We start from the raw sequence: 57,671 nt of genomic DNA on the forward strand, positions 1-57,671 counted from the left end.
GTTCGTCGGCCAGTACGATATCGCTTACCCTAACGGCACAGGATGCAGGTTCGGTGATCCGGGTAAATGGCAGCACGGTAGCCAGCGGTGTCGCCTCGGCCCCGATAACCCTGACCGGCGCATCTACCCCGATAGATGTACTGGTAACGGCAGAGAACGGCACCAGCACCAAAACGTACCGCATCACCGTATTAAAAGGCTTGTCCGGTAACGCCTATCTGAGCAAGATCAGCCTGTATCCATATAACATTACCCAGGTGACTGGCTCATCCGACCTTAACTATGCAACAACGATAGGTTCATCAGTTAATTCGGTTTGGCTCACCTTAACGGCACAGGATGCCGGTGCCGTGATCAGGATCAATGGCACCGTACAGGCCAGCGGCACTACTTACGGCCCGATAGCGATCAGCAATACAACAACGCAGGTCAGCGTACTGGTAACGGCAGAGAACGGTACAAGTATCAAAACTTACGGGATCACGATAAACAGGCCGGCACCGGTAGTCATCGCAGCCGTAAACAAAAACAAAGACCAGATAAACGTGATCCAGAAACCCGACCCGACCCCGGATGCCTCAGCAGACGAATTGGTCGTAAAACAAGCTGTATCACCTAATGGGGACGGCATAAACGACAGGTTTACGATCCAGGGAATCAATGCCTTCCCGGAGAATACGGTCCGGATCATGAACCGTAACGGTGACGTTGTTTACGAAGCAAAAGGCTACGATAACGAGAACAAAGCCTTCGACGGCCACAACAGCCGGGGCACCCTGCAGCAGGCGGGTACTTACTTCTACTCGGTAGAGTACAAGAAGGGCACCGAAACCAAACGCAAAACAGGATACATCGTGGTTAAATACTAATAAAAAAAGGTAATTTGGCTCAGCGAATATATAAGCGCATACAACAAGAGTTAAGGAAAATGATTACCAAACAAGTAATAACAACAGCCAGGGCTGTAGCAAACGGTATAAAATTATTAGGTATAACCCTGCTGCTCTTAACAAGCGGCAGGGCACTTGCCCAACAGAATACCTTTAGCTACAATCAGTATGCAGATAATCTTACTCCCTTAAACCCGGCCTATTCGCTGCTGGATAAGGCAGGAAACGTAAACATCCTGGGCAGAAGGCAGTTCATCGGTCTTGAGGGGGCGCCAAACAGTTTACTGATGAGCGCCAGCTTCCCTTTAGAATCTATCGGCGCGGCTGCGGGGCTTTTTTTGGTGAACGATAAGTTTGCGGTGGAGAATCAGACGGAGGTTAACGGCTTCTTTGCCAAATCTATACAGCTGGCCAGTTCGGCGTATTTGTCGGTATCCATCAACGCGGGGATCAGGAGCTACCTTGCCAATTACTCTACGCTGGATCCAAACGACCCGGTGTTTAGCCAGGACGTGCGCGAAACCAAGCCGAACATAGGCTTTGGTGTAATGTTCTACAAAGATAATTACTATGTAGGCGTTTCGGTGCCCGAGCTCAGCTTTCGTAACCTGGGCACAGCATCGGTGCAGCAGGCCAATTACCTGCGCAGCCATTATTACTTCTGTGGCGGTTTTTTAGCAAAACTGAACGACGACATACAATTAAAACCCGCCGCGCTGGTATCATACCTGCAGGGATCACCAGTAGTGGCAGATATATCGGGTACCATGTACCTCAAAGAACAATTGGGCCTTGGGGTGAACTACCGCACCAACAAGCAAGTGGCCGGGATAATATCTGTAAACGCCAACAGCTTTAAAGTTGGCTATAGTTACCAGTTTGGCACATCATCATCAAATTTGGGTGGCTACAATAATGCCACTCACGAGGTAAGCATCAGCTATCGCTGGGGTGCCGATTTGCAAAGGAAGCTACTGTAACCGCCTTTGAACCGGGCTGTTCTCAATATAAGTGCTCGGTTCTCCATCTAAGTACATCATCTTATCACAATTATGACTACACCCGACCTGAAAAAAATAGGTTTCGGGGTTATAGACCTTGAGCAACTACAGCCTCGGTAACGGCAACAATAAACCTGCGGCCGATAGGTACTATAATGCCTTATGGCGGTCCTCAAAATACATTATCTAACCTCGGTAATCAGGGATGGCTGCCTTGCACTTGGACAAGGTCTCTAAACCGAAATACACCGAACTGTATGATCTGATAAAAGAATCGTGTGGAATTGCCAGCCAACTTGGGCGGATATTTCTCCCCGCCTCATGCTCCTCATAACTTTCCATCAAGCGAGGAAGGTGGTAACGAAACCAGGCCAATAAATATTAGCGCGTATTACATTATTTTTGCGGGCTACCCGCATAACAGTATTTCTTTTCCCCTGATATCAAAGCCATGTTCATGAACGAACAGGGCCTTTTTTTTTATTGAGAGCTGTTTGGTTGCCCCAAACTAAATTTAGCCAAAGTCGTCGTCAATTATCGAAATATCGTTTGTTGAGTTTTGCCTGTATTGTATAAGTAATTGATTATTAATTTGTTGATGTGTTGGTATGCTATTGGTATAACTGGTGGCATATCAATAATAATAGCAAACGTGTCACACTCAATAATCAAAACAGTATCCTTCTGCGCCACTCCACCACCGCCCGGTCATTCTCATCTTAGTGTCATAAACACACTTGGTTTGAAATGTTTGTCCAGCATAGCCGTCTGCAATCGTATGTGGGTAAATAAACAGAATATCTATAATTTTCATTTTAGTGTCACAAACACACTAACTAACAAAAATATCGTAAACTAAGTTGACTAATATAGTCAACTTAGTTTACCTTTGTATCATCATCTATAAAGTCATGAAAACTGAAGGCCTATATAAAACAAATACTACAACTGCCGGTAACAACCCGGTTGTTAATACCGCGTTCTTAAAAAACTCTACCAGGTATGTGATAGAAGCATTGGGCGAAGGCCTTAAGCAAAGCCTGAACGGCCTGGATATCAATACCGAGTTTTTAACGCTTACCGCACGCAGCCTGGTACAAACATCAAGCAAAACGGTAAAGCACATGGTTACTAAATACAGCGCTGCGGGTCGCCAGTTGGCTCAAAAACGCTTCCATTATAATAATACCCTATCGCACTCTTAATATCACAACAATGAAAAACCTACAACCGCTTTTTAAAAGCATCATAATTTTACTGCTCTCATTTGGGACAGTTAACCAGCTGCATGCCCAAAGCACAGTGGTACGCGGCACCATTACCGATGCTAAAACACACCAGGCAATGCCTTATGTTACCGTAACCTTTGCCAATAGCACTATAGGCGGCGGTACCAATACCCAGGGCCGTTACAACATTAGCACCACAGGTAAATACACCCAGATACAGGTGACCTTTGTGGGCTTTAAAACCACTACCCGCACTATAGAGACGGGTAAAGAGCAGCAAATAAACATTGCCCTTATTGAAGATAACCAGGCGCTAAGCGAGGTTGTTGTAAAATCTGGCAAGAAGAAAAAATATACTAATAAGGATAACCCGGCTGTAGAACTGATCCGCAAGGTTATTGCCCATAAAGAGCAAAACCAGCTGGAGAACTACAACTTTGCCGAGTACAAACAGTACGAGCGCATGAGCTTTGCGCTGAGTAACCTGAGCGAAAAATTCAAAACCAAACGCATCTTTAAAAATTACCAATTTTTGTTCCGCGAGCAGGATTCTACTGCTATAGGCGGTAAAACATTGCTGCCGCTATACCAGGAAGAGAAATTATCTGATAACTATTACCGTAAATCGCCGTATGCTAAAAAGCAGGTGATATCTGCCAATAAGCAGGTAAAATACGATGAGAGTTTTGTTGATAACCAGGGACTTACCGCGTATTTTAACCGGATGTACCAGGATATCAATATCTATGATAACAATGTTTCGCTGCTAAGCAACCAGTTGCTTAGTCCGATAGCCGACCACTCACCCGATTTCTACAAATTCTTTATTACCGATACACTAAAAGACCAACAGCCAAACCTGATAGAGCTGAGCTTTACGCCACGTAATACCAACGGCTTACTTTTTGAAGGAAAGATCTATATCACTATGGATGGCAACTACGCCGTGCAAAACGCGCAGTTAAACGTAAACAAAAACATCAACCTTAACTTTGTAAGGCAAATGCAGGCTACGCTTGCTTTTGAAAAAAACAACGATGGTAAATATCACTTAAGCCAAAGCGACCTTAAAATTGAGTTCGGGATAAACAAAAATAAAGGTGGTGGTATATATGGCGAGCGTTTGGTATCGGTAAATAATTTCGTGGTAAATTCACCGCGTACCGATGATACTTACAAAGGCCCTGCGCAGGTTATAGCTGCTAACGCAGCTGAAAAAGACGATACTTACTGGCTGATGAGCCGCCCCGATACACTGGATGCCGCCGCGGCGAGTATCTATAAAAATATTGACAGCCTGCAAACCATCCCATCGTTTAAAAAAACAATGGATATTGCTACGCTGGTGCTTGCCGGTTACAAAAACTACGGCACATTTGAAGTTGGCCCCGCCAATACATTTTACAGCTTTAACCCGGTAGAAGGTTTGCGTTTACGCTTTGGCGGCCGCAGCACCCCGTTGTTGAGCAAACGTTACTATTTTGAAACTTACGGCGCTTATGGTACAAAGGATAAAGAGTGGAAATACTTTTTAAGCAGTACTTACTCGCTCAACAACAAATCCATCTACTCGTTCCCGCAGAATTATATCCGGGCAAGCTTCCAGCACGATACAAAAGTACCGGGCCAGGAGTTACAGTTTGTACAGGAAAGTAACTTCCTGCTATCCTTTAAACGCGGTGCGAATGACATGTGGTTATATAACGACATCTTTCGCTTGGATTACGTGCATGAGTTTAGTAACCACTTATCATATTCGTTAGGCTTCAAAAAATGGAACCAGAATGCCGCAGGTTCCTTGCAATTTCAAAACCTGTTACCAAACGGTGGGTTGAACAATGTGGGTACCATCCATACATCGGAATTATCGGGCTCGTTACGTTGGGCACCACACGAAAAATTTTACCAGGGTAAACTTTACCGTACCCCGATACCTGATAAATACCCGGTGTTTACCTTGAGCTACGCACAGGGCGTTAAAGGCCTGGCAGGTGGCGATTACAATTACCAAAACGTAACCGGTAACATCAGCAAGCGTTTTTATTTATTGCAGTTAGGTTTTACCGACGTAAGTACCGAAGGTGGCTACTTATTTGGCCAGGTGCCGTTCCCGTTGTTGGATATACACCATGCCAACCAAACCTACGCGTTCCAGTTATATTCTTATAACCTGATGAACTTCCAGGAGTTTGTGAGCGACCATTACGCCAGCATCGCTATCGACCATAATTTCAATGGATTTTTGTTTAACCGTGTGCCTTTATTAAAGAAACTGAAACTGCGCGAGATCATCGATTTTAAAGCCCTTTGGGGTGGCGTACGCAGCGAAAACGACCCAATGAATAATGCTAACCTGTTACGTTTCCCATCGGGAGCTAATGGTGGTACCTATGCATTAGGCTCAACACCATATATTGAGGGAAGTATTGCGGTAGGTAACATTTTTAAAGTACTGCGTATCGACTTTGTAAAACGCTTTACTTATTTAGATCATCCGGGCGCGCCCGAGTACGGTGTGCGCGCATTTGTTAAGTTCGATTTTTAACGTAAATTCGTAAACCAGGTAAGCCTTTAATCGTTATACTATCATGGCAGATTGCAATACAATTGAGGATTCGAAAAGGATCACCTGTAAACTGGTGTACCTGCTTAAACGTTCTATAGACGACTGGAGCATGAAAAAGCTCTGCCGTATGAACAACCCGGACTTTAATAATGCTCACATCCCATTTTTTATGAGCATTGGCACAACGGGTATTACCAATAACGCGCTGGCCGCAAAGATGAGCGTAAGCAAGCAGGCCGCCAGTAAAATTGTAAAAGAACTGGAAGCCACCAACATGGTACGCAGCGAGAAGAGTGCCGACGATGCACGTGCATCTATGCTTTACTTAACACCTGATGGCGAAAAGTTTTACCAGCACCTTAAAAATCAGGTGGAGAACCTGGAGAACGAATATAAAAAGGTAGTAGGTGTAAAAAACTACGAAGCCGCTATAGATGTGATGCTGAAGCTGGTGAAATTCCACGAAGAGTACAATTGCACGGGAGAACCGGTTGTATAATTGAGTTTGAATACAAGGAGTGAATATATATTTTTCGCGAAGGCCATAAGGATCATCCTTGTGGCCTTTGATTTTGATAGACAAAAATTAGTGTATTAATTTTATACTTGTAACAGCTATGGATTACGCGCCTATTTTAAACAATATTGCCAAATACGTTACCCTTACCGAGGAGGAAGAAATTTACTTTACCTCTTTTTTGCACTATAAAAAAGTAAAGCGTAAACAGTATTTGCTGGAAGCGGGGGATGTAAACACCAAAATATCTTTTGTTACCAACGGCTGTCTTCGCAGTTACGCGGTTGATAAAAACGGCGGCGAGCATGTTTTACAATTCGCCCCACCCGGTTGGTGGATAGTGGATATGCGCAGCATGCTCACCCACGAGCCCGCCCGATTGAACATAGACGCAATTGAAGAAACCGAGCTGTTTTATATCCTGAAAGCCGATTTGGATGCGCTGCAACTCAAATACCCGAAATTCGAGCGCTTTGGCCGTATGCTGGCCGAGAATGCGATGGCAACCTACCAGCACCGGCAGATAGATAATATGATATTGAACGCCATAGAGCGCTACTCCAACTTCTGTACGCTTTATCCTTCGCTTATCTTATCGCTTCCCCAAAAACAGGTAGCGTCCTACATCGGCGTTACCCCGGAATTTTTAAGCAAGATGTTGAATACGGTGGTGATAAAATAGAGAGAAGATGAGTGGTGAGTGCTGAGTTGTTGGGTAATATCGTGAAACTACTCACAACTCACCACCCACACTCACTAACCCTTAATCTATATTAACAATTTCCCTTAACCTACCTTATTCGCCCTCGTTACTGCTTTAGCTACCTTTATATTACTAAAGAGGAGTAAAACATAATGAAAAAGTTGATTGAAAGAGTAATTCCCCGCCCTGCGAGGCCAGGTATGGTTGGCGATGGTTTTAGGGTTTATAATATGATACCGGGCGCGGGTATCTCGCAGCAGCGCATTAGTCCGTTTTTAATGCTGGATTTTAACGCCGAATTTGATTTCGGTCCGTCGGAGCATTTGCGTGGTGTAGATGTACATCCGCATAAAGGGTTTGAAACGGTTACCATTGCCTACAAAGGCAGCGTTGCCCATCATGATAGCGCCGGTAACAGCGGGATCATCAACCCCGGCGACGTACAATGGATGACAGCCGGCGCGGGCATCCTGCACAAGGAATACCACGAACAGGAATTTTCGCGCAAAGGCGGACCGTTTGAGATGGTGCAGCTTTGGGTTAATTTGCCCAAAAAAGATAAATCGGCACAGCCGGGGTATCAGGGTATCACTTCGGCGCAAATGGGCAAGGTGGAATTGCCAGATGGTGCCGGTTTGGTAAACGTAATTGCAGGCACCTACAACAATATAACAGGCCCTGCCAGCACCTTTACGCCGGTAAATTTGTTCGATATTAAGTTAAAGCAAGGCGGCGCGGCAGATTTTACCGTTCCCGCAGGGCATAACACGGCGTTGTTGGTAATCAATGGGAATGTAACTGTAAATGGTGAACAAGCCAATGAGCATAGCTTAATATTGTTCAAGAACGATGGTGAGGAGATCAGTATAAAAGCCACTACCGAAAGTGTTATATTAGTGCTGAGCGGCGAACCCATTAACGAGCCTATTGCCAGTTACGGCCCGTTTGTAATGAACACCCAGCAGGAAATTGCGGATGCCATACAGGAGTTTCAGTCGGGTAAGTATGGTGTGTTGAACTAAATAATTTTAGTGATGGTTGAGGACAAGGGGGTCAGCGGGCGTGAGGCGTTGTTCCTTTTGTGTTTTTATATTAGCGTGAAGTACCCAGTAGCATGAAAAAGAAGATCCAGCATATTTTTTTAGGCCGTGAAAAAAAGATCACGAAGGAAGAAACCGTTAGGCAGCCACTGCCCCACATGGACTTTAGGTTTGCCAACCCTTTTATTGTACTGCACCACATGCCACCCAAGGAGATTGCGCCGGGGCAAACGTTGCGCATCCATCCGCACCCGCACCGCGGCTTTGCGCCGGTTACGTTTATGCTGCAGGGTGAGGGCTACCATAAAGACAGCGCCGGGCACAACGAAACCGTAAAAGCAGGGGATGCCCAGTGGATGTTTGCCGGTAAGGGCATTTTGCACAGCGAAGGGCCAAGCGAATGCCTTTTAAAAGAAGGCGGCATGCAGGAACTATTGCAACTTTGGGTGAACGTACCGAAGGCGCACAAATTTGATGAGCCAACTTATCAGTCGGCTACAAAAGAACAGCAGCCCCTAGTTTTGGAGCAGGGTGGCGTATCCCTTCGGCTGGCGAGCGGCGAGTTTGATGGTAAAACCGGCCCGCTAAAAAGTATTACGCCAGTAATATCCGTAGTTGGCGAAATTGAAAAAGGAAAAACTGTACAATTTAACGCGACACCCGGCTATTGGACCTTACTTTATATTGCAAAAGGCAGCGTTTGCATCAACCAGGAAACCGTAGCGCAATACAACCTCATTGTTTTTGAGAAAGAGAACGAAGAAATTATCCTGACGGCGGAGCAAGATACCCAAATACTATTTCTGTCCGCCGAACCGATAGATGAGCCTGTTGCTGCGAAGGATAATTTTGTAATGAATACTTCAGAAGAAATAAACCAGGCCATGGCCGATTATTCAACCGGGGTATTTGGCTCGTTAGCTTTTTGATATTTCATCTCTTCTGGGTCTATTTCTTGCAATAGCTCCTTGTAAGTATAGCATTTTTTTGAAGGTAGGCTGCTATCGTTAAGAATGGTTATCCTAATGGCTTTAAGGCCAGAGATCCCCTGCAGATCTTCCACGTCCAGTATTTCTAAATCTTCCTTCAGCATCCCTTTCGATTGTAAAAAACGGAGGTAGGTTAAATACTCTAATTCCTCATCATGATTAGAATATACTATGGTTAACTTACCGATGCCGGTGATGCGGTCGGTGGTGCCTTTTATGCAGGCTTTATCAATACGTTTTTTTACGATCTCGAAACGGGCGTTGTACGTACCATCCACATCAAAACGTTTTTCATCCATTCTGAACCTAATAGATAAGGGCGAACTGAAAGCCAATATCAACGAAGTGACTTCCAGCGGATAAGGAAGTATTTCCCGGTTAAAATGATGCTCCAGCTCCATTTCGCATAAAACCTGGATCTGCCACAGGCGCAGGTTGTACACGTGTTCCATCTCGAACGGCTTATTTGGCGAAATTTTTTCACCTATGTACAGGTTATGCTCCACGCCGTCGGTTTTAAAGCGCTCATAATAATGGGGGTAAGCAGATTGGGTTTCTACTTGCCACTTATCCAGCATGCTCGCCATGCGTTCGTTAATAATGGCAACGGTAGTTTCGTATTTGCGGCGTTGCAAATGGAAGTCACCCATCTTATCGGCATCTTCAAAATACTTGGTAATGGCCGGGCAGTTCTCAATTTCTAAAACCAGTGCCTGTTTAAAAATAGGATGCACCTGTTGCTCCAGGTACTGTTGTAGCTGTTGCTCAGTGTCGGCTTTTATTGCCGAGTCAAGTTCAATCTCGTAGGATCTTAATCGCTGCGAAACCGCGTCGAGTGATTCTATACCCGACGAAACGCACAATTTCTCAGTTAAGGCTATAGCCGCGCAAAGCTGGTTCTTCAGATCGGTTTGGAGGCTGTTGTTGCGTGTATCAGATGAGCCTTTTATATCAACCTGGCCATAAAGCGGATACACGTTGGTGAAGGTAACTTCCTTTAAATTGTACTGTTTGTGATGGCTTTTAAATTGCAGGTACTTATCTACTTCTTTTTTAAATTTCCAGTAAACGCTTGGGTGGATGCTGGTGTATTCGTCTTGTATTATGGCTTGTACCTGGTTCTGCAGGTCGGTAAACTTACGGTCGATGGTGTCGGTTATAAATGGCATTACCACATCCAACTGATTAGCATTAATGCTGTTCAATTCACCTTTATGGCCAGACACCAGCTCAATTACGCCCAGCATTTTTCCATTTTTAATAACCGGCGCCAAAATAACGCTGTTAATGCCTTGTTCTTTAAAGCGCCTGGCCATAACGCTGGTCGGGTTTTCGGCCAGGTATTTATTAATGTCAGAGATCGCGAAATAAATTTTTTCGTTTACAACAGTGGTAAGCGAGTGCGTGCAAAGGGTATCAGAGCAAAGCTCCGCCTCAATTTCTTCGGGTAATAAAAAACTTTTTAGCTGCTCGTTAAACGGCGCGAGCGAAAAGGTATTCTCATCCGGGTCGAATGAAAGGAAGCCCACGTGCAAATCGGGTATGCGGTATATCGAACGGAAAATGGCTTCAATATCTTCGCTTAGGTTGATGTTTTCCTCTTCGCGGCCAAGCAGGGTGCCTTTAAGGGACGATACGGCACTTTCCACCGTCGCGTCAAATAACGACATCAGGCCAAATCCACGCAGATCCCAGCTACCAACCGGGAATTTTTCTTTCCAGATGTCGATGTTGTTAAAATTATCCATCAGCAGGTCTATATCCTCCTGGGTTAATTTTACAGCTTTATCCGTAGGGGTGAGTTCTAAAAAATCGGCATTATAAAGTATGCGATAGTGTTTTAGTACGCCATCGGCAGTAGGTATATCGTAATAAAGCGGCTTGGAGAAATTAAGGTGCGTGCCGTATTCAGCATCTAAAATTATACAACAGGCCATCACATAAAACTGGTGTTCGTTGTAATCCCTGAAAGCCACATTAAAAGTTTCGCCGGCCGATTTCAGAATCCCTTCAAAACGTTTGGTTTGGTTAAAAAGGATATCCTGGTAAGGGATACTTACCGCCTTAATTTCGTTATGGGTTAAGATCTCGGGGAAGAGGCTTTCCAGCAAATGGCCGATAATCTCCGTATTGTTTATAATCTGGTTCTTATTGCTGATTCCGTTCTTTAATTCGGGGAAGGGTTCAACTTCTTTTAAAACCGAGCGCGCATAATCTGCCTTCGGCCCCGTTTGGGTGGCCGCTATCTCCTCAAAATGCGCTATCAGTTTATGGAACGAGATATGGAGATTGAAAGGACTTTCGGTTAATGCGTTTAAATTCATATATGTTATAGTACAGTACGGTAGACGAAGCTACGATCAATTTGTTACAGTAACAGCACATCTATGCGGTGTGCATGTACCATCTGCATCTCTACAGACCAGGCAAAAACAGTGAATTGCCCATCCTGCGATGCTACCAGTGCAATGGCATCATTTTGGTCGTACACAAATTGTGCCGCAGCCAGATGGCGTGTACCTCCATTCTGCGCGGGGTGCACTTTTGTCGCTTTTGCCTCTGCAAGTGGCTCGGTCAGGACAATTTGTCCAATCCGGGCACTGTTTTCTGCACGGGTAAGCTTGGCGCCAAAGGCAAGCAGATCATAATTATTGGTGATGATAGTGGCACCATCTACCGCTGTAAAGCCGCCAATAAGGTCTATTGCCTGCAAAAGGGCTTCCTGCCATTCCAGTTTATTACGTTCGGTTTCGGTAAGGGCAAGCAGTTCGGGTATAGCGCTGTACGCCGGCTTAACCGGGTATTTTATAGGGTGTACAACAGATTCGCGGTATTTTTCGGAACCAACGGGCACAATAGCCACCAAACCACCCTTACCATGCACACGCATGGAGGCAGCCAGTTGAACAAGCACGTTGAACGAATCGCCCATGAAGGTTGGCAGCGGCATATTAGCCAGCGATTTCAGCAGCACGGGGCAATCGGCAACCCCCATGGTCACCTCATCCAAAACCTTTATCTGGTCGCCCTGTAAAACGGCTATATTTACAAACTTGCCAAAACCGTCTACGCGACGGTGTTTTATGACCAGCAGGCCCGGTTCTACAACCTCCAGCACAAAACAAATGGATGGGATACTATGTGTGGTGCCCCATATAAAAATATCATCGCCCTCGGGCCATACGCCAAGGTGGATCCCGGGCTGTTCTACAGCCGGCGCAAGTTTAATGAGGTTTTGCGGCGTAAGCCTTAATTTTTGCCCGAATATGAGTGGTTTTGCAGATTGCTCCGGGCTAAGCAGCGCCAGCGAGATTTTTGGCGAATGCCCTTCTTCGCGCCGCAGGCTGGCCCAAAAACCAATATCTATTACGGCTTCAATAATGACGCTATCCGGCGCGGTGGCTAAATGGACATTTTTAAGGCCCTGGGCTTCCAGCAGATGCTTTTTAAAGTGCGCCTCTATAACGGGGGCAACAATGCGGGCTGGAAGGTAGGTAGGTTCTGATAGCATTGGGGCTGATAGAATTGTAAATACGAAAATAATAATTTTATGCCCTTTTATAAGGATAATATATTCTTTATGACTTAATTAGGAAGAAAAAAGGAAGGTGTCGCCGGATATTTTAACTGATCCTCTACACCACTGCGTAACATACCGTGTGAGTAAATTCGCCTCCCGGGCTATGATAATTAAAACGCTGGTTTCAATGCCAGTGCAGTACCGCTCCCCAACACCGCTCCGCCCAACACATCGGTAGGGTAATGTACCCCCAAATACATGCGTGAATAGCCGGTAGCGCCCGCCCATAAAAATGAGGGTGCTATTACGTACCATTTTGGATAGGCTCTTGATAAAGCCATCGCCGTAGAAAAACTGGTAGAGGTATGCCCGGACGGGAACGAACTTTCGCCGGGGATATAAACGGGTACTATTTTTAAGTTACGAATAAACGGCCGCGGCCGCCCCACTAATTTTTTGATGAGATAGGTAGCCACAAACGTAATAGCGGTACTGCTGGCAACGTACCCGGCGTTCTCGCGCATGTTGCGGTCCTTGGTAATAATGCCGCCTATAAGCAACCCCGCCGGCACACCAATATTCCCATACATTAGGTTACGCGACAGGAAACTCATAACTGGCGTTGCCTCGGGTGTACGGTTCAGGGCAAGACTAACAATGGTGCGGTCATCAAACCGCTGTATAAAGTTATCTGCCTTGGGTACCACAACAGCCACCTTTGGTTTTGGGGCGGGTAAAATAGCTACAGTATCCTTTGCCGGCACAACTACAGTTTGTGCAAATAATTTTGTACGGGCGCCAAAAAAGGTAAACAGCTGTAATACAATTAATAACTTAAATGAGCGCTCGCAAAAAAAATACTTCATTGGTGTACAGCTATGTTTTAATATTTATATTTATGCCAAACCGGGCATTGCTTTAAGCAAAGTACTTAATAAATTGTTTTTGTACCTAACGCAAATGCACACAATTTTATAAAAAGGTTGTTAACTCAACATTATATGAACTACCAGAATCTGCTGAAGCAGGTTAACGAATATGTGTTAGCCTACTATAAAACCCATGCCGACCCGCGCCTTGTTTATCACGATAAACAACATACCGAAAATATGGTTAACCGGGCAATAGAAATTGCCAACCATTACCAGGTGAACGACCGCGACTATTTTGTTGTGGTAGCAGCCGGCTGGTTTCACGATACCGGTTACGTGCTTGATATAGCTAACCATGAAGAGGAAAGCGCGAAACTTGCCTGTACTTACCTTAAAAACATAGGGGTAACCGAAGAAGACATAGCGGATATTAAAGGCTGTATTATGGCAACCCGTATGCCGCAATCGCCCTTGAGTTTATTGGAAAAGATAATTTGCGATGCAGACTTGTACCATTTAGGTACCGATTATTTTTTTGATACCGATAAACTGATGCGCAAAGAAACATCCACATTGCATAATAGCGAGTTAAACAAAGCTGATTGGTGGCGTAAAAGCATTGCTTTTTTATCGGCACACGAATACCATACCGATTATTGCCAGGTTTTGTTAAACAGTACCAAGCAACAAAACATTCAGGTGCTTAAAAATAAATTGGCAAAAGCCGATGGTAAAGCAGGGGGCCAAAAAGCTACTGAAGGTAAGCCGCAAGTAACCCCTATAACACAAGCCCCCGTGAAAAAAGATAAACAAAAAGAAGATAAAGAGAAACAGGAAGAACCTAAAAAAGGTATTGAAACCATGTTCAGGATCAGTTCGGCCAACCATCAGCGGCTGAGCGATATGGCCGATAACAAGGCACATATTATGATCACCGTGAACTCTATTATCCTTTCGGCCATTATCAGTTTGGTGCTGCGCAGGTTAAGCGAGAACGAATTCCTCATCATCCCAACCTTTATATTACTCTCCATAAGCTTACTTGCAATTACATTTTCTATTCTCGCCACCCGGCCGTCTATCCCCAAAGGTGAGTTCACGCGCGAGGATGTAGACACCAAAAACGTAAACTTGTTGTTTTTCGGCAACTTTTATAAAATGTCGCTGGAAGAATACACCTACGGGATGGAAAAGATGATGGACGATAGGGAGTTCTTGTACGGCAGTTTGATAAAAGATGTGTACGCGCAGGGCGTAGTGCTGGGGAAAAAGTACCGCCTGTTGCGAATCGCCTATAACATTTTTATGTTTGGCCTCATAACATCGGTATTGGCGTTCATTGTTTTTTCGGCGTTTTTTGCAGATAAACCTATATTATAAGGTGTATGCTTCAATATTTCAACCGCGACCTTAGCTGGCTCACCTTTAATCAGCGTGTGCTGGAAGAGGCCGCTAACGAGTCTGCGCCTTTGATCGAGCGGATCAGGTTTCTATCCATCTATTCATCCAACCTGGATGAGTTTTACCGCGTACGGATGCCTGTTTTGCGCGCCCTCCAAAAGATAGGCGAGAAAAAGATCAATGAGATCGACAGCGAAAAGCAATCTGATATCCTGGAGCAGGCATCGGCCATGATCCTTACCCAGCAGCAGCACTTTGGTGAGATACTGACCACGCAACTTATCCCGCTTTTGCGGAAAGAAAAAACAAACCTGCTTTATAACCAACCCTTGCCCCGGGCCTTGCACGAGGAAGTAAGCAGTTATTTCCTTTCGGAGGTGCTGGCGTTTTTACAACCGCTTGCTTTGGATGAAAAGCACGGCTTCTTTCCGGAAAATAACAAACTGTATTTTTTGGTTGAGCTGGCCGAAGGTAGGGATGATAAACTGGTGCTTTTAAATATCCCTTCAGATAGCCTGCCCCGCTTTTTTTCGGCAAAGGCCGATGGGGAGCAGTATATCTTGTTTTTGGATGATGTGATCCGTTTTAACCTGGATAAGCTGTTCGGCAAAGCGGAGATCAAAAACTGTTACAGCTTTAAAATAACACGCGACGCGGAGCTTGACCTGAAGGATGAATACTCAGGCGATCTCTCCGAACAGCTTGAGAAACAGCTCAACAAACGCGATCTTGGCTTTGCCACCCGCTTTTTATACCAGGCCGATATGCCGTTACGGATATTGGATAGTTTGGGAACGTACCTTAACCTCAACAAACCAACAGCGGTAGAAGGCGGCAGATACCATAATCTGAAGGACTTTTTCGCGTTGCCGGCAGGTGGCGACAAGCTTGTTTACGAAAAATGGCCGGCTGGCAAGCTCGCCGATGTTTCTACGGAAGTACCGCTGGCTGCTGTCATCGCCAAAACGGATCTGCTGGTGAGTACCCCCTATCAATCTTACGATACCATCCTTCGTTTTTTTAACGAGGCCGCCAATAACCCCGATGTTACCGAAATAAATGTAACCCTGTACCGTGTTGCCAGCGATTCTAAAATAGTGAACGCGCTCATAAGCGCGGCAAAAAACGGCAAAAAGGTAAGGGTAGTAGTAGAGCTGAAAGCCCGGTTTGACGAAGCAAATAATATTAAATGGGCAAAAAAGATGAAAGCCGCCGGGGTGGATATTATTTACAGCGTAACCGCCCTTAAGGTACATGCCAAAATTGCCCTCGTAAAAACCAGGAAAGGAGATAGGATAACGTACTCGGGTTTGCTGGCTACCGGCAATTTTAATGAAGGCACCGCAAAGTTCTATACCGACCATATCCTGCTGACCACCAACCACAAGTTACTGCGCGAGGTGGAGCTGCTGTTTATTTTTTTAGCAAAGCGTGAGAAACCTTCGCCGGATAACCATATCAAATTTAAGCACATCCTGGTGGCGCAGTTTAACCTGCAAACGCGCTTTATAGAATTGATAGACCGGGAGATCGCTTTTGCCAAACAAGGCCAGCCCGCCAGTATCATTATTAAAATGAACAACCTGGAAGAACAGGAGATGATCAAAAAACTTTACGAGGCATCGCAGGCGGGGGTGAAAATTTCGCTCATCGTCCGCAGTATTTGCTGTTTAATGCCAGGGGTTAAAGGCATGAGCGAAAACATTACCGTAAGGCGTATTGTGGATAGGTTTTTAGAGCATCCCCGCGTATTTATCTTCGGCAATAATGGCGATAAAGAGGTGTTTATGGGCTCGGCCGACTGGATGAACCGCAATATCTATCATCGAATAGAAGTGTGCTTCCCGGTGTATGATAAAAAAATACAGGAACAACTTTTTAAAATAATTCAGTTTCAGCTAAACGATAATGTGCAGGCCGTGTTAATAGATACGCACCTTAACAACATAAAGCCGGCATTAACAGGTAAGCCGGTACGTTCACAAGAGGCAATTTACAAGCATTTGACTAAAAACGATGCCGTTTAACCCATACAACTATGAGAAAAATCATCATTTTGTTTTCGATACTATTAGTAGGCATGATAGCGGTATCCTGCGGGCAAGGAAAGAATAAAGGCAAGAAAAAAGACAAAAAGAAGAACGATATGGAAGCAGTAGCCGCGCAAAACCCGCCGGGTTACGATCTTAGCAACCCTGTTGAGTATAAAATGCCGCATGAATTGCTGGAGATCTCGGGAATTGCCTTTAATAAAGGTGATGATAATGTAATTTATGCCGAACAGGACGAAGATGGCAACATCTATTACCTGCATGCGGGTGATAAACAAACAAAAAGTGCTAAATTTGGTAAACACGGCGATTACGAAGACATAGCTACTGGCAATGGCCAGGCGGTAATTCTACGCAGCGATGGCGAATTTCATAGTTTCCCGCTAACAGAGGTAGCCAGCGGCCAGATAAAAAGCCAGAAAGTGAAAAACCTAATGCCCGCTGGCGAGTATGAAGGGATGCACTTTGATAATTATACCCAAAAGCTATACGTTTTATGTAAGCAATGCGATATCGATAAATCTACTGATAATAACAGCGGGTATATTTTTGACCTTGGCAAAGATGGCTCCATCACCAAAACGGGTGATTTTAGCCTTAATGTAAAAGATATTGATGCCAGCGGCGAGATGAAGAAATTCAAGTTCAGGCCATCGGCCCTTGCCAAAAACCCGCTTACGAAACAGTGGTTCATTTTATCATCAATAAACAAGCTTTTGGTAGTTACGGATGATAAATGGAAGGTGCAGGGTAGCTACATGTTAAAGGGATTTTTACAACCCGAAGGCATGGCGTTTGACAGCAAGGGCAACCTGTATATCTCCAACGAGGGCGACGAGATAGCCAGCGGCAATATTCTGCTGTTTAAATACGTCAAGCCCAAATAGTGCCGATAACCGGCGGCTATTTGCCGCCGAATAACATACTTAATACCCCGTACAGATGCGTAAAAACCTACTTATCCTATCCGCAATTTTTACCACCGCTACGGTAGCCCATGCGCAGCAAACGTCAGTTATAGAATTACCCGCCCCTAAGTTTAAGGATAGCATCACCGTAAAGGTCCATCCATCGTACAATGACGTTACAGGCGCGCACAAATGGCTTTTCGGCGAAAATTACCGCAAAGAATGGGCGGTGCCTGTTAAGCTGCCAGTTATAAGTTTAAGCGAAGTTTATGGCGGCCTTACACCCGATAAAGAGGGCGGAGGTTACCAGTCGAAATCGTTAAGGCTTAAAGATAAACAAGGCCGCGAATGGGTAATCCGCAGTGTGGAGAAATCGCCGGATAAGCTGCTTCCGCCAAATTTTGCCGGCACCTTTGCTGTAGACTGGTTGGACGATGCCATCAGCGGGCAGCACCCGTTCTCGGCGCTGATAGTAGGCCCCATGGCCGAGGCCGCAAATGTGCCGCATTCAAACCCCGTTATTGGCGTTGTGGCAGATGAGCCCGCGCTTGGCAAATACCGTCAAAAGTTTGCTAACACCATTTGCCTGCTGGAAGAGCGCGAACCGGGTGGCGAATCTGATAACACGCCAAAGGCATTAGGCAAAATTATTGAAGATAACGATAACCATTTTGATGGCGAGGCATTCCTGCGTGCCCGTTTGCTGGACCTGCTGGTAGCAGACTGGGACAGGCACGAAGACCAATGGCGCTGGTTGGACAAGCAAAAAGGAAATGGCAAAATGTACATTGGCGTTCCCCGCGACCGCGACCAGGTGCTGCACGTTGCACAGGGCCTTTTCCCAAGCATTGCTTCCTTGTCGTTTATTACTCCGGCTATTGATAATTTCAGCGGAGAGATACCGCGTGTAAAATACTCCATTTTTAAAACCCGCTTTATTAAGCCTTATATCGATGCCCAGATAACTTTTGAGGATTGGATGCGCGTTACCAATGCGTTTGTAGCCGCCGAAACGGATGAAGTGCTGGAGGCAGGCTTGCGCCGTATGCCTGTTGAGGCTTACAAGATAAGGCACGATGAATTACTTGCCGGGTTGAAACAGCGCCGCGATAATATCCCCAAAGCGATGGAGGAATATTACCGCTTTATAAACCGCCTGGTAGATATCCGCACCAGCGGTAAAAATGAGCAGGTAACCATTACCGACGCGCCGGATAACGGTATGCGGGTACTTATCCAAAAAATTAGTAAGGACGGTAAACCGAGCGATACGCTATTAGATATGGTGTACAACCCGGAGTTCACTAAAGAGATCAGGCTGTTTTTATCAGGCGGCGACGACCATGTTACTATTAATACCGCAACCGCTACGGTAAACCTGCGTGTGGTAGGCGGGCATGGTAATAAAGTATACGAGGGGATAAAATCAAACGGCACGGTAAAGCTTTATGATAAGCCCGGCAGCCTTAAATTCATCGGCGATGAAAATGTATTTCGTAAACACCTTTCGCGCGATACGTTTAATACTAAGTTCATACCTACTTATCCATACAATGTTTGGATGCCGCTCGCTACTGCGGCGCTTAACGTGGATGATGGCTTTTTGCTTGGAGGTGGGGTTCAGTATACCAAATACGACGGCTTCCGTAAATTGCCTTATACCAGTTTACAGCAATTACTGATAACGCATTCTTTCTCTACCGACGCGTTCCGTATCCGTTACAACGGTGAGTGGATCCACGCGTTCGGCAAGACCAACCTGTTGATCAAAACCTATATACAGGCACCGGATAATACGCAAAACTTTTTTGGCTTTGGCAACAATACGCCATTGGTGAAGGGGCCGGATTATCGCCGGTTTTATCGCACCCGCTTTGATACCTACCAATTCGACCCGGCCTTGCGCTGGAGGCTGGATAACGTTAAAAGCATCAGCGTAGGCCCTTCATTTCAGTATTATCATTTTGATTCCGAAGGGAATGCAGGTCGCCTCATTACTAATCCTCCGCTAATTAATTCTTACGACAGCCTCATTGTAGACAAGGACAAGGTACACGCCGGTATAATGGTTAACTATATAGATAACGAGCGCAAGGGTGGCGTATTCCCTAATGACGGGCATTATTTTACCATAACCCTCACAGGTTACCGTGGAATGAATGGTTATTCAAAATCTTACGGACAACTTCGCTCGGAGTTTACGTTCTATAAAAAATTAACCCAGCACGGCGCACTCGTTATTAGCGACAGGATTGGCGGGGGTGTTACCGTTGGTCGTCCTGCTTTTTACCAGGGTATGTTTTTAGGCGGGCAGGGCAATCTGTTGGGCTACCTGCAAAACCGTTTCGCGGGCAAGCACATGATCTATAATAACTTCCAGGCGAGGCTTAAGCTGGCTAACATCAAAGGCTACCTTTTACCCGGTCAGTTGGGCATCAGCGGCTTTTATGATGCAGGCAGGGTATGGGCCGATAACTACCACGCAGGCGGTATACACCACGGCGTAGGCGGTGGCGCGTACTTTTCACCTGCGGCACTTATTGTAGTGCAGGTATTGGCCGGGCATTCTGTTGAGGGCTGGTACCCGTATGTGTCGTTGAATTTTAGGCTGTAATTGTCTGAATCAGAATTTTCAGAATTAAATGATTTTCAGAATTTCCCTTACCGTACTCGTTGCGCGTCCTATTCTGTTAATTCTAAAATTCTGTAAATTCTGATTCAGACAAACTGCGTTAGCGATAAAAGCGGATACAGGCCCCGCGCCTAAGGCACTGTGCGCGTATGAGCGGATAGCGCGGGGCAAAGCCAACGCCCAACAGAAGCCTCTTCCTTGGATAAGGTAAGGCGAGGCTTCTTCTCTTAACCTACATTAACTTTCTGCTTTAACCTACATTAAGTTGAAATGCTGTGTTTATACCGACATTTGATATCAACAAACAAGGAACAAACACAAACATTTAAAACAACAGCATCATGGAAAATACAATCAATGGCATCCACCACATCACAGCAATAGCTGGCAATGCCAAACGCAATTATAATTTTTACACTAATGTTTTGGGCCAGCGCCTGGTTAAAAAAACCGTTAACTTCGATGACCCCGAAACTTACCACTTATACTACGGCGATCAAAACGGTACTCCCGGCAGCATCCTTACGTTCTTCCCCTGGGAAGGCATCCAAACCGGCAGGAGAGGCGCAAGGCAGGCTACCGAAATTGGGTACTCAGTACCAAAAGGTAGTCTTGATTTTTGGGTGAACCGTTTCGAAAAACATAACGTGATCTACAATAAAGCAGCCGAGAAATTTGGCGAAGAATACTTAACCGTGTTAGACCCTGACGGTTTGAAACTGGAGTTGACAGTATCAAAAACTGCCGATACCCGCTTACCATGGGAAACTGATGAGGTTAAAGCAGAGAACGCTATTAAAGGTTTCCACAACGTAACCATTACCACCAACAAAATGCAGCCTACCGCTGATATTTTAACCGGTGTATTTGGCTATAAATTGTTAGAGCAACATGTAAACCGTTACCGTTTTGTAACAGACGCGGTTGAAAACGCCAACATTGTAGACCTGGTAGAAGTTGCCGGCGAAGTTGCCGGGCATGTAGCCGGTGGCAGCGTACACCACGTTGCTTTTAGGGTAGCAAACGAGGACATCTTGATGCAATACAGAGAAAAGATAGCCGCTTTAGGGTTGCACATTACAGATAAGATAGATCGTAACTACTTCTATTCTTTATACTTCCGAGAACCGGGTGGTGTGCTGTTCGAGATTGCTACCGATAACCCTGGCTTTGCAGTTGACGAAGCGGTTGAAGAATTGGGCCAGAACCTGAAATTGCCTGAACAACACGAGCGTTTCAGATCGGCATTAGAAAAATCATTACCAAAACTGTTCTAATTAAATTATGTACAGTCACACGAAACAAATAAAAACGGCGGGTGCAGCACCCGCCGTTGCCAAAGGCGCATTGATACTGTTACACGGCAGGGGCGGTAACGCCGCCAATATTATAGGCATCGCCAATGAGCTTGATGTAGATGGTTTTGCCATTTACGCGCCGCAGGCTACCAACAACAGCTGGTACCCGTTAAGCTTTTTAGCACCCGATTCACAGAACCAGCCCGCTTTAGATTCGGCGTTGGCGATGGTTGACGAAACCGTAAAACAAGCCCTGACAGATGGGTTCCCGGTACATAAGATCTACTTCCTCGGCTTTTCGCAGGGAGCGTGTTTAACGCTGGAGTACATCACCCGCCATGCACAGCCCTTTGGCGGCGCGGTTGCGTTTACGGGCGGACTGATAGGAGAACGGGTGAATCTGGACAACTACAAAGGCGATTTTATAGGGATGCCGGTATTGATAACCACCGGTAACCCCGATCCGCATGTACCACTTACCCGCGTAGAGGAAAGCGTAAAAGTGTTAAAGAGTATGGATGCCGCGGTTACGCTTAAAGTTTACAATGGTAGGCCGCACACCATTAGCCAGGAAGAAATTGAACTGGCCAACAGCACCATATTTATATGAACAAACTGATAGCCCGCCTGTTGGCCTGGTATACCGCAACAAACTTTAAAAAGATAAGACGATGAACTACGATAATATTGAACTTGTCAACAACGAGGCCATCCACAACTTTGAGCTGTTTGTGGATGGACAACGCGCCTTTATAGATTACAAAACCAAGGATAACAAGATTTACCTCATTCACACTGAAGTCCCCAAAGAACTGCAGGGACAGGGCGTTGCCGAGGCTATTGTAGAAAAGGCGTTTAAATATATAGAAGCGCATAAGCTAACGCTGATCCCGCTTTGCAGCTACGTACAAGTTTTTTTGAGGAAACACTCCGAATGGGACAGGCTTTTAGCCGCATAATATTATGGAACAGTTTAAAGTAACCCGCGTGTATACCGACGAAACCGGCGAAAGCCGCTTTGACGAAGTGTTTTACCCGCTAACAGATGGCGGCTCAATTGGGCACCTATCGCAAAGCGTTGCGGTGAAAGAAGTTGTGTTTAGGAAAGTCCCCGCTGGGTACAACGATCTGCACAACGCTCCTCAAAAGCAATATGTAGTGTTATTAGATGGCGGCGTAGAAATAGAAACCTCCCTCGGCGAAAAGCGAGTGTTTGAGCAGGGTGAGATCTTGTTGATGGAAGACACTACCGGCAAAGGCCACCGAAGTAGTAATGTGGAGCAACGGGAGCGGAGTTCGTTGTTTATTATATTCTAAATCTTCATCCTGAGATGTAATAATATAAACAAAATTATCGACAAGAAAAAGTGAATTATATGTTAACCCAGTGAAAAATTAACTTATTGACTGTCAATGTTTTATAAAAATAATTTCCGAATTGTGTTAAGTTTTGTTAACCCTGATTGCTCCCGCAGGTATAGCAAAACGCATAGTTTAGCCTTGTGAGTTCAAGCAATTAAATTCGTGTAATTAGCCTAATTCGTGAAATTCGTGTTAATTGAACTCCTGCGTAATCTTTCGCGCCGGGCTATCCAACTTGGCGCTTTTGCGTACACCGGCAACCGTCATGTGTACAATGTTCAGCTGATCTTCGTACAAATTTTGCAGCAGGCTCACGTCGGCATCTATCTTTTTTGGAGAGGCTATCTTTGGCGATTCCAGGTACACATTCACCGCTTCTTTGTTAATCTCGAAGCCAAGGTAAGTTAATGGCAGGGCAGCCCCGCCTGCTCTTACCTGTAGGTGCCCGGCAGTGTATTTTTTTACCAGTTCATCCATGGCGGCGTGCATGTCTGCCTTACTCAAATCGGCTTTGGTGTTGAATTGCCGCTGCAGGGCGCTTTCAAAATCATCGGTAAAAATGGTGAGGATAACTTCCATCTGCCCATCCTTCGCATTGTAGCTGATATCGGATGTGCTTACGTGTAGCGGGTGAAACTTAGCGGGCACGGGCTTCTCCGCCCAAAACATACCCAGTAAAATGTAACAATATAATAGCGGTTTGCCTAATAAAGCAGTCATAACAGTACGCGGTTTTATTTATAATTAAAACCTGCTAAATTTACGCTTTCAACGCCTTTTTATTGCATGTCTGATTTTGTTTTTTATTTCGGCTTAGGGTGGAAACACATCATCAGCCTCGACGCGCTCGACCATCAGCTTTTTATCCTCGCACTGGCAGCCGTTTACACATTTAAAAACATCAGGCAGGTGCTTATACTGGTAACCGCTTTTACTATCGGGCATAGTCTTACACTGGCTTTAAGCGTGTTGGATATTATCCGCTTCAGCAGCAAATGGGTGGAGTTTTTAATACCCTGCACCATTTTTATCACCGCCCTAAACAATATTTTGCGGGTTGATAAAAAGGAAGGCAGCGCCCGGGTTAACTACTATCTGGCCTTGGGCTTCGGGCTCATCCACGGGATGGGGTTCGCCAACAGCATCCGCATAATGCTGGCACAGGGGCAGGGGATAGGCATGGGGCTTTTCGGCTTTAACGTAGGGTTGGAAGCAGGGCAGATCATGGTGGTCGCCATTATCCTTATTGTTGGTTGGCTGTTCATGAATTTGCTGCAGGTGCGGCGCAGGGACTGGATATTTTTTTTATCTTCGGGAGTGTTTGCACTGGCCATTAAAATGGCTATAGAGCGCCTTCCCTTTTTACATTGAAAAACTATTAATCACTAAAACAGAAATATGAAGCGGATCTTTACAGGAATCTTATTCGTGATGGGCACCGTTGGAGCATCCTTTGCACAGGATATCCAAAACAACCCGGGCAGCAATCACGGGAACAAGTTTGAGCAGTTGGGCACCATCCTCAGCACACCAAACGAGCAGCGTACCGCCAGCGGGGCACCCGGCGTAAAATATTGGCAGCAACGCGCCGATTACAACATCAAGTGCGAGCTTGATGAAAAAAACCTGAAGTTGACGGGTAGCGAAACCATTACCTATTTTAACAATTCCCCGGACGTATTAACCTACATTTGGCTGCAACTGGACGAGAACCAGCATAACACGCTGAACAACTCAAACTACCAGAGCAGCTCTACCATGCCAAAGCAAACCACCACGCAAAACATCGACCGCAGCGTTGGCCGTAACGGCGATGTGGATAACGGGCTTGGTGATGTAATTACGAAATTAACCGATGCTACCGGCAAAAAATTAGCTTACACAGTTAACAAAACCATGATGCGTGTTGAATTGCCTGTGCCGTTAAAATCTGGCCAGCAATTTATTTTTAATATCGACTGGACCTACAAAATTACCGACCGTATGACCATTGGTGGCCGTGGCGGTTACGAGTACTTCCCGGAGGATGGTAACTACCTGTTCACCATGACACAGTGGTACCCGCGCCTTTGCGTTTACAGCGATTTCCAGGGATGGCAAAACCATCAGTTTACCGGTCGTGGCGAGTTTGCGCTTACCTTCGGTAATTTCCACGTACAAATGACCGTACCAGCCGATCACGTTATCGGTTCAACAGGCGAGTGTATCAACTACGCGGCTGTATTAAGCCCGGAGAAATTTGCCCGTTACAACAAGGCCAAAATATCAGCCGAGCCAGTAGAAGTAGTAACCCTTGCCGACGCTAAAAAAGCAGAGAAGGCACCATCAGCCGCTAAAAAAACCTGGGTATTCCAGGCCAATAATGTGCGCGATTTTGCATGGGGTTCTTCCCGTAAATTTGTTTGGGATGCTATGGGCATCAAGCTTAACGGCAAAAACATCATGTGCATGAGCTACTATGGTAAAGAAGCTTACAACCTGTACAGGAAATATTCTACCAGGCTGGTTGCACACACTATCAAAACCTATTCAGATTTCAGCATCCCTTACACTTACCCGGTTGCACAAAGCGTTGAGGCATCAAACGGTATGGAGTACCCGATGATCTGCTTTAACTATGGCCGTACAGAGAAAGACGGTACCTACAGCGAAGGCACCAAGAATGGTATGATAGGGGTGGTTATCCACGAAGTTGGCCACAACTTTTACCCGATGATCATCAACAGCGATGAGCGCCAGTGGAGCTGGATGGACGAAGGTTTAAACTCCTTTGTGGAGTACCTCGCCGAGGAACTTTGGGACAACAAATTCCCAAGCAAAAAAGGCGCGGCTTATACCATGGTTGATTACATGAAACTGCCTAAGAACGAGTTAGAGCCTATTATGAGCAACTCTGAGAACATCGTTCGTTTTGGCCCTAATGCATACACCAAACCGGCTACCGGCCTAAACATTTTGCGCGAAACCATTATGGGCCGCAAGCTTTTTGACTATGCCTTTAAAGAGTATGCAAAACGCTGGGCATTTAAACACCCAACCCCTGCCGATCTGTTCCGCACGATGGAAGATGCTAGCGGCGAGGATCTGGATTGGTTCTGGAGAGGCTGGTTCTACGGAACCGACCCGGTTGATATTTCTTTAGATTCTGTAAAAGTGGGTAAAGCCGACCTGAAAGACAGCTACTCTGCTCCTAAAGGCAACGGCGTAACTGCAAAAGTTGCCCCGCCATCGGTAAACAGTTTTGAGGATATCTCTAAAATCCGTAACCGTACTGATAAGAACATCGTTTTCCAAACAGACAGGGATACTGCTACGCACGATTTCTATTGGAAATACGCTCGTGGCCTGGCTGGTGTTGATACTGTGAAGTTTGCCAACATGATAAAAGCGCAAAGCCCGCCAACTTTCGAGACCGAGACGTTGACCGCTGATGATAAATCGAAATATGGTTCTAAATATTTCTACCAGTTAAACTTTAGCAACAAAGGTGGATTGGTAATGCCAATCATCGTGGAGTTTAAATTTGCCGATGGCACAACTTCTATCGACCGCATCCCTGCGCAGATCTGGCGCCTGAACGAGAAGAATTGCAGCAAATTCTACATTCAGGATAAAGAAGTGGTGTCTATAAAAATTGACCCGATGCGCGAAACTGCCGATATCGACGAAACCAACAACTTCTGGGGTAAAAGCGGCGAGCCGTCTAAATTCCAGGTGTTTAAACAAAAAATAGGGGCTAATGGCCCGGTTCGTGGCCAATCTACCGGTGTAAACCCAATGCAGGTAGGCACCGGAAGCAAATAATAAGTAATACTCATTCGGCCCCCCGACCGAATATATATAATGCATACGGCCGGCTAAGTAATTAGCCGGCCGTTTTTTGTTTATGCTGACAACGCTCATTGATTTTCACATCGGAAAACCGCATTCGGGGTAATATGTGCTAAGCGAACAGGATCTGCAACCCAAACACAGCAGAAGGCAAATCCATACCCCTTTAAAAGATCGTCTTAATTATCTTAAAATAGTAACGTTGCCTGATAATGTGGGCTGCCCGTCTTTGGTATCGATGATGTAATAGTAGACACCTGCGGGTAGCAGCTTGCCAGAAAAGGTTCCGTCCCAGGCTTTGCTGTAACCTTTGGATTGGATCAGTTCGGTGCCATAGCGGCTAAATATCTTCACTACACATTTTGGATAAAAGGCCAGGTCGGGGATGTTCCAGGTATCGTTTAAGCCGTCGCCGTTGGGGGTAAATGTATTTGGGATATGGATGCTCGGCGGCGCTAATAAGGTAATGGTAACCTCATCGCTTGCTTCCGGTACGGTGCAGGGATCATAGATAACCCGGCAGGAAACTACATCCCCATTTTTAAATAGATTACTTGTAAACGTAGCGCTGTTTGGCCCTGTGGTAACACCGTTCACTAACCATTGATAGCCGGTAACCTGGGCCGCATTAGTGGCTACTGCCGTAAAGGTAACAGGTGTGCCTCTATAAACATTATTAACCGATGCCGAAATACTTACCGTTGGTGCCGGATTGATAGGCGTTACCACACCGCTGACGGTAAACGGAACGGAGCCTACCGAAACGGGACCGGGGCAGGCATCTGTTTTGGTTAGTGTGCAGGTTACTATATCTCCGTTGGCCAGCGAGGTAGAAGAAAATATTGCATTATTGGTCCCCACATTGATTTTATTCACCTGCCATTGGTAAACTGCGTTCAGGCCTTCGTTGGTTGTAAATGCCTGGAAAAATATCGCAGAAACCCCGGCGCAGGCCGGCACCGGTGTAGATGTGCTTACGTTAACTGTAGGTTGCAGGGTGGGGTTTACCGTTAGTGGCTGAGATAATGTTTTGCCGTTGCTGGCAGCTGTAATGGATGATGTACCCGCCGATAAAACATGTATTTGGCCGTTGATGATAGTAGCCACAGCCTGGTTGCTGCTGGTATACGTAATTGGTTTAATGCTGGTAGCACCCGGATCAAAATCTGGCGTACACGTTGTTTTGGCGGCGATGGGGCCAAATTCAAAATCGGGTAAAACGGTAAGTTCATGAGATACGGGGCTGGGTTTGGTGTAAACATCATTACCATCCTGTGATGCCGTAATAGTGGTATTACCCGGCCCAATGATGTGTACATTGCCGTTAACTATAGTTGCCACCGCCGGGTTACTGCTGGTATACGTAACCGGAAACTTATCGCTGTTACTGGTAGCGGCCGGGCTAAAATCAGCATCAGTAACATACCTGGTGGTAAGCGCCGGGAAGGTAAGTTCTTGTACAAATTTTATTGTAAGGGTTTGGGTTACGGGTAAAGGCGCGTTGTATTTGTCGTTTCCGGCTTGCGTGGCGGTTATAACGGATTGCCCGACTGCTATCACGTGTATCAAGCCATCGGGTGTAATAATTGCGACATCAGGGTTGCTGCTGGTGTATGTAACCGGAAGCTCCAAATTGGTGCTGGTGGCTTCGGGTTTAATGTTGCCGTTGTTATCAATAACGGTTGATAGTACAGGGAAAGTGATCACGGCTTGCTGTAATCCTTCTATAACTTCCAGGTTAATAATTGTGCTGTTGCTGCCAGATGCGTTGTAGGCAGTTACCATGTAATCTCCCGGCGGCGATAACGTGGTTGGCGTACCGCTGATAATGCCTGTGCCGGTATCAAACACCAGGCCCGCGGGTAAAGGTTTATCTATGGTGTACCTGTCGAAAGATAGCGTTTGGATATAATTGCCACCGCTCGCTATATAAATAAGTCCGCTTTTATCAGCTGTTAAACTGTTGGGAGCTACCAGGTATATTTTATCGCCATTGGCATCTATAATATCAACCGTAGATACATTGTTGTCTTTATCTATAACTCTTAAAATTGCGCTGCCTTCGTTTGCCGCATTATTGCCGATATCCAGTACATATATATCGCCCGCGGTGTTGATCAGCATGGCGCTTGCATTGCCAAACCCTGCCGATAGTGCAGGGCCGTTTAAAACCTTTGGCGTGCCATTGCCTGCTATGGTAGTAACCAGCCCGCCTGTGGTTACCTTTCGCACACCCACATAATCAGCCACGTACAGCGCGCCATTAGAGAAGATGATATCCTGCGGGTTGTAAAAGGCTGCCGAGGTGCCTTGCCCATCGGTATTGCCACGGTTTCTGTTACCCGCCAATGTAGTAACCACACCAGCAGGCGTTACTTTCCTGATCACGGAGTTGCCCTGGTCTACAACATAGATGTTGTCAGATTCGTCCATGACAAGGCTTACCGCTCCATCAAACCTTGCTGCAGTTCCTGTGGCATCGGTATAGCCGGCTACTGCGCCGCCAACAAAAGTAGCGGTTACACCAGCAGCATTTATCTTTCGGATGGAGTATACATCGGCAACGTATATATTGCCGGCCCTATCTGTAACCATCCCCCTTGGCCCTTGAAATTGCGATATACCAAAGACACCGTTAGTGTATCCCGGCCCGGCAGCACCGGCTATGGTGCTGAAAATCCCATCGCTGGTCATTTTCCGAACGGAATAGTTGTTAAAGTCGGTTACGTAGAAGTTCCCCTGTGCATCAATGGTTACTTTAGCCGGGCCGTCAAATCTCGCGCCCGCTTTAAGTCCGTCTGTTCGGCCCGGCTGCCCGGTTCCGGCAAAATTGGCCAGCAAACCATACGAATACCTTTTTACCTCGCCCCCCTTATTTGCAGGGATAATAGGAGCTATGGTGTTATTTTTGATCAGCGTTTGCGGCGTAAGGTAACTGATATCGGGCGCGGGTGCCACGGGTGCCAATCCATCGGTTACTTTAATATTAATGGTAGCATTGCTTACGCTTACCGCGTTTTTTGCAGAAATAGTGTAAATGGTAGCCGGCGATAATGCAGTAGGTGTGCCGCTGATGGCACCGGTGTTTGCATCAAAACTTAAACCTGCGGGCAAAGGCTTATCAATACTATAGCCGCCAGGCTGCACGTCGCCGCCTTTGTTTTCCGGGAAAAGGGTAGTAATAGTTGAATTGATGGTATAGATCTGCGGGGTTGGGTAACTGATGTTTGGCGCAAGTGTGGGTATCGCGTTTGTTTTTACTTCGATGTTTACCACAGTGCTGCTGCTTCCAGCGGCATTATATGCGGTAATAAGGTAATCTGTAGCGGGTGATGTAACGGTAGGTCTTCCGCTGATAATACCAGTTGTGCCCTCGAAACCCATACCTGTCGGAAGTGCTTTATCTATGGTGTACCCGGTTAAAATTATTTTACGAATAACGTAGTCTCCCTGGTCTGCTACATACGCGTTGCCATCGTACCAGGCAATGCCCAACGGGTCGTTAAACTGAGCGCTGCTGCCCATACCATTTTTAAAGCCGAGCGCCCCGTTCCCTGCCACAGTGCTTACACGGCCTGATGCTTTATCTATCATCCTGATAGCGCCATTGTCGCGATCGGCAACATAAATGTTTCCGGTAATATCCAGCCCAACACCTAAGGGATAATTAAACCTTGCGTTCTGAGGTTCTCCATCGGCAAAACCTATGGTGCCGTTGCCGGCTATTGTGCTTACCTGTCCGTCCGGGGTAATTTTTCTGATTCGCTGATTGCCTACATCTGCAACGTAAACATTGTTATCCGGGTCTACAGCTACACCCGATGGTGCGCGGAAACTGGCAGCGGTACCCTTGCCATCGGCAAAGCCCTCTAAACCATTTCCCGCCAGCGTTGACACCAGCCCTGCAGGAGTTATTTTCCTGATGAGATGATTCTGACGATCTGCCACGTACACATTACCCAATAAGTCCACAGCCACACCTTTAGGATTATTAAAGCTGGCAGCAGTTCCCAAACCATTTGCCGAACCCTCAGAGCCAGTGCCGGCAAGGGTTGTAACCAGCCCGGCCGGCGTTATTTTCCTGACAAGGTGATTAGCCACGTCGGCGACAAAGATGTTGCCATTAGCGTCAGCTGCTACTCCTTCCGGATAAAGAAATGCGGCAGCTGTTCCTTGCGCGTTGGTAGATCCGGCGGTTCCGCTACCCGCCAGCGTACTTACCAAACCGGATTTGTCAACTTTCCGTACGAGGTTGTTTTGCTGATCTGCAACGTACAGCGTACCGCTAAGGTCCACTGCAATACCGTAGGGGCTTTTAAAACTTGAAGTTGTAGGGCTGCCGTTTGCTGAGCCTGCTGCGCCGCTTCCGGTAAATGTGTTAACTTCTCCATAGTTAGTAGCAGGTACAGCGCCTCCGGTATTTTTTGGCAATAGATCTGGTATGAAAGTATTTATGGTATATACTTGCGGGGTTTGGTAACTGATGTTTGGCGCAAGTGTGGGTACCGCGTTTAATTTTACTTCGATATTTATAACGGTGCTGCCGCTGCCACCGCTATTGTACGCGCTTACGGTGTAATCGGTTGCGGGAGAGCCGGCAGTTGGTATACCGGTAATAATACCTGTATTGTTATCAAAAACCAGCCCGGCAGGTAACGTTTTATCGATAGCATAACCATTTAATGATAATTTGCGGATGAGGTGGTTATTAGCATCGGCAACAAAAAGACTTCCCTTTTTATCATAAACTATACCAACGGGCGCGTAAAAACTTGCCAAAGGGCCAATATCGTCATTCCGGCCATGGGTTGGATTGCCTGCCAAAGTACTAACTATGCCATTTTGAGTTACTTTGCGGATAAGGCCGCTATAATTATCTGTTACAAATAGGTTTCCATATTCATCTATAGTAATACCACTTGGATGCTTGAAACTGGCCGCTTTGCCCTGGCCATCGGCGGTACCCTCGACGCCACTGCCTGCTAACGTGGTAACTAAACCCGCAGGGGTTATTTTGCGGATGAGGTTGTTTTCGGCATCGGCCACGTAAAGATTATCGGCTTTATCAATAGTGATACCCCACGGAGTAAAAAAACTCGCGGTGGATGTCAACCCATCGTTTGAACCTGGAGTAGCGTTGCCTGCAAATGTGCTCACTATCCCATCAGTTGTTATCTTGCGAATAGAATTGCCGCCCATATCTGTAACAAACATATTTCCAGCTGCATCAAATACCATGTCCGTTGGCCCCAAATACCCTGCATCTGCTACTGGTCCGTCCTTGATACGTATATCTCCGTTGCCCGAATAACTGGTCACGTCACCCGTAGGGCTAATTTTGCGTATACGGTTATTGCCCCTGTCGGCAAAATAAAGCGTACCGGTTTTATCCATGCGGCTTCCATGTGGAAACTGTAAAGTGGCTGATGTACCAGTGCCATTATCAATCCCTACCACACCGCTGCCTGCAAAAGTGGTTACGTTAGCATCTGGTGTTATTTTGCGAATGCGATTATTTTCGGTATCGCCTACATATAAGTTTCCGTCGTTGCCTAAAGAGATGCCCTGCGGGAATTTAAATAAGGCGCTTGTGCCTTGGCCATCTAATGTACCAACTGGCGCACCTCCTGCAAAAGTACTGACGCGTGCATACCCTGAAGCCGGTACCGCACCGCCAAATTGCCGGGGAACAAGAGGTGTCACCTGTACGCCCACGGTGTAGGTGTTTGGTGTATTGTAAGTAAACACTGGTGGAGAGACGGCAGGCGGCGCTCCCACATCTGTCACCCCAATTCTTACCGCAGTACTGCTGATGCCATTTTTATTGCGAGCCGTAATGGTATAATCTTCTGCGGCGGCCAGCACGGTGGGTGTACCGCTGATAATGCCAGTTGTGGGATCGAAAGCCAAGCCGGCAGGCAAAGGTTTATTAATAGTGTAACCGGTTAAAGTTATTTTGCGGATAAGGTGATTGCTTACTTCTCCAACAAACAAAAAACCATTCCTGTCGAACGCCAGGCCCGATGTGGTGTAAAACCTCGCCGCTGTTCCTATGCCATCCACAAAGCCGGATGCTGTACTGCCTGCAACCGTGGTAACAACCCCCTGCGGTGTTATTTTACGAATGAGGTTAGCATCCGATACAAAAAGGTCGTCGTTGGTATCAAACACCAAATGATCGGGGTAGGTAAAACCGGCCACGGTACCTGTTCCGTCTTTAGAAATATTGTTGCCGTTACCGGCGAAGGTGCTCACCGTGCCATCTGTGGATATTTTTCTGATGGTGTAGTTGTAATCGTCACATACGTATAAATTCCCTTTCGAATCAAAAGCTAAGCCCTGGGGGCTGCCGAAGCTTGCCTGCGTAAGGCTGCCATTGCCGGAGGCCGCTGAACCGCTACCGGCAAAATTGGTAACCTCGCCATTCGGCGTGATTTTTCGGATGAGGTAATTTGAGAGGTCGGATACGTAAAGGTTATGGTCGGGGCCAATTGCGATACCAACGGGCGTGTTAAAGCTTGCGGCGGTGCCGGTGCCGTTTGTCTTGCCCAAAAAACCGCTGCCTGCCAATAGCGAAACCTCTCTCGCGCCGGTTATTTTGCGCACATCCTGCCCAATTTGTTCTACCACATAAAGTACGCCCGATGGGTCAATGACCATTCCGGATGGCCCGTAGAAACTCGCCTGGGTGCCAATGCCGTTGTCGCGCCCGCCGCTGCCGCTACCCACAAAGGTAGATACCTGCCCTTGTGGAGTTATCTTGCGGATAACTTCGTTGCCGTAGTCAGATACATATAGGTTATTATCGTTATCAATAACCATCCCGGCCGGTATTTTGAAGCTGGCGATATTCGCCGCGCCATCGGTATAACCATACTGCCCTGTGCCCGCAAAAGTGGTAACGGTGCCGTATTCGCCTAACGGCACTGTACCTCCCGTATTTGCAGGCGCTAAAGGCGTTATAGTGGTGTTAAGCTTGTAGTTTTGGGGGGTTGTATAGGCTATGTTTGGTGCCTGCGCAAAAGCACTGCAAAAAGCAAATAGGCTGAAAGCGAGAAGTAACGGTTTAGTTAGGTTTTTAATCATGCGTAACAGGCTCCCTGCCAATAGTCTACATCCTTTTTCCGGAATTACAAAGTAAGCTTTTTTTAAGCGATTTAACATTAAATTAAATAATTTCTACTTTAAAAGATCTTTAACATCATTCAAAATTTGTTAATTTGTACCCTATGCCGGTGTATATAGCCTCATTAAATTCTGGGAGTAATGGCAATTGTTACTATGTTGGTAACGAGCACGAAGCCGTGCTGGTTGACGCCGGCATATCCTGCCGCGAGACCGAAAAACGAATGATTCGGCTGGGCTTATCCATGCAAAAAGTGAAGGCGATCTTTATTTCGCACGAACATTCAGATCATATCCGCGGGCTTGGCGTACTGGCGCGTAAGTACAAACTGCCGGTATATGTTACCGATGGCACCGGGCATTATTGCGGCGATGTACCTAAAGAACTTTGCATTGGTTTGCACGCTTATGCACCCATTTTCATCGGCAGCCTTGAAATAACCGCTTTCCCGAAACACCACGACGCGGTTGAACCCCATAGTTTTATGATAACCGACGGCGATACCCGCATAGGCGTATTTACCGATATCGGCGTGCCTTGTGAGCATCTTATACGCCATTTTGCACAATGCCATGCTGCATTTTTAGAAGCCAACTATGATGAGGAGATGCTGGCCGCGGGCCGATACCCGTTTTTCCTGAAACGGCGCATTACCGGGGGCAAGGGCCACCTTTCCAACAGGCAGGCGCTGCAAATGTTCATTGATCATAAACCACATTACATGAGTCATTTGCTATTGGCACACTTATCCAAAGATAATAACGACCCTGAACTGGCCCGGCAGCTATTTTTGCCACACGCCGGCACTACCCTCGTAAGCGTAGCTTCGCGATATAACGAGAGCGACGTTTATTGCATAGACCCATTGGGCGCTGTTGTAGCTGCCGGTATAGCGCTTAACCAAATTACCGGACAGTTTCAGTTTGCCTTAAGCTGATCTGATGCTTGATATACTCTACCAGGACGATTATCTCATCGCCATTAACAAACCACATGGGCTGCTGGTGCATCGCTCATCCATCGCCGCCGATGCCGAAGAATTTGCTTTACAATTACTGCGCGATCAGGTAGGCAAAAAAGTAAACCCCGCACACCGTATCGACAGAAAAACCGGCGGCGTATTGCTCTTCGCGTTTGATAAGCAGACAGAAATTGCCATGCAGCAGGCTTTTATGGAAAATCGCGTTAGCAAAAAATACCTGGCAATAGTGCGCGGCTACACACCAGATGAACTGGAAATAGATTACCCTTTGCGAAAAGAGAATGGTACGCTACAGGATGCGCTGACCCGTTTCACCACGCTAAGACGCGCGGAACTGGATGTACCGTTGGGTAAACACCCAACATCCAGGTATTCGCTGGTGCAGGCCACGCCGCAAACCGGGCGCATGCACCAGTTAAGAAAACATTTCGCCCATATATTTCATCCCATCATAGGCGACCGTACCCACGGCTGCAACAAGCAAAACAAATTATTTAAAGACAAATGGGAGATGGAAACCATGCTGCTGCACGCCGAAGAATTGAGTTTTACCCACCCCATAAACGGCGCGGAAATTGTCACCATAAATGCACCCCTGCAGCCGGGCTTTTTGCAAGCAATGGCAATAATGGGTTGGTGAAGCGGTGAGTTAGGGGGGCACCTGCGGAGCAGGGTGCGTTTTTTAATGTTGCTATAAACAGGATACCCCGCTGGTGTGTTGATTGTGTTGATGGATAGGCTCAGGATGGGTTTCATGCTATTACCTTTAAATTTAGCATAAAAAGGAAACTTGACTGAGGGCTTATCAGATCAAGTAAGAAGGCTGAGGATGAGCCCCGTGTTTATAGGAAGTGGTAATAGTGAGAATCGGCCCCGTAGGTGCCTCGTGTGAGAGTTGATCTAATGTATTTGGCGTTCGATTGGCCACTGGCACAGATGAAAAATTTTACAAAATAATAAACTTTACTGTAGTACTTTTGCGCTACCGTAATTTAAACTGTTTTATATTAATGAAAAGAGTTGTAGTAACCGGCATGGGTGTTGTTTCCGCTACAGGAATGGACATCGTCGGGTTTTGGAATAACATAGTAGAGGGCAACAGCCCTGCAAAAGCTATCACCCGGTTTAACACCGATAAGTTTAAAACACATTTTGCTACGCAGATAGCAGATTTTAACGCTGCCCAGTACCTGGACAGGAACGAGATAAAACGCAGCGATCTTTATACTCAATATGCGCTGATTGCGGCCAGCCAGGCCATTACCGATTCGGGGTTTGATATTAACGCCATGTCGCCTTTTGATATTGGGGTGATCTTTGGTACCGCGCAGGGCGGGATGGACACCTTTGAGCATCAGTACAAAGAGTTTGCCGCAGGTGGCTTTGAGCCGCATTTCAACCCATTTTTTATCCCCAAAACATTGGTGAATATGGCCGCAGGGTTAATATCCATTAAGTTCGGGTTTATGGGGGTTAACTTTTCTACAGCTTCTGCCTGCGCAAGCGCAAACACGGCTATAATGGATGCCTTTAACTACATTAAATTTGGTAAGGCTAAAATTATAGTAACCGGTGGTTCGGATGCGCCTATTACCGAAGCTTCCATTGGTGGCTATAATTCGTTAAAGGCCTTATCAACCCGTAACGCCGATCCAACAAAAGCATCCCGCCCCTTTGATGTGGAGCGCGATGGTTTTGTAATGGGAGAGGGTGCCGGCGTTTTGGTTTTGGAAGAATACGAACACGCTAAAGCACGAGGCGCGCATATTTACTGTGAAATAGGTGGCGCTGCCATGACATCAGACGCCTACCATATCACCGCTACCCATCCCGAAGGAAAAGGGGCTGTCCGTGCCATGCAGCTGGCGTTGGAAGATGCCGGTTTAAACCCATCTGACATTGGTTTTGTGAACGCCCATGCTACCTCAACCCCGGTTGGCGATATCAGCGAGGCAAAGGCTATAAAAGCGGTTTTCAACGGTCAGGAGAATCTGCACGTTAGCGCCACTAAATCTGTAACCGGGCACTTATTGGGCGCGGCTGGTGCTGTGGAAGCTATCATCGCTGTAAAAGCTATTATTGATGGCATTGTACCACCAACCATCAATACCCAAACTATCGACCCAGAAATACCAAAAGGACTAAACATTGTGATCAATAACGCTATTGAAAAGAGGGTTGACGCGGCGTTGAGCAATACTTTTGGCTTTGGCGGCCACAACGGCGTAGTGATATTTAAAAAGATATAAACAGGAAGAGTTATGAGCAATAATGATGTAATGAAGAAACTCCGCGTGGCATTGTCGCTGCGCGATGACGATATAATTGAGATATTAAAGCTCGCTAATTTTCGTACCACCAAAACCGAGCTGAGTGCCATTTTTCGTGCGGACGATCATCCCAATTTTCAGCCATGCAAAGACCAGTTGCTGCGGAACTTTTTAAACGGCCTGGTGATATACAAACGTGGTGTAAGGCCTGATAACAGGGTAAAAACTGTTGGAGAAAATACAAACGAGGTAAAACCTAAAGAAGATAAGGCTTAGTGGTTATCCACTTCCTTTTGAATAAGCCGGTACTTGCCTTCTTTTATTAGTTTCTGCTGTTCGGGAGAGAAAGAAATACGCCCTCCAAAATCCTGAACCCAGTAGTGGTTTGTTTCTGCTACGCCAACATCTTTAAAGCCAGGGTTCATCAGGTTTTGGCAATGCCCCTCGCTTTTAAACCAGCCCGCCATTACTTCGGCTATACTGCTTTGGCCCATGGCGATGTTTTCGCCCACCATAAAGCTTTTATAACCTTTAAAGTAGTATCCCGCAAAAACAATCCGGTCGCTCATGCTGCGGCCATCTTTGCTGGTATGGTTAAAGTAATTGCGGTTGTACATATCATTGGCATGGTCCTGTGCGGCTTGTTCCAGGTTATCGTTCCACACCATTGGCACGGCGGGCGGGTACCATTTATTGCCGCATTTGCAGCCTTTGGCTCGCGTTTTATTGATCAGCCTTAAAAAGTCCTGTTTAAAATTAGCACTATCGTTAGGCTGTACGCGCGTGAAACCACATACCGCCAATACCGATATCATTACCAAACCGCTTAAAATATATTTTCTCATCAATTGTATAGACAGAGATCTGCCGTGTTGGTTTAGTTAACGCTAAACCAACACGGCTTATTTTTTACGCTTGAAGTATAAAATTACAGAGAGAATGATGAGTATAGGGATGCCGAGAACTACAATGCGGCCACTGTTTTTTTGGAGGTTAATTTCTTTGCCTTCACCGGCTTCTTCGCTGCGATAACTACTTTTTTTTTGGCGACAGAGTCTATAGTTTTGGCCGATATGGTATCACGCGCAAATTTATCTATGGCCAGCATCATGGCAGCTTCCTGGGCTTTTATCCGGTCGAGAATGGTATCAGCGCGTTTTAAGGCAACAGCGCCTTTAGCAGGGTTATCCATCCTATTATACAAATAGGCGAAATTTTGCTGAACAGCGGCTTCCAGCGGTGGCATCTTATTGGCAATAGATAGGGTTAGGGCCTCGTTTAGATCGCGCATGGCAAGCTTATAATCCTTTATCTCCATTTTTACGGTGGACAACTTAATCAATGCGGTAATCAAATTCGGAACATCTTTCTTAATGCGCGATATATTGATTGATTGTAAAACGAACCACTTGGCCTGGCTAAACTTTCGCTGCGACGTGTATACTTTGGCTAAAGCATCAAAGCTTACCCTCAGGCCCAACGAATCGTTATAATAGCTATACTTATGCAGCGCCAACATGGTGTAGTTTAGCGCCTCGTTTTGATACTGTATTCTTTTTCTACGGTTTGATATGGTATCGTACTTTAAATAAACATCGGCGATCTCGGTATACACAGGACCCTTCAGCGAATCTACGGTCAGCTGCAGCTTTTGCTTTAGACTGTCGATGTCTGTAGGCGCGGCGTATGTTTTAAATCCGGCTAATATTAATAGGGAAAGGATAATGAATTTCTTCATCCGGTTGCTTGTATCTGATAGTGTATAAAACTTTACTCAAATTATATGCCCTAATTTGCCGAAGTGTGTGTCCTGACCGGGAGGGATATGTTTTTTTGCGCTTTTAGGGCAATTCGCCTGATATATATGGCAAAAATGGACAAAATATATTTAGCGATGGTGTACCGCTACAAATAATATAAAATATTAGTAGTTAATACAGTACACAAAACCTTAAATTGGTTTATTGTATTGCTTTTTCGTAGCGGAGAAGTGACCTTTTTAGCAGATTTGAAGAAGCCAATATGGTATTAAATAATAAAATACCAAGTGTAGCACATAATATGCCTGCTAATACGTCTAATACGTAGTGGTGACTGGCGTAAACTGCTGTAAACCATATACCTACCGTAACGGTTATGAAAAATATGTTTATTAAACCAAGCTTGTTTTTAATGCCGTAATAAACCACAATAACCGGGTACGATGAATGCAGTGATGGCATGGCTGCAAACACGTTGGATCCCTTAGAGTAGATATCTTTAAATATGGTGACGTTAAAGTACTTATCAAACCTTGCGAGCCCGGCGGTGTTGCCCGGCGTTAACGGGTGAAAGTTGAAACCGTGTGCCTGTATGTACCATGGCGGTGCAGCAGGGTAGGTGTAGTAAACCACAAAACCCAATAGGTTCACCACAACAAAGGTTAAGGAGAAGTATAAAAATTGTTCGCGGTTTTTAAAGAAAAGATAAGCTGCAAAACCAAGGGGAACGGGTATCCAGCAAAGGTAAAAAAGCCCTGCAAAAATATCCATGGGGACACTGCTTTTAAGCAAAAAATACTCGTTCGGGGTTAAAATGGTGTTGTTGTAACGAATGCCAAAAAGGCTCTTTTCGGTATTGTAAAGCCCACTAAGCGCGACCTCCTTGTAATGGTAATTGGGGAACGCCTTCATATAATCGAAAATTATCCAGTAAACGACAAATATCGTAAAGCCGAGGATAAACTTACGGGTAACTACCGACGCGTAGAAAAGCACGTTAAATATACCAACTAAAACAAGCTGATCGGACTTAAAGCCAAGTAGTAAGTACGAAATAAATAAGTATAATAGCGACAGCCCAGATACAATACTTATACTTTTTGGATTGATCTTGACGCCGTCATTAACAGCATTAGCCATTCTGCTTCTTAATAAAATCTGAATTAAAAATTTTGTCCCAAAGGGGAGAGCTTACACCGTACCCTTTGGTTGGGTCCTGATAGTGGTGCAGCATGTGGTGTTGTTTTATGTTTTTCCAAAAAGCACCTTTAAAATTAAAGTGATGGATAGCATAATGCGATATATCATACGCCAGATACCCTAAAATAAAGCCGGGGAAAAATCCGAAGATATAATTTGCAGGTAACAGCGCGTTAAATAAAAAGTAAAAGCCGGTTGCCAATGGGATACTTGCAGACGGGGGCATTACCAAACGTTTTGCATCGCTGGGGTAATCGTGGTGTACACCGTGGAAGATAAAGTGCAGGCGCAGTGCCCATGCTTGTTTTGGTACGAAATGGAATACAAAGCGATGCATGATGTATTCGGTTAGCGTCCAGATAAAAAGCCCGAACAAAAATAACCAGATATAGTTAAGGGCACCAATTGCCTTATCGTAAGCAAAATAGCTACAAACAAAAATAACGGGTACAAAAATTATAATAGGCACAAAAAAATGTACCTTTGATAAACTCTCTAAAAAGCTATTCTTAAACATCCTCACAGATTCCTGCGAGTTGGAAACAAAATTTTTTGCCATAAAACTCAGGGTTTAAACCGTTCTGTAATCTCTTTTCCTGTCGCCGGGTCTGTTCCTTTCATTTCCACATATACAATGTTTGGCAACCAAAAAGAACCTCCCTCTATTTTAATAAATATACTACGCAGCGCCATTAATTTTTGCGATACAGTTGCGAAGATATGATATTTTCCGTCAGCGGCCTTCATCAACGTGAGCGGAAATTTTTTGTATGACACAAACCTGATATCATATTTGTCATTCCCCAGCGATTTTTGACTTAAACCATAGGCAAATTTGCGCTGAATATAGTTTAGTTCTTCTTTTTGCCCTTTTTCGTTGTACCGGATCCAATAAACGTGCATTGGCTCATCGGTATCAAGCTTTCCGGTTTCCTTATCCGGGTTTAGCTCATACATCAGCGTGGCCGTATTGGTAGTACGCTGCAAGTAAAACATAGTGTTAGCATCAGCCGACGGTACCGGGAATACTAAAGCGTCAACCGGCCTTCTGCGGGCAGAATCTTCACCCAAGTGCAAGCCGCGGCTTAGCGATGCCTTTACCGGTAATGTAAAAATAATGAACGCCAATAAAATTAACGGAAACTTAAGCGCGGAAGTATTATTCATGATCAGTTTCTGACAGCGCCTTCTTGGCATCTACCAGTCGTTTAAATGCTGTTAAGTTTGTTAATACCGCAAGTATGGCAATAGGGAAGGTGAAGATAGACATGGTTTCGAAAACATGGAAACGGATGCCCGGAATCCACAACTTATAATCGCCGCCGATGTAGTTTGACGCTACACCACAGGCAATAGCAAAAACAGCGATGGTGATCACACGCTCCGGCCTCTGCATTAAGCCGCCTTTGCACTCCACACCAAGGCCTTCGGCACGGGCGCGCACATAGCTTACCATCATTGAGCCAATAAGCGCTATAAAAGCAAATATCGAGCTTAAGAAGTAGTGGTGGGCCACCAGGTAGTAACAAATACCAAGAAACATGATCAGTTCGCTATAACGATCAAGCACTGAATCATACAGGGCACCAAATACCGATTTCATGTTGCCTAAGCGGGCAACCTGGCCATCGAGCATATCAAACAGGCCCGCAAATAAAATTAAGCCGCCTGCCCAGCCAATATAAGTAAGGTCTGCACGGTCGCCATCTTCGCCACCGATAATAAATATAGCGGCAACGCCTACGTTTAAAACAAAGCCAATAGAAGTAACGGCATTTGGGGTTAAGCCAAGCTTTATCAGCAGCTTAACAAACGGATCAATAATTTTATATATACCAAGTTGTAAACTTGTACGTATTGATGTTTGCTGTTCCATTATGAAATAAAAATAAATAAAATCCTACAAATAATTAAAAATCGAACTTAATTTTAACCCTCACGCCAAAAGGCGCAATGTCCGGATGGTTTAAGTACGAAAGGCGCTTTACCAGGTCAACCCTTACGAACTTGAAAATGTTTTCTACACCAACACTTGCTTCCATATAAGGTTTGTTACCAAGTGCATAAGTAATAGGTGCCCCGTTATTATCTACCGGGAACTGGTATACCGACGAGTTAAGCGTCGGATTATTATTAGCCCCCAAGCCACCATACAGTGCCTTAAATGATGCGGTTTCGCGCCATTTCAATTTTTTTAGCAAAGGCACTTTGTTAAAAAAGAAACCACCAAAGTGCTGATCAATACTAACGCTGGCGTATTTATCACTCACAAATTCTAAAAAGTTCATTAAATTGTACGAATCGATCACGTAAGCATAGCTTTGGTTTGCGCGGTGAATATCCAGCAATGGATAAGGTACCTGCCCAAAAATACGCCCGCCTTCTATCGATACATCGGAGAAACCTAATGGCGCTATGTAAAACCTTTTATCGGCACGTGCACGGAGTTTCTGATAGCTATATTGCCCGCTCAGTACATTTTTTAACCCTGCTGTGAAATCCAAAGACAGGATAGGGTATTGGTTAATAATAGGGATACGGAACAATTTACCCTGATAAAACTGCTCATTTGGCGCGTACCTGATGCCTGCAGAAAGTTCGGTAGTGGTTAAGTTGTTAAAAATGTTGCTTGGCCCGTTCACAAATGGATATAACGAACCTGCTGGTGTTTGTACCCATTTTCGCCCGCCAAAATTAAATGAGAGGTGATTCTCCAGTTCGTGTACGTAATCTATCTTATACTGATCGGTGTACAGGTATTTATCGCTGGTACCGCGTTTAAACGATAACAGGATGTTATCTTCTGATATAAATTGCAGCTCCTGGCCCGGTATTTTGGTATCGCGCTGGAAACTTGCACGGATAAAATTCTGCGGGAACTTGTAAACGCTTTTCGCATTTAACGAGTAGGTACCACTGAAGAAGTACTTCCACTTTTCATCCTTAAAGCCGTAGGCGCCATAAGTTTCTAAAAACCAGCGCTTGCTAAAATCTACCGTGGTACGGCCGCCAACCCGCAGCCTTAAACCTTCAACCGGGTTAAAGCTGTAGAAGGTACTGGCAGGGCCGACCTCAAACTTGCCAAAACCCTTAAAGCCGGCAAATAATAAAGTAACCAGGTCCGCCGTGCGCCTGAACGAGGCCATGTGCGTAAGGCTGTCAATGTTTTTATAAACCTTAGATTCTGCTGTGGTTAGCGTATCCAGCCGATTTTCAGCCCAAAACTGTTCGCTGCGATGCTTTACTGCGTCGTCTTCCAAATTAATATCTGGCGCATATAAAATATCGGGCTGCGATTTATTTACTACGTAATTTTTATAGGTGATGGTGCGGATACCAAAAAGCCCGCCTTTGCGCTTTGCGGTTACACCAAAATCTGCATAAGTGTTGCTACGGCTGAGGTGGTAACGGCCATCAGGGTTCGTTTCAAATTCCTGGTCAACGTGCATCATCCGCACAAAATTTACGTTGATATTTTTGTTGATAGTAAGCCCGGCTTGCTGCACCGCGTAGTTACCATCCAGGGTAATGTATATATCGCCCTCAAAAAGCACATCGTTGGTATTGCGCGGCGTAAAGCTTAGCCTAACCAGTTTGGTGTTATTTTCGGTAGTGATAGTATCTGTAATAAAAAACTTGTAATAAGTGGGGGCGGAATCTGCGATAGGACTTAAAAACTGGCGGCCCAGCAGGTAAATGCTGTTGGTGTAAATATCCACCTTTTCGTAAAGGTGTTTAAAGTACTGGCCAACGCCCTCATTATCAACCGCGGCACCAAAGTTAACGCCTTTTTCGCCAAGTAAAACCTCTTTGGTTTTCTCTGGGGTTTTGCGGTAATATACCTGCGATAATTTTTCTACCAGGTATATTGGCAAGAGCGATTTACCGGCATAGCTGGTGCTATCCCTGTTATCGAAAATGAACTTATACTTGCGGAAGAACTTTTTCTCGGATATTTTATCAGATAAATTGCTGAGCGAGAACTGCATTTTATCATACTCCTTATACTCCACATAATTGTAGGCTTCGGGGCGGTTCTTGTCTTTATTAGCAATAACCTTGCGGATAAGTTCTACAGCGGGGTTTTCTTTGTTGGTATATTTCGCGCGTTTTTGCGCTTGTATGGTAACCTCGTTAAGCTGTTTGGCCGAGGGGAATAACCTGATGTTTAGCACCTGTTCCTTACCGGGTGTAACCGCTACTACGGCATCTTTATAACTAAGATAGGTGATTTTTAGCTGCGTATAGGGTTTGGATGAACGGAGGGAGTATTGCCCGTCGTCGTTAGTGTTTGTGCCGATGGTGCTTCCCGTGAAGCTCACAGTTACAAAAGATAGCGGCTTTTTAGTGCTGGCATCTGTAACAACACCTGTAACTACCGTGTTTTGGGCAGCCAACGTTGTGCTTACAAATAGAAATGCAATAAAAATGAAACGCTTAAAAGTGTCTTTACAATTCATTTGTAAACTATACGGTTGCTCAAAATACAAAGGCCAAAGGTAAAAAAAAATCCCTACAGACTATTGTGGTCAAAAAGTCAAATATCAATACAAAAAGTGCTGAACAATCAGGCCATTGCAAATATTGCCGTTGCTAAAATACGCAGGCGAATTTGGCAGCAGGCCAATTTACACCAATCTACAATATCGAATAAATAGATGGCTAAGGCTTAATAATGTTACTATATACGTAGAATATACTACTAATAGTGTTGCAATGCTAACAAATAATCGGGGGGGGGATCATGTGTTGCCTGTCAGTACTAAACTGCAATAAAAATAAAATAAAAAAACAGGTTAAGCAAATTTGCCTAACCTGTTTTTAAAAGGTATGATGATGTTATGCGTTGGCAAACATATCGTCGTAATAATCAAGGCCCAGATGCGTGATCAGGTCTTCGCCCATTAAGTAACGCAGGGTGTTCTCCAGCTTAATTAATTGTTTAAAGATATCGTTCTCAGCATGTAAGCCCGGCGCGGTTTGTGGCGATTTTAAGTAGAAAGATAACCACTCCTGTATGCCGCTCATGTTGGCACGTTTCGCCATATCGCTAAACAAAGCAAGGTCTAAAGCGATAGGTGCTGCCAGGATAGAGTCGCGGCAAAGGAAGTTGATCTTGATCTGCATTTTGTAGCCTAACCAGCCAAAAATGTCGATGTTATCCCAGCTTTCTTTGTTATCGCCATGCGGAGGGTAGTAGTTAATACGGATTTTGTGGAAGATCTCACCGTAAAGCTCAGGGTTATCTTCAGGGCGCAGAATATCTTCCAATACACCTAATTTAGATACTTCCTTAGTTTTAAAGTTATCCGGATCGTCTAACACCAAACCATCGCGGTTGCCCAAAATGTTGGTAGAGAACCAGCCGTGTACACCTAAGCTACGTGCTGCAAGGCCTGGTGCCAATACAGTTTTCATTAAGGTTTGGCCTGTTTTAAAATCTTTACCGGCGATAGGCGTCTGGGTTAATTTAGCCAGCTCAATCATCGCAGGGATATCTACAGTTAAGTTAGGGGCACCATTAGAGAATGGTACGCCAAGTTTTAAAGCCGCGTAAGCGTATATCATGCTTGGCGCAATACGTTTATCATCGTCTATTAAAGCCTGCTCAAAAGCAGCCAGTGTTTCGTGTATCTCAGATCCCTCAAAGTAAACCTCGGTAGAACCGCACCATACTAAAACAACGCGATCGCAACCTTTTTCTTTCTGGAAGTTTTTAATGTCTTCCATTACTTGCTGTGCAAGCTCGTAACGGGTACCTGTTTTTACATAGGTACCGTCAAGGTTTTTAGCGTAGTTTTTATCGAAAGCGGCTTTCATCGGCTTAATAGCTTCTAAACCTTCTCTAACCTGGTTTAGTAGCGATTCTTCCAGCACCTTAGCGTTCATAGCCGACTCATAAACGTTATCTTCATATAAGTCCCATCCGCCAAAAACGATATCCTCAAGCTTAGCCAAAGGCACAAAATCTTTAATTTTTGGATGGCGGTTCTCAGTTCTTTTTCCTAAACGGATGCTTCCCATTTGTGTTAATGAGCCCACTGGCTGAGAAATGCCTTTTTTTACGGCTTCAACGCCGGCAATAAGAGTTGTAGCTACCGCACCTAAACCTGGAATTAAAATTCCAAGCTTGCCGGCAGCCGGTTTAATGTTAATTTTCATTTGACTTGTTTGTTTTAAAATCGGTAATGAATGATCATAAGCTTTATGTTAAGCGAGAACTCATGACGCTTCATTTTTGTTTACTAAATATAAATAGAGGCTTAAAGCCATTTATTTTCTTTGTACCAGGCAAGGCTTTCGGTTAAGCCTGCATGTAGGTTATAACGGGGGTAAAACCCCAGTTCGGCTTTGGCTTTCTCAATACTGCAATTCCAGTTTAGAGCCGTCAGTTCGTTTATCCTATCGGCACTAAGCGACGCCGCCTTGCCGCGCAAAGAACTTATTTTTCCGTTCACTGCCGCAACTATTTTTACAAAGTTTACAGGAAGATGAAATTTATAAGCACGAATTTTTAAAATTTCGGTAATGATGTCTGCCATTTCGTACCGGCTGTAAAAATTACCATCAGTTATATTATAGATGCTTTTGGCAGGCGCAAATAAAGCTTTTATACTTGCCATTGCCAAATCCTTAGCGTATACAAAACTAAGTTTTTGCTCAGCATCACCAATATAAGGTTCAATGCCTTTTTTTACTATTTGTTTTATAAAAACAAAAATGCCTTTCTCGCGCGGGCCGTAAACCGCGGTAGGGCGTAAAATAGTATAATTTAACGCGGGCAGCGCAGTAATTTTTTGCTCGGCAGTGAGCTTGCTCTTTCCGTAAACACTAATAGGAGCAGCGAGGGTATCTTCAGTTATGATACCGTTTGCTGTTTTTAACGGACCCACTGCCGCAATGCTGCTGATGAAGACAAACTTTTTTACGCCGCTAATTTCGGCAGCCTGAGCCAGGTTTTGGGTGAATTTTACATTTACAACGCTAAACTCTTTTTGCGAACGGGCAGTAGTTACACCGGCGGCATGTATAATATAGTCATACCGCTTTTTCTGTATCTCCTGCGTTAACAATGCTATATCGTTAAATTTTAGATGCGTATATTGAATGTTAAGGTTTTTCAAGTGGCCGACATCGCTGCTTTTTCTAACCGTGGCGTATACTTCTAAATTGTTATTAAGCGCTTCTGAAATAATATGATACCCCACAAATCCGCTCGCACCGGTTATCAAAACCCGTTCCTTCATATTGCCTTTTCGTAGATCCTATAGGTTTTGTACTGATCGCCGCCAATGGCTTCGATAGCACGGTTCACCATATCGTTTTTTTCAAGGGTCCACGATGCTTCAGCGTATTTTAAGCCTTTGCGCCTGTACTCTTTTATAATGCTGCCGTAAAGGCAAGCTTCGATACCCATTTTGCGGTAGCCATCAATTACGCCCAAAAGCATAATACGGATACCATCCACCTTGCCCTTATTAAGCAATAGCTTAAAGATCCCCGTTGGTAGCAAACGGCCTTTTTTAATGGTCTTCAATATCTGGTTAATATCGGGTATGGCAACGCCAAAACCTACTATTTTACCATCTTGCTCTGCAACCAATGCGAAATCCGGGTCGAGGATCATCTTCAAATCCTTGGCAGTATAATCAAATTCCTCGTTAGTCATCGGGAAAAAGCCCAGATTTTTATCCCATGCTTTATTGTATACCTCGCGCAGAGCATCTGCTTCTGCTTTAAAATTCTTCAAGTTTATTTTGCGGATGGTAATGCCGCTGTTGCGTGTTAACCGTTCCTGCAGCCTATCCAGCATCTGCAACGATTTGTCGTTGTAGTTTTGCCCGTCCCAATGCCATGCCAGCAGGTCGGTTTGTTTTGCTAAACCATAGTTTTCCAGCAGGGTAATATAATACTCGGGGTTATAGGTCATCATCACCACCGGTGAGCTGTTAAAACCCTTTACAAGCAAGCCGCAGGTTTCGTTGGTTGATGGGTTTACGGGGCCGGTAAGTGTTTCGGCACCTTTTTCTTTCAGCCATTTCACCGCGGTATCCAACAGCAGGTTTGCGGTTTCCTGGTCGTTTATACATTCAAAAAATCCAAAAAAACCATCGTTGGTGTTGTTGAATTTATTGTGGTTGTTATTTTGTATGGCAGCTATACGGCCCACTATTTTATCGCTATCGTACGCTAAAAAAGTTTGCAGCGACGAATGCTTGTGAAAGGGGTGGGTTGTTAAGATGTCTCTTTGGGCGATGAATAATTCCGGTACGTAATATGGGTCGTTCTTATACAACTCGTGTGGAAAATCAATAAAAGATGCGAGTTCTTTTTTTGAACTTACCGAAACTATTTTCTTCATTTTTAGAGGGCTTAAAAATAAATGCCGATTCAAATGCTGTGGGCAAATGGATCGGCGTTAAGTTATTATAATGGTGATTATGTTTTCTTGTTTAGGGTAGTTATGCCAGTTTTTTTAATGGCACGCCTACTTCTTTAAATGCAGCTGTCAGTTTTTCTACTGCTTCATCAATTTGCTCAAATGTATGGGTAGCCATTAATGAGAAACGCAGAAGGGAAGAATCTGAAGGTACCGCGGGCGATACAACCGGGTTTACAAATATACCGGCGTTTTGCAGGTAATTGGTCACCATAAAGGTTTTATCGTTATCGCGTATATATATAGGTAGTATTGGGCTTTCTGTAGCGCCAAGGTCAAAACCTTCGTCTGTTAGTAATTTAACAGCGTAGTTGGTGTTGTCCCAAAGTTTTTGAATACGTTCCGGTTCCGATTCGATGATATCCAATGCAGCAATAACAGCCGCTACCGAACCTGGTGTCATGCTCGCGCTGAACATTAATGAACGTGCGCGGTGTTTAATATAATCTATAGTTTCGTAGTCGCTGGCAATAAAACCGCCAAGGGAAGCCAGTGATTTACTAAAGGTGCTCATAATAAGGTCTACCTCGTTGGTTAAACCAAAGTGAGATGCCGTACCTGAACCATTTACGCCGATAACACCTAAACTGTGGGCATCATCAACCATAATGTTTACGCCGTATTTATCAGCAAGCTGTACAATTTCAGGTAATTTAACAATATCGCCTTCCATGCTAAATATACCATCAACCACAATAACTTTCACAGCTTCTTCCGGCAATATCCTTAGCTTGCGCTCAAGGTCTGCCATATCGTTGTGGGCGTATTTAATTACTTTAGAGAATGATAAACGGGTACCATCAATGATGGAGGCGTGGTCATATTCGTCTAAGATCAAATAGTCGTTACGGCCGGTGATGCAGGATAGCACACCCAAATTAACCTGGAAACCGGTGCTGAACAAAACAGCAGCTTCTTTGCCAACGTAAGCAGCCAAGCGGTTCTCCAATTCGATATGGATATCAAGCGTTCCGTTCAAAAATCTTGAACCGGCGCAGCCCGAACCATATTTATCAATAGCCTTTTTTGAAGCTTCTTTAATTTTAGGATGGTTGGTAAGCCCCAGGTAGGAGTTAGAACCAAACATCAAAACACGCTTATTATTTATCATAACCTCGGTATCCTGGCCGCTTTCTATCGGGCGGAAAAATGGATACAGTCCCTGTGCCCGGATCATATTGGCATCCTGGAACTGGGCAATCTTATCGTGTAACTTTTTAACCATGTATTAACACTTCTTAAATTTTTTGTAAAAATACCATGAATATGTTTATCTGTTGCATTAGAAATGTAAATTTTTTCACACTATCTTAATACAACACAATTTACAATCATAAGGCAAATTAATTAAATTTTTATTTAAACAAAGGTAAAAATTTAACATTTGTAATAAAAAATCTAAAAATAGTGCCAGGAATGTAAGATTTATCTTAATTGCGTAAAATTCCTGTTGCCTATTTTTTAATCTTTCATTAAAATATCATCTTCGCATACCCCTACTTGAAATTAAAAAACTAAGACACCTTTTCCTTAGTTTCGTTTTTAATATCGCACACAATTCTTATGAAAAAACTCCGCGGTTTATATATTACTAATATAGTACTTTTTTTTCCGATAATACTATTCGCCCAAACATCTTCTGATACCGTTGCCGCAAGCTTTACTTTAAAGCAAAGCGTCGACTTCGCTTTGAAAAATCAACCACTGTTAAAACAAGCATATATTGATGAGCAAATAAACGAGCGCGATGTTAATATCGGGCTTTCGGCCTGGTTGCCCCAGGTCAGCAGCAGCAATACCATACAGCATTATTTTCAGCGCCCAACCGGTGCAGCTACCGGTGCGGGCGGCGGTTCGCAAAATTTAGCCATCGCGCATAACGTATCAACCCTCGGCCTTACAGCCAGCCAGGCATTATATAATAACGATGTAGTACTTGCCTCAAAAGCATCCAAATATTCGAGGCAGTATTATAAGCAGAATACCGAAAGCAGCAAGATAGACCTGGCATCGGACGTAAGCAAAGCGTTTTATGATGTACTGCTATCGCAGCGCCAGCTGGATATTATAAACGAAGATATTGTAAGGCTGCGCCGCAGTTTAAAGGATGCCAACGCGCGTTACCAGGCTGGCGTGGTTGATAAAACCGATTACAAACAAGCCACTATATCGTTAAACAATGCTTTAGCATCGCGCAAGCAAACACAGGAAGCTATAAAAAGTAAAACCGCGTACCTTAAGCAGGTAATGGGTTATAATCCCGATAGAAGAATAATACTTGCTTATGATTCTGCCGCGCTGCAAATCGAAGCGGCTATTGATACCAACGAGATCATCAATTATAATAATCGTATTGAGTTTCGCCTGCTGGAGACCACTAAGAATCTGCGTAACCTTAATGTATCTTACTATAAATGGGGCTTTTTGCCATCGTTATCAGCAACAGCCGGTTACAGCCTTGCTTACTTTAACGATACCTTCAGCAAGCTTTATAACACCGGATACCCTACATCTTATATAGGCCTTGGCTTAACCTTCCCGATATTTACCGGCACAAAACGTTTGCAGAACCTGGCCAAGGCCCGCCTGCAGGTGCAACGTACAGACCTGGATATTGAGAATACCCGTAACGCCATTAATACCGAATATACCCAGGCGCTGGCAAGCTATAAAAGCAATTATACCAACTGGCAATACCTGAGCGAAAACGTAACGCTTGCCAAGGATGTATATAAGGTGGTTGACCTGCAATATCGCGAGGGGATTAAAACTTACCTGGATGTTATTGTATCGCAAGCCGACCTGCGTACTGCTGAGCTCAATTATTATAACGCGTTATTCCAACTACTATCAAGCAAAATAGACCTGCAACGTGCTTTAGGCACCTTAAGGGCCGAATAAATAAGAATATGAAGAACATATATATCCCCTTTATCGCTGTAGCAGGTAGCTTACTTCTTGCTGCATGTCATGGTACCGGTAACAAAGGCGCAGGTGTGGCCGCACCGCCGGCAACGCCTGTAAACGTAATAGAAGCGCAGCAATCCGCAGCTTTATATTACGATAAATACCAGGGCATTGTGGTATCGCTAAACTCGGTAGAACTGCGCAGCCAAGTGGGTGGTTTTATAACCGGCATATTTTTTAAAGAAGGCGATGTGGTTACCAAAGGGAAACCCTTATATGAGATAGACCGCCGTAAATATATAGCTGCATACGCGCAGGCAAGAGCCAACATGTTAAGCGCCAAAGCAAATTTAGGGAAAGCGCAAAAAGACATCGACCGTTATAACATGCTGTTGAAGAATGATGCTGTTGCCCGCCAAACGGTAGACCAGGCCACTGCAGCTTTTGCAACCGCGCAGAGCCAGGTTGCAGTAGCGCAGGCAGGGTTATCATCCGCCGCTACCGATCTTTCTTACGCGACAATACGTGCGCCGTTTACCGGCCGCATCGGCATCTCCCAGGTTAAACTGGGGGCACAGGTTTCGCCGGGCACTACGTTGTTAAACACCATATCAACCGGCAACCCGATAGGGGTAGACGTAGTGATAAACGAGCAGGACATTGAGCGTTTTTACAAACTGCAGCAGCACAGCGCCGATACTACCTTTAAGCTGCAATTATCAGACGGTAGCACTTATGATAAAAACGGGAGGGTGTTCGCGATAGACCGTGGCGTTAATAACCAAACAGGTAGTATTAAGGTAAGGATACAGTTTGATAACCAAAAGGATGTATTAAAGGATGGCATGAGCTGCGTGTTGCAGGTGCTTAACGATAACTCTGGCGAGCGCGTGCAGATCCCGTATAAGGCCATTACCGAGCAAATGGGCGAGTTTTTTGTTTTCACTACAAGAGATACTACTATAAAAGATACTGCCGAAGATAAAACCGTAAAAGACAGGCGCGATACTATTGCACGCCAGCAGAAGGTGAAATTAGGCCCACGCATCCAAAGCAATGTTGTGGTAATGGAAGGCCTGAAAGTTGGTGATAAAGTGATCACCGAGGGTTTCCAGCGTTTGAGGGATGGTGGTAAGGTAACTTTAGGTCCGCCGGCAGGTGCACCAGGCGCGGCTCCCAAAAAAGCCAACTAATACTTAAAGCAAATAAGGGAGCAGATCCCGACTTTTTAAGCTAAAGAAATACAGAATGATCGCAGATGTTTTTATAAAACGCCCCGTAACCGCCATTGTAATATCATTGGTGATCGTAATAGTGGGCATCCTCTCGATGATGAGCCTGCCGATAGGGCAGTACCCCGAAATTACCCCGCCAACCGTACAGGTAACCGGTAACTATACCGGCGCCGATGCCTTAACCGTTGAGCAAACCGTTGCTACCCCTGTAGAGGTACAGGTGAACGGAACGCCCGGCATGACCTACCTGCAAAGTAACAGCACTGGTAACGGTGCCATGAGCATGACCGTTAACTTTGAAATTGGTACAGATATAAATAACGCCGCGCTTGATGTGCAGAACCGTGTGGGTATTGCGCAGCCAACCCTACCGCAAGAGGTGCAGCGCCTTGGTTTAATAGTACGTAAACGTAACCCCAGTATATTAATGCTGGTGGCCATGTTTTCGCCAAATGGCAGCCACGACGTAACCTTTACTGACAACTACACCAACGTATTTATAAAGGATGCCTTACTGCGTACCAAAGGTGTGGGCGACGTATTTACCCGTGCCGATGATTTTAGTATGCGTATTTGGCTGAAGCCCGATAAACTGGCCGCGCTGAATATGACCGCTGCTGATGTTACCGCCGCCCTGCAGGAGCAAAACGCGCAGGTGGCAGCCGGCACAGTAGGTGCCACGCCGCAAATGAAGGGGCAAACGTTTGAGTACACCGTATTGGTGAAAGGCCGTTTAACCAACATAGCTGAGTTTGAGAATATTGTGGTGAAAACGCAGCCGGGCACAGGTTCAATAGTGCATTTAAAAGATATTGCCAGGGTAGAGCTGGGCAAATTTAACTACGCGGGTAACTCTTTTGTTGATGGCAAACGCGCATCGTATCTGTTGATATACCAGGCGCCGGGCAGTAACGCAATCGAAACAGCCGACAACGTGGTTGCTACCATGGCAGAGCTGAAAAAGTCCTTCCCTAAGGATATCGACTTCGTGGTTCCCTTTGAATCGGTTACGGTGGTGAAAGTATCGCTTAAAGAGGTGATAGAAACCCTGGTTATTGCGCTTGTGCTGGTAATCATCGTGGTGTTCCTGTTCCTGCAAAACTGGCGTACCACGCTTATCCCTGTATTGGCTATTCCCGTATCTATTGTGGGTACCTTCATCTTCTTTATACCGCTGCACTTTACTATAAATACGCTAACGCTGTTTGGTTTTGTACTGGCCATAGGTATTGTGGTGGATGATGCCATTGTGGTGGTAGAGGCCGTGCAGCATTATATGGACGAAAAGGGCATGACCCCGCAGGAAGCTACCAAGCACGCCATGAAGGATATTTCGGCACCGGTTATTGCAATAGCGCTCATATTGGCGGCGGTGTTTGTGCCGGTAGGCTTTATACCGGGTATAGTAGGGAGGCTTTACCAGCAGTTTGCTATCACTATCGCCATATCAGTATTGATATCGGCTTTCGTGGCGCTGTCATTAACCCCTGCACTTTGTACTATATTATTGCGCCCGCATAAGATCGACCAGAAATCTAAAGGCTTAAACAGGTTCTTTTATGTATTTAACCAATGGTTCGAAAGGGTTACCGGACGTTACCGCAATTCGGTAGATAAGGGGATCAAGCATTCCAAATTTGTTATTATCATCCTTCTATGTATCGTAGTTGGCACCATATTCCTTTTCAAAAATAAACCCTCGGGTTTTATTCCATTGGAGGATGAAGGGCGTGTTTATGTAACTTACGATTTGCCCGAAGGCTCCTCAACCGAGCGTACGGTAGCGGTATTGCACGAGATGATGGACGTGCTTAAAGGTATACCTGCTATTCACCACTTTGCAGCCTTAGGCGGATTGAATGCGGTTAACTTTGCCACCAAATCAAACAGTGCCACCATATTTGTCCAGTTGAAGCCATGGGAAGAGCGTGAAAAAAAAGAGGATCAGCTACAAGGCGTTATTGCTACGATAACAAAAAAGCTGGCAAGGTTTAAAGAAGCTAACGTGGTGGTTATCTCTCCTCCGGCCATCCCCGGGTTGGGTAACACCGGCGGTTTCTCGTTCATCCTGCAAGAGAAACAAGCAGGAGGCGATATCAAAAACTTCGAAAAAGTACTTAATAACTTTGTTGGCGCGGTTAACAAGCGCCCGGAGATAGCCCGCGCGTTCTCGTTCTTCGGCGCACATACACCAGCTTACCAGCTTACCATCGATAGAGAGAAAGCCAAAAAGTTGGGCGTGCAGATATCTGACGTGAACAATGCGCTTCAAACCTACATGGGTAGCGCTTACGTAAACGATTTTACCATCTACGGACGTAACTTTAGGGTAGTAACCCAGGCCGATACAAACTACCGTACCAATATTCAAAACATCGGTCAGTATTTTGTGCGCAACTCATCAGGCAGCATGGTTCCGTTAAGTACGTTAACGTCCTATAAATTAATAGAGAACGCGCCATTAATATCGCATTACAACCTGTTCCGCTCTGCGGAGATAAACGGGGCTACCAAGCCGGGCTATAGTAGCGGCGATGCTATTAAAGCGTTGCAGGAGGTAGCCGCGCAAACACTGCCGCAAGGTTACGGCTACGAGTTTTCGGGCCTGAGCCGTGAGGAGTTGTTATCCGGCTCTAAAACCATTTACATATTTGCTTTATCTATAGGCTTTGTGTTCCTGTTTTTGGCTGCCTTGTATGAAAGTTGGTCGGTACCTTTCTCGGTACTGTTGGCTGTACCTCTGGGGGCCTTTGGCGCGATCTTATTCTTATTATTCGATAAAACCCTTACAAACAACGTATACGCGCAAATAGGTTTGATAACGCTGATAGGTTTGGCAGCCAAGAACGCTATCCTGATAGTAGAGTTTGCCAAGGAACGGGTGGATAGGGGTATGGAGCTGGAAAAGGCCACCCTGGAGGCGGTTAGGTTGCGTTTGCGACCGATCATCATGACCTCGCTGGCCTTTATATTAGGTGTATTGCCTTTGCTGTTTGCATCGGGCGCAGGTGCCGAAGCTCGTAAAACCATCGGCTTTACCGTATTCGGCGGGATGCTTACGGCAACCTCGTTGGCTATATTTATAGTGCCGGTGTTGTTTTACATTATTACCAAATTCGCTTACGGTAAAAAGAAACTGGCTGAACTGGAGAAGAATTACAAACCAGACCCGGAATTAGACCCAGAAGTTTAATAGACTAATTTGAGGCCCCTTACAAAAGGGGCCTTTTTTGTTTTTAATGTTTGCAAAAGTCAATTGTGGCATGAAAAACAGATGAAATTCATCCCTCTTAAATCATAGTGTATATAATACACTATACAGTTTTGTATACTATCAACAACATAAATAGTTAACCTTAACATAATATTCAACAGTAGTTGGGGCTGCGTATAGTATATCTGGATTACTGTAAAATCTACTGATTATCAATCGTTCAACCTGAAATGAGTGTTGCTGTATATAAGTGGTAATGCTTAAGCCAAGTACAAAACTTGGCACAATGGCAAAGTATTTGTTAATGGGGAGGTATCGCAATTTAACAATTGTTTTATTAACAAACACAACAATGAAAAAAATGACAACTTTAGTAGCAGCAGCATTTACAGCAGCAGCTATATTTTTAGGAACAAATGCTAATGCACAATCAACTCCAAAAAACGCTCTTCGTTTTGGTATAGGCGTAGAAGGCCTTTTACCAACAGGTAATTTAAAAAACGCATCAAACGTTGGTTTGGGTATCACACCACGTTTACAGTACGGCGTAGCTGATAATCTGGCTTTAACTTTAACATCTGGTTTTTACAACTTTTTTGGTAAAGAATTAAGCGGCAGCCCAAGCGTTAAAGTTCCGGCTTACCAAATGGTGCCTTTAAAAGCTGGTATCAAAGCTTTCGTATCTCAAAATGTTTATTTGAGTGGTGAAGTAGGTGCTGGTTTCGAAACCAAAGAGTACTACGGTAAAAACACTAAGCTGATCGCATCACCAGGTATCGGTTGGGCTAACCAATCATGGGATATAGGTGCCCGTTACGAAAACTTCTCTGGCCAGAGCAATAACTTCGGTACAATAGGTTTACGTGTAGCTTACGGTTTCGGTTTGTAATTACCGCTACTAATCATTATTAAAAAACCCCTTTGCCATTTGGCAAAGGGGTTTTTCTTTTTGTCGGAATCAGAATTCGCAAAATTTTAGAATGAGCAGAATGGGGTTAGCTTATTCTGCTCATTCTAAAATTCTGATTCAGACCAATTTCGCCAGCGCTTCTTTTATCCTTCTTACCGCTTCAATCAGTTTATCCTCAGCAGCCGCGTAAGAGATCCGGATAGATTTTTTATCGCCGAACGAATCACCACCTACAGTAGCTACATGCGCTTCTTCCAAAAGGAAAATGCTTAGCTCGTCAGAATCGTTTATCACTTTACCATTAAAGCTTTTACCAAAGAACGAGGTTACATTCGGGAAGAAATAGAACGCGCCTTCGGGCAGGTTAACGGTGATGCCCGGAATTTCTTTCAATAAATCATACACGATATCACGACGTTTCTGGAACTGCTCACGCATTTGGTGAACGCTTTCCAGTCCGCCGGTGTAAGCGGCAACACCCGCTTTTTGGGTGATAGAGCAGGTACCCGAGGTGATCTGCCCTTGTAACTTATCGCAGGCAGCAGCAATTTCGCTGTTAGATGCGGTGTAGCCTATCCTCCAGCCTGTCATGGCGAAAGCCTTGCTCCAGCCGTTTACGATGATCACACGGTCTTTAACATAATCGAATTGGGCGATAGACTCGTGCCCGCCGATAAAGTTGATATGCTCGTAGATCTCATCGCTCAGGATGTAGATCTCGGGGTGTTTTTCAAATACTTTTGCCAGGCCCTCTAATTCATCCTTACTGTACACGCTACCGGTAGGGTTACATGGTGAGGAGAACATAAACAACTTG

43 protein-coding genes (1 of these 43 running past the window's edge) are annotated in these 57,671 nt (G+C 45.1%); 26 read left to right on the forward strand and 17 right to left on the reverse strand.

Annotated elements, in window-relative coordinates:
- The 8 genes from EPL05_RS14475 to EPL05_RS14510 all read left to right on the forward strand — a co-directional run.
- Positions 1-869: T9SS type B sorting domain-containing protein (locus EPL05_RS14475; protein WP_128534698.1), on the forward strand; the 869-nt coding region annotated here is incomplete at its 5' end.
- Between the two features lie 59 nt (positions 870-928).
- Entirely contained in the window at positions 929-1,870 is a 942-nt protein-coding gene (locus EPL05_RS14480; RefSeq protein WP_128534699.1) for a PorP/SprF family type IX secretion system membrane protein, read from the forward strand.
- A gap of 932 nt (positions 1,871-2,802) precedes the next feature.
- Positions 2,803-3,096 carry a hypothetical protein gene (locus EPL05_RS14485; RefSeq protein ID WP_128534700.1) on the forward strand — a complete coding sequence of 98 codons (294 nt, stop codon included), beginning with the start codon at positions 2,803-2,805 and terminating at the stop codon, positions 3,094-3,096.
- 10 nt (positions 3,097-3,106) lie between these two features.
- Positions 3,107-5,665: a DUF5686 and carboxypeptidase-like regulatory domain-containing protein gene (locus EPL05_RS14490; protein WP_128534701.1), complete on the forward strand. Its 2,559-nt coding sequence runs from the start codon at positions 3,107-3,109 to the stop codon at positions 5,663-5,665.
- A 43-nt stretch (positions 5,666-5,708) separates the two neighbouring features.
- A complete protein-coding gene (locus EPL05_RS14495) occupies positions 5,709-6,185 on the forward strand; it encodes a MarR family winged helix-turn-helix transcriptional regulator (RefSeq protein WP_128534702.1) in 477 nt (158 codons plus the stop codon).
- Positions 6,186-6,303: 118 nt separating this feature from the next.
- The gene (locus EPL05_RS14500) at positions 6,304-6,885 is read left to right on the forward strand and encodes a Crp/Fnr family transcriptional regulator (RefSeq protein ID WP_128534703.1); all 582 of its coding nucleotides are present in this window, start codon (positions 6,304-6,306) and stop codon (positions 6,883-6,885) included.
- Positions 6,886-7,058: 173 nt separating this feature from the next.
- The gene (locus tag EPL05_RS14505) at positions 7,059-7,928 is read left to right on the forward strand and encodes a pirin family protein (RefSeq protein ID WP_128534704.1); all 870 of its coding nucleotides are present in this window, start codon (positions 7,059-7,061) and stop codon (positions 7,926-7,928) included.
- Between the two features lie 92 nt (positions 7,929-8,020).
- Positions 8,021-8,875 (forward strand): pirin family protein, encoded by an 855-nt coding sequence (locus EPL05_RS14510; RefSeq protein ID WP_128534705.1) that lies wholly within the window; start codon positions 8,021-8,023, stop codon positions 8,873-8,875.
- Here the strand turns inward: EPL05_RS14510 and EPL05_RS14515 are convergent.
- The 3 genes from EPL05_RS14515 to EPL05_RS14525 form a co-directional block, all read right to left on the reverse strand.
- The gene (locus tag EPL05_RS14515; RefSeq protein WP_128534706.1) at positions 8,839-11,259 is read right to left on the reverse strand and encodes a GAF domain-containing protein; all 2,421 of its coding nucleotides are present in this window, start codon (positions 11,257-11,259) and stop codon (positions 8,839-8,841) included. The genes EPL05_RS14510 and EPL05_RS14515 overlap by 37 nt on opposite strands.
- A gap of 44 nt (positions 11,260-11,303) precedes the next feature.
- On the reverse strand, positions 11,304-12,446 hold the full coding sequence (locus tag EPL05_RS14520; protein ID WP_128534707.1) for a putative sensor domain DACNV-containing protein: 1,143 nt from the start codon (positions 12,444-12,446) through the stop codon (positions 11,304-11,306).
- A 179-nt stretch (positions 12,447-12,625) separates the two neighbouring features.
- Positions 12,626-13,321, reverse strand: coding sequence for a phosphatase PAP2 family protein (locus EPL05_RS14525; RefSeq protein WP_128534708.1), 696 nt, complete (start codon positions 13,319-13,321; stop codon positions 12,626-12,628).
- Between the two features lie 135 nt (positions 13,322-13,456).
- On the opposite strand from EPL05_RS14525, the gene EPL05_RS14530 reads away from it, so the two are divergent.
- From EPL05_RS14530 to EPL05_RS14565, 8 genes are all read left to right on the forward strand, one after another.
- Positions 13,457-14,707: a Pycsar system effector family protein gene (locus EPL05_RS14530; RefSeq protein WP_128534709.1), complete on the forward strand. Its 1,251-nt coding sequence runs from the start codon at positions 13,457-13,459 to the stop codon at positions 14,705-14,707.
- Positions 14,708-14,712: 5 nt separating this feature from the next.
- The gene (ppk1, locus tag EPL05_RS14535) at positions 14,713-16,755 is read left to right on the forward strand and encodes a polyphosphate kinase 1 (protein WP_128534710.1); all 2,043 of its coding nucleotides are present in this window, start codon (positions 14,713-14,715) and stop codon (positions 16,753-16,755) included.
- Between the two features lie 11 nt (positions 16,756-16,766).
- Positions 16,767-17,666, forward strand: coding sequence for an SdiA-regulated domain-containing protein (locus EPL05_RS14540; RefSeq protein ID WP_128534711.1), 900 nt, complete (start codon positions 16,767-16,769; stop codon positions 17,664-17,666).
- A 55-nt stretch (positions 17,667-17,721) separates the two neighbouring features.
- Positions 17,722-20,301, forward strand: a complete 2,580-nt coding sequence (locus tag EPL05_RS14545; RefSeq protein WP_128534712.1) for a BamA/TamA family outer membrane protein — start codon at positions 17,722-17,724, stop codon at positions 20,299-20,301.
- A gap of 359 nt (positions 20,302-20,660) precedes the next feature.
- Entirely contained in the window at positions 20,661-21,596 is a 936-nt protein-coding gene (locus EPL05_RS14550; RefSeq protein WP_128534713.1) for a ring-cleaving dioxygenase, read from the forward strand.
- Between the two features lie 7 nt (positions 21,597-21,603).
- Positions 21,604-22,227 (forward strand): alpha/beta hydrolase, encoded by a 624-nt coding sequence (locus tag EPL05_RS14555; RefSeq protein WP_128534714.1) that lies wholly within the window; start codon positions 21,604-21,606, stop codon positions 22,225-22,227.
- Positions 22,228-22,288: 61 nt separating this feature from the next.
- A complete protein-coding gene (locus EPL05_RS14560; RefSeq protein ID WP_128534715.1) occupies positions 22,289-22,576 on the forward strand; it encodes a GNAT family N-acetyltransferase in 288 nt (95 codons plus the stop codon).
- Positions 22,577-22,580: 4 nt separating this feature from the next.
- Positions 22,581-22,934: a cupin domain-containing protein gene (locus tag EPL05_RS14565; RefSeq protein WP_128534716.1), complete on the forward strand. Its 354-nt coding sequence runs from the start codon at positions 22,581-22,583 to the stop codon at positions 22,932-22,934.
- Between the two features lie 237 nt (positions 22,935-23,171).
- Here the strand turns inward: EPL05_RS14565 and EPL05_RS14570 are convergent, their stop codons facing one another.
- Positions 23,172-23,699, reverse strand: coding sequence for a DUF6702 family protein (locus EPL05_RS14570; protein ID WP_128534717.1), 528 nt, complete (start codon positions 23,697-23,699; stop codon positions 23,172-23,174).
- 66 nt (positions 23,700-23,765) lie between these two features.
- On the opposite strand from EPL05_RS14570, the gene EPL05_RS14575 reads away from it, so the two are divergent.
- Both EPL05_RS14575 and EPL05_RS14580 read left to right on the forward strand, forming a co-directional pair.
- The gene (locus EPL05_RS14575; RefSeq protein ID WP_128534718.1) at positions 23,766-24,350 is read left to right on the forward strand and encodes a HupE/UreJ family protein; all 585 of its coding nucleotides are present in this window, start codon (positions 23,766-23,768) and stop codon (positions 24,348-24,350) included.
- Between the two features lie 27 nt (positions 24,351-24,377).
- On the forward strand, positions 24,378-26,783 hold the full coding sequence (locus EPL05_RS14580) for a M1 family metallopeptidase (RefSeq protein ID WP_128534719.1): 2,406 nt from the start codon (positions 24,378-24,380) through the stop codon (positions 26,781-26,783).
- Positions 26,784-26,993: 210 nt separating this feature from the next.
- On the opposite strand, the gene EPL05_RS14585 is transcribed toward EPL05_RS14580, so the two are convergent.
- Positions 26,994-33,896, reverse strand: a complete 6,903-nt coding sequence (locus EPL05_RS14585; protein ID WP_166727717.1) for a putative Ig domain-containing protein — start codon at positions 33,894-33,896, stop codon at positions 26,994-26,996.
- A 143-nt stretch (positions 33,897-34,039) separates the two neighbouring features.
- On the opposite strand from EPL05_RS14585, the gene EPL05_RS14590 reads away from it, so the two are divergent.
- The 4 genes from EPL05_RS14590 to EPL05_RS14605 all read left to right on the forward strand — a co-directional run bounded on the left by EPL05_RS14590 (position 34,040) and on the right by EPL05_RS14605 (position 37,464).
- Complete coding sequence (locus tag EPL05_RS14590) at positions 34,040-34,873, forward strand: MBL fold metallo-hydrolase (protein WP_128534721.1); 834 nt, start codon at positions 34,040-34,042, stop codon at positions 34,871-34,873.
- A gap of 4 nt (positions 34,874-34,877) precedes the next feature.
- Positions 34,878-35,558 carry a pseudouridine synthase gene (locus tag EPL05_RS14595; protein ID WP_128534722.1) on the forward strand — a complete coding sequence of 227 codons (681 nt, stop codon included), beginning with the start codon at positions 34,878-34,880 and terminating at the stop codon, positions 35,556-35,558.
- 370 nt (positions 35,559-35,928) lie between these two features.
- Positions 35,929-37,167 (forward strand): beta-ketoacyl-ACP synthase II, encoded by a 1,239-nt coding sequence (gene fabF / locus EPL05_RS14600; RefSeq protein WP_128534723.1) that lies wholly within the window; start codon positions 35,929-35,931, stop codon positions 37,165-37,167.
- 12 nt (positions 37,168-37,179) lie between these two features.
- Positions 37,180-37,464 (forward strand): DUF1456 family protein, encoded by a 285-nt coding sequence (locus EPL05_RS14605; protein ID WP_128534724.1) that lies wholly within the window; start codon positions 37,180-37,182, stop codon positions 37,462-37,464.
- Here EPL05_RS14605 and EPL05_RS14610 read toward each other — a convergent pair.
- The 11 genes from EPL05_RS14610 to spt all read right to left on the reverse strand — a co-directional run bounded on the left by EPL05_RS14610 (position 37,461) and on the right by spt (position 49,813).
- Positions 37,461-38,033, reverse strand: a complete 573-nt coding sequence (locus EPL05_RS14610; protein WP_128534725.1) for a CAP domain-containing protein — start codon at positions 38,031-38,033, stop codon at positions 37,461-37,463. The two genes, EPL05_RS14605 and EPL05_RS14610, sit on opposite strands and share 4 nt — an antisense overlap.
- A gap of 119 nt (positions 38,034-38,152) precedes the next feature.
- The gene (locus EPL05_RS14615; RefSeq protein WP_128534726.1) at positions 38,153-38,926 is read right to left on the reverse strand and encodes a hypothetical protein; all 774 of its coding nucleotides are present in this window, start codon (positions 38,924-38,926) and stop codon (positions 38,153-38,155) included.
- Positions 38,927-39,149: 223 nt separating this feature from the next.
- Positions 39,150-40,088, reverse strand: coding sequence for a phosphatase PAP2 family protein (locus tag EPL05_RS14620; RefSeq protein ID WP_128534727.1), 939 nt, complete (start codon positions 40,086-40,088; stop codon positions 39,150-39,152).
- Positions 40,081-40,707, reverse strand: a complete 627-nt coding sequence (locus EPL05_RS14625) for a sterol desaturase family protein (protein WP_128534728.1) — start codon at positions 40,705-40,707, stop codon at positions 40,081-40,083. The genes EPL05_RS14620 and EPL05_RS14625 overlap by 8 nt, the downstream gene beginning before the upstream one ends.
- A 5-nt stretch (positions 40,708-40,712) precedes the next feature.
- Positions 40,713-41,315 carry a DUF4833 domain-containing protein gene (locus EPL05_RS14630; protein WP_128534729.1) on the reverse strand — a complete coding sequence of 201 codons (603 nt, stop codon included), beginning with the start codon at positions 41,313-41,315 and terminating at the stop codon, positions 40,713-40,715.
- Positions 41,308-42,024, reverse strand: coding sequence for a CDP-alcohol phosphatidyltransferase family protein (locus EPL05_RS14635; protein ID WP_128534730.1), 717 nt, complete (start codon positions 42,022-42,024; stop codon positions 41,308-41,310). Before EPL05_RS14635 ends, EPL05_RS14630 begins: the two co-directional genes overlap by 8 nt.
- A gap of 34 nt (positions 42,025-42,058) precedes the next feature.
- A complete protein-coding gene (locus tag EPL05_RS14640; RefSeq protein WP_128534731.1) occupies positions 42,059-44,608 on the reverse strand; it encodes a DUF5686 and carboxypeptidase-like regulatory domain-containing protein in 2,550 nt (849 codons plus the stop codon).
- A 379-nt stretch (positions 44,609-44,987) separates the two neighbouring features.
- Entirely contained in the window at positions 44,988-46,310 is a 1,323-nt protein-coding gene (locus EPL05_RS14645) for an inositol-3-phosphate synthase (RefSeq protein ID WP_128534732.1), read from the reverse strand.
- 101 nt (positions 46,311-46,411) lie between these two features.
- Positions 46,412-47,395, reverse strand: a complete 984-nt coding sequence (locus EPL05_RS14650; RefSeq protein WP_128534733.1) for an NAD-dependent epimerase/dehydratase family protein — start codon at positions 47,393-47,395, stop codon at positions 46,412-46,414.
- Positions 47,392-48,510: a hypothetical protein gene (locus EPL05_RS14655; RefSeq protein ID WP_128534734.1), complete on the reverse strand. Its 1,119-nt coding sequence runs from the start codon at positions 48,508-48,510 to the stop codon at positions 47,392-47,394. The genes EPL05_RS14650 and EPL05_RS14655 overlap by 4 nt, the downstream gene beginning before the upstream one ends.
- Positions 48,511-48,610: 100 nt before the next feature.
- Positions 48,611-49,813 (reverse strand): serine palmitoyltransferase, encoded by a 1,203-nt coding sequence (gene spt, locus EPL05_RS14660; RefSeq protein ID WP_128534735.1) that lies wholly within the window; start codon positions 49,811-49,813, stop codon positions 48,611-48,613.
- A gap of 338 nt (positions 49,814-50,151) precedes the next feature.
- Here spt and EPL05_RS14665 point away from each other — a divergent pair, with 338 nt between their 5' ends.
- The 4 genes from EPL05_RS14665 to EPL05_RS14680 all read left to right on the forward strand — a co-directional run bounded on the left by EPL05_RS14665 (position 50,152) and on the right by EPL05_RS14680 (position 56,833).
- The gene (locus EPL05_RS14665; protein WP_128534736.1) at positions 50,152-51,489 is read left to right on the forward strand and encodes a TolC family protein; all 1,338 of its coding nucleotides are present in this window, start codon (positions 50,152-50,154) and stop codon (positions 51,487-51,489) included.
- 8 nt (positions 51,490-51,497) lie between these two features.
- Positions 51,498-52,688, forward strand: a complete 1,191-nt coding sequence (locus EPL05_RS14670; protein WP_128534737.1) for an efflux RND transporter periplasmic adaptor subunit — start codon at positions 51,498-51,500, stop codon at positions 52,686-52,688.
- Positions 52,689-52,743: 55 nt separating this feature from the next.
- The gene (locus EPL05_RS14675; RefSeq protein ID WP_128534738.1) at positions 52,744-55,923 is read left to right on the forward strand and encodes an efflux RND transporter permease subunit; all 3,180 of its coding nucleotides are present in this window, start codon (positions 52,744-52,746) and stop codon (positions 55,921-55,923) included.
- 307 nt (positions 55,924-56,230) lie between these two features.
- A complete protein-coding gene (locus tag EPL05_RS14680) occupies positions 56,231-56,833 on the forward strand; it encodes a hypothetical protein (RefSeq protein WP_128534739.1) in 603 nt (200 codons plus the stop codon).
- A 138-nt stretch (positions 56,834-56,971) separates the two neighbouring features.
- Here EPL05_RS14680 and EPL05_RS14685 read toward each other — a convergent pair whose 3' ends face one another.
- Positions 56,972-57,671, reverse strand: partial view of a pyridoxal phosphate-dependent aminotransferase gene (locus EPL05_RS14685; RefSeq protein ID WP_208394757.1) — the 3' portion only. Its footprint extends 494 nt past the window's final position; 700 of the gene's 1,194 nt are visible here — the last part of the coding sequence; the start codon falls outside the window, past its right edge — the gene reads right to left on this strand; its stop codon occupies positions 56,972-56,974.

This window comes from Mucilaginibacter gilvus, assembly GCF_004054195.1.
GTDB lineage: Bacteria > Bacteroidota > Bacteroidia > Sphingobacteriales > Sphingobacteriaceae > Mucilaginibacter > Mucilaginibacter gilvus.

What these genes read in the sequence shown, in the direction of transcription:
- EPL05_RS14545 (WP_128534712.1), top strand. Translation starts at nt 17,722, where the DNA reads ATGCGTAAAAACCTACTTATCCTATCCGCAATTTTTACCACCGCTACG.
- EPL05_RS14585 (WP_166727717.1), bottom strand. Translation starts at nt 33,896, where the DNA reads ATGATTAAAAACCTAACTAAACCGTTACTTCTCGCTTTCAGCCTATTT.
- EPL05_RS14485 (WP_128534700.1), top strand. Translation starts at nt 2,803, where the DNA reads ATGAAAACTGAAGGCCTATATAAAACAAATACTACAACTGCCGGTAAC.
- EPL05_RS14640 (WP_128534731.1), bottom strand. Translation starts at nt 44,608, where the DNA reads ATGAATTGTAAAGACACTTTTAAGCGTTTCATTTTTATTGCATTTCTA.
- EPL05_RS14635 (WP_128534730.1), bottom strand. Translation starts at nt 42,024, where the DNA reads ATGGAACAGCAAACATCAATACGTACAAGTTTACAACTTGGTATATAT.
- EPL05_RS14615 (WP_128534726.1), bottom strand. Translation starts at nt 38,926, where the DNA reads ATGAAGAAATTCATTATCCTTTCCCTATTAATATTAGCCGGATTTAAA.
- EPL05_RS14610 (WP_128534725.1), bottom strand. Translation starts at nt 38,033, where the DNA reads ATGAGAAAATATATTTTAAGCGGTTTGGTAATGATATCGGTATTGGCG.
- EPL05_RS14625 (WP_128534728.1), bottom strand. Translation starts at nt 40,707, where the DNA reads ATGGCAAAAAATTTTGTTTCCAACTCGCAGGAATCTGTGAGGATGTTT.
- EPL05_RS14590 (WP_128534721.1), top strand. Translation starts at nt 34,040, where the DNA reads ATGCCGGTGTATATAGCCTCATTAAATTCTGGGAGTAATGGCAATTGT.
- EPL05_RS14520 (WP_128534707.1), bottom strand. Translation starts at nt 12,446, where the DNA reads ATGCTATCAGAACCTACCTACCTTCCAGCCCGCATTGTTGCCCCCGTT.
- spt (WP_128534735.1), bottom strand. Translation starts at nt 49,813, where the DNA reads ATGGTTAAAAAGTTACACGATAAGATTGCCCAGTTCCAGGATGCCAAT.
- EPL05_RS14530 (WP_128534709.1), top strand. Translation starts at nt 13,457, where the DNA reads ATGAACTACCAGAATCTGCTGAAGCAGGTTAACGAATATGTGTTAGCC.
- EPL05_RS14550 (WP_128534713.1), top strand. Translation starts at nt 20,661, where the DNA reads ATGGAAAATACAATCAATGGCATCCACCACATCACAGCAATAGCTGGC.
- EPL05_RS14650 (WP_128534733.1), bottom strand. Translation starts at nt 47,395, where the DNA reads ATGAAGGAACGGGTTTTGATAACCGGTGCGAGCGGATTTGTGGGGTAT.
- EPL05_RS14480 (WP_128534699.1), top strand. Translation starts at nt 929, where the DNA reads ATGATTACCAAACAAGTAATAACAACAGCCAGGGCTGTAGCAAACGGT.
- ppk1 (WP_128534710.1), top strand. Translation starts at nt 14,713, where the DNA reads ATGCTTCAATATTTCAACCGCGACCTTAGCTGGCTCACCTTTAATCAG.
- EPL05_RS14510 (WP_128534705.1), top strand. Translation starts at nt 8,021, where the DNA reads ATGAAAAAGAAGATCCAGCATATTTTTTTAGGCCGTGAAAAAAAGATC.
- EPL05_RS14495 (WP_128534702.1), top strand. Translation starts at nt 5,709, where the DNA reads ATGGCAGATTGCAATACAATTGAGGATTCGAAAAGGATCACCTGTAAA.
- EPL05_RS14595 (WP_128534722.1), top strand. Translation starts at nt 34,878, where the DNA reads ATGCTTGATATACTCTACCAGGACGATTATCTCATCGCCATTAACAAA.
- EPL05_RS14670 (WP_128534737.1), top strand. Translation starts at nt 51,498, where the DNA reads ATGAAGAACATATATATCCCCTTTATCGCTGTAGCAGGTAGCTTACTT.
- EPL05_RS14570 (WP_128534717.1), bottom strand. Translation starts at nt 23,699, where the DNA reads ATGACTGCTTTATTAGGCAAACCGCTATTATATTGTTACATTTTACTG.
- EPL05_RS14575 (WP_128534718.1), top strand. Translation starts at nt 23,766, where the DNA reads ATGTCTGATTTTGTTTTTTATTTCGGCTTAGGGTGGAAACACATCATC.
- EPL05_RS14555 (WP_128534714.1), top strand. Translation starts at nt 21,604, where the DNA reads ATGTACAGTCACACGAAACAAATAAAAACGGCGGGTGCAGCACCCGCC.
- EPL05_RS14680 (WP_128534739.1), top strand. Translation starts at nt 56,231, where the DNA reads ATGGCAAAGTATTTGTTAATGGGGAGGTATCGCAATTTAACAATTGTT.
- EPL05_RS14525 (WP_128534708.1), bottom strand. Translation starts at nt 13,321, where the DNA reads ATGAAGTATTTTTTTTGCGAGCGCTCATTTAAGTTATTAATTGTATTA.
- EPL05_RS14490 (WP_128534701.1), top strand. Translation starts at nt 3,107, where the DNA reads ATGAAAAACCTACAACCGCTTTTTAAAAGCATCATAATTTTACTGCTC.
- EPL05_RS14515 (WP_128534706.1), bottom strand. Translation starts at nt 11,259, where the DNA reads ATGAATTTAAACGCATTAACCGAAAGTCCTTTCAATCTCCATATCTCG.
- EPL05_RS14675 (WP_128534738.1), top strand. Translation starts at nt 52,744, where the DNA reads ATGATCGCAGATGTTTTTATAAAACGCCCCGTAACCGCCATTGTAATA.
- fabF (WP_128534723.1), top strand. Translation starts at nt 35,929, where the DNA reads ATGAAAAGAGTTGTAGTAACCGGCATGGGTGTTGTTTCCGCTACAGGA.
- EPL05_RS14665 (WP_128534736.1), top strand. Translation starts at nt 50,152, where the DNA reads ATGAAAAAACTCCGCGGTTTATATATTACTAATATAGTACTTTTTTTT.
- EPL05_RS14565 (WP_128534716.1), top strand. Translation starts at nt 22,581, where the DNA reads ATGGAACAGTTTAAAGTAACCCGCGTGTATACCGACGAAACCGGCGAA.
- EPL05_RS14605 (WP_128534724.1), top strand. Translation starts at nt 37,180, where the DNA reads ATGAGCAATAATGATGTAATGAAGAAACTCCGCGTGGCATTGTCGCTG.
- EPL05_RS14645 (WP_128534732.1), bottom strand. Translation starts at nt 46,310, where the DNA reads ATGAAAATTAACATTAAACCGGCTGCCGGCAAGCTTGGAATTTTAATT.
- EPL05_RS14560 (WP_128534715.1), top strand. Translation starts at nt 22,289, where the DNA reads ATGAACTACGATAATATTGAACTTGTCAACAACGAGGCCATCCACAAC.
- EPL05_RS14580 (WP_128534719.1), top strand. Translation starts at nt 24,378, where the DNA reads ATGAAGCGGATCTTTACAGGAATCTTATTCGTGATGGGCACCGTTGGA.
- EPL05_RS14655 (WP_128534734.1), bottom strand. Translation starts at nt 48,510, where the DNA reads ATGAAGAAAATAGTTTCGGTAAGTTCAAAAAAAGAACTCGCATCTTTT.
- EPL05_RS14620 (WP_128534727.1), bottom strand. Translation starts at nt 40,088, where the DNA reads ATGGCTAATGCTGTTAATGACGGCGTCAAGATCAATCCAAAAAGTATA.
- EPL05_RS14540 (WP_128534711.1), top strand. Translation starts at nt 16,767, where the DNA reads ATGAGAAAAATCATCATTTTGTTTTCGATACTATTAGTAGGCATGATA.
- EPL05_RS14505 (WP_128534704.1), top strand. Translation starts at nt 7,059, where the DNA reads ATGAAAAAGTTGATTGAAAGAGTAATTCCCCGCCCTGCGAGGCCAGGT.
- EPL05_RS14630 (WP_128534729.1), bottom strand. Translation starts at nt 41,315, where the DNA reads ATGAATAATACTTCCGCGCTTAAGTTTCCGTTAATTTTATTGGCGTTC.
- EPL05_RS14500 (WP_128534703.1), top strand. Translation starts at nt 6,304, where the DNA reads ATGGATTACGCGCCTATTTTAAACAATATTGCCAAATACGTTACCCTT.